34 protein-coding genes (2 of these 34 running past the window's edge) are annotated in these 57,671 nt (G+C 43.6%); 19 read left to right on the forward strand and 15 right to left on the reverse strand.

The window, feature by feature from the left end:
* The 5 genes from D9Y29_RS18985 to D9Y29_RS19005 all read right to left on the reverse strand — a co-directional run.
* Nucleotides 1–398 carry the 5' portion of a TIR domain-containing protein gene (locus tag D9Y29_RS18985; RefSeq protein ID WP_127131158.1) on the reverse strand. It extends 490 nt beyond the left edge of the window, so the window shows 398 of its 888 coding nt (coding positions 1–398); its start codon is at nucleotides 396–398; its stop codon lies off the left edge, out of view.
* 327 nt (nucleotides 399–725) lie between these two features.
* Nucleotides 726–1,355, reverse strand: coding sequence for a hypothetical protein (locus D9Y29_RS18990; RefSeq protein WP_127131160.1), 630 nt, complete (start codon nucleotides 1,353–1,355; stop codon nucleotides 726–728).
* Nucleotides 1,355–2,632, reverse strand: a complete 1,278-nt coding sequence (locus tag D9Y29_RS18995; protein ID WP_127131162.1) for a 7-cyano-7-deazaguanine synthase — start codon at nucleotides 2,630–2,632, stop codon at nucleotides 1,355–1,357. Before D9Y29_RS18995 ends, D9Y29_RS18990 begins: the two co-directional genes overlap by 1 nt.
* On the reverse strand, nucleotides 2,629–3,189 hold the full coding sequence (locus D9Y29_RS19000) for a hypothetical protein (protein WP_127131165.1): 561 nt from the start codon (nucleotides 3,187–3,189) through the stop codon (nucleotides 2,629–2,631). The genes D9Y29_RS18995 and D9Y29_RS19000 overlap by 4 nt, the downstream gene beginning before the upstream one ends.
* 2 nt (nucleotides 3,190–3,191) lie before the next feature.
* Nucleotides 3,192–4,097, reverse strand: a complete 906-nt coding sequence (locus tag D9Y29_RS19005) for a hypothetical protein (protein WP_127131167.1) — start codon at nucleotides 4,095–4,097, stop codon at nucleotides 3,192–3,194.
* A 608-nt stretch (nucleotides 4,098–4,705) separates the two neighbouring features.
* On the opposite strand from D9Y29_RS19005, the gene D9Y29_RS19010 reads away from it, so the two are divergent.
* From D9Y29_RS19010 to D9Y29_RS19020, 3 genes are read left to right on the forward strand one after another with little or no spacing between them, the layout of a single operon-like run.
* On the forward strand, nucleotides 4,706–5,344 hold the full coding sequence (locus D9Y29_RS19010; RefSeq protein WP_206513828.1) for a type IV toxin-antitoxin system AbiEi family antitoxin domain-containing protein: 639 nt from the start codon (nucleotides 4,706–4,708) through the stop codon (nucleotides 5,342–5,344).
* Nucleotides 5,341–6,198, forward strand: a complete 858-nt coding sequence (locus D9Y29_RS19015; protein WP_127131169.1) for a nucleotidyl transferase AbiEii/AbiGii toxin family protein — start codon at nucleotides 5,341–5,343, stop codon at nucleotides 6,196–6,198. Before D9Y29_RS19010 ends, D9Y29_RS19015 begins: the two co-directional genes overlap by 4 nt.
* A gap of 55 nt (nucleotides 6,199–6,253) precedes the next feature.
* Nucleotides 6,254–7,678: a hypothetical protein gene (locus D9Y29_RS19020; RefSeq protein ID WP_127131171.1), complete on the forward strand. Its 1,425-nt coding sequence runs from the start codon at nucleotides 6,254–6,256 to the stop codon at nucleotides 7,676–7,678.
* A 1,150-nt stretch (nucleotides 7,679–8,828) separates the two neighbouring features.
* Here D9Y29_RS19020 and D9Y29_RS19025 read toward each other — a convergent pair.
* Nucleotides 8,829–9,686, reverse strand: a complete 858-nt coding sequence (locus tag D9Y29_RS19025) for a recombinase zinc beta ribbon domain-containing protein (RefSeq protein ID WP_164735478.1) — start codon at nucleotides 9,684–9,686, stop codon at nucleotides 8,829–8,831.
* Nucleotides 9,683–10,300: a recombinase family protein gene (locus tag D9Y29_RS19030; RefSeq protein WP_127131175.1), complete on the reverse strand. Its 618-nt coding sequence runs from the start codon at nucleotides 10,298–10,300 to the stop codon at nucleotides 9,683–9,685. Before D9Y29_RS19030 ends, D9Y29_RS19025 begins: the two co-directional genes overlap by 4 nt.
* Before the next feature lie 203 nt (nucleotides 10,301–10,503).
* On the opposite strand from D9Y29_RS19030, the gene D9Y29_RS19035 reads away from it, so the two are divergent.
* The 6 genes from D9Y29_RS19035 to D9Y29_RS19060 all read left to right on the forward strand — a co-directional run bounded on the left by D9Y29_RS19035 (nucleotide 10,504) and on the right by D9Y29_RS19060 (nucleotide 18,239).
* Entirely contained in the window at nucleotides 10,504–11,529 is a 1,026-nt protein-coding gene (locus tag D9Y29_RS19035) for an MBL fold metallo-hydrolase (RefSeq protein WP_127131177.1), read from the forward strand.
* Between the two features lie 4 nt (nucleotides 11,530–11,533).
* Entirely contained in the window at nucleotides 11,534–12,658 is a 1,125-nt protein-coding gene (locus D9Y29_RS19040; protein ID WP_127131179.1) for a hypothetical protein, read from the forward strand.
* 6 nt (nucleotides 12,659–12,664) lie between these two features.
* Nucleotides 12,665–13,099: a hypothetical protein gene (locus D9Y29_RS19045; protein WP_127131181.1), complete on the forward strand. Its 435-nt coding sequence runs from the start codon at nucleotides 12,665–12,667 to the stop codon at nucleotides 13,097–13,099.
* A 3-nt stretch (nucleotides 13,100–13,102) separates the two neighbouring features.
* Nucleotides 13,103–15,169 carry a hypothetical protein gene (locus D9Y29_RS19050; protein WP_127131183.1) on the forward strand — a complete coding sequence of 689 codons (2,067 nt, stop codon included), beginning with the start codon at nucleotides 13,103–13,105 and terminating at the stop codon, nucleotides 15,167–15,169.
* Nucleotides 15,170–15,329: 160 nt separating this feature from the next.
* Nucleotides 15,330–17,402, forward strand: coding sequence for an AAA family ATPase (locus D9Y29_RS19055; RefSeq protein WP_127131185.1), 2,073 nt, complete (start codon nucleotides 15,330–15,332; stop codon nucleotides 17,400–17,402).
* 90 nt (nucleotides 17,403–17,492) lie between these two features.
* Nucleotides 17,493–18,239 carry an HNH endonuclease gene (locus tag D9Y29_RS19060; RefSeq protein WP_127131187.1) on the forward strand — a complete coding sequence of 249 codons (747 nt, stop codon included), beginning with the start codon at nucleotides 17,493–17,495 and terminating at the stop codon, nucleotides 18,237–18,239.
* 181 nt (nucleotides 18,240–18,420) lie between these two features.
* On the opposite strand, the gene tnpC is transcribed toward D9Y29_RS19060, so the two are convergent.
* Nucleotides 18,421–19,149: an IS66 family transposase gene (gene tnpC / locus D9Y29_RS19065; protein WP_338143009.1), complete on the reverse strand. Its 729-nt coding sequence runs from the start codon at nucleotides 19,147–19,149 to the stop codon at nucleotides 18,421–18,423.
* Between the two features lie 52 nt (nucleotides 19,150–19,201).
* Here tnpC and D9Y29_RS26935 point away from each other — a divergent pair, with 52 nt between their 5' ends.
* Nucleotides 19,202–19,408, forward strand: coding sequence for an insulinase family protein (locus tag D9Y29_RS26935; RefSeq protein WP_277601133.1), 207 nt, complete (start codon nucleotides 19,202–19,204; stop codon nucleotides 19,406–19,408).
* A gap of 138 nt (nucleotides 19,409–19,546) precedes the next feature.
* Here D9Y29_RS26935 and D9Y29_RS19075 read toward each other — a convergent pair whose 3' ends face one another.
* Nucleotides 19,547–20,569, reverse strand: a complete 1,023-nt coding sequence (locus tag D9Y29_RS19075) for a nucleotidyl transferase AbiEii/AbiGii toxin family protein (RefSeq protein ID WP_127131194.1) — start codon at nucleotides 20,567–20,569, stop codon at nucleotides 19,547–19,549.
* Nucleotides 20,529–21,170, reverse strand: coding sequence for a DUF6088 family protein (locus D9Y29_RS19080; RefSeq protein WP_127131196.1), 642 nt, complete (start codon nucleotides 21,168–21,170; stop codon nucleotides 20,529–20,531). The genes D9Y29_RS19075 and D9Y29_RS19080 overlap by 41 nt, the downstream gene beginning before the upstream one ends.
* Nucleotides 21,171–21,529: 359 nt before the next feature.
* Between D9Y29_RS19080 and D9Y29_RS19085 the strand changes: the two genes are divergently transcribed.
* Nucleotides 21,530–22,414 (forward strand): hypothetical protein, encoded by an 885-nt coding sequence (locus tag D9Y29_RS19085; protein WP_127131198.1) that lies wholly within the window; start codon nucleotides 21,530–21,532, stop codon nucleotides 22,412–22,414.
* A gap of 511 nt (nucleotides 22,415–22,925) precedes the next feature.
* On the opposite strand, the gene D9Y29_RS19090 is transcribed toward D9Y29_RS19085, so the two are convergent.
* The 5 genes from D9Y29_RS19090 to D9Y29_RS19110 form a co-directional block, all read right to left on the reverse strand.
* A complete protein-coding gene (locus D9Y29_RS19090; RefSeq protein ID WP_127131200.1) occupies nucleotides 22,926–24,011 on the reverse strand; it encodes a Fic family protein in 1,086 nt (361 codons plus the stop codon).
* Nucleotides 24,012–24,841: 830 nt separating this feature from the next.
* The gene (locus D9Y29_RS19095) at nucleotides 24,842–25,942 is read right to left on the reverse strand and encodes a Fic family protein (protein WP_127131202.1); all 1,101 of its coding nucleotides are present in this window, start codon (nucleotides 25,940–25,942) and stop codon (nucleotides 24,842–24,844) included.
* Nucleotides 25,943–26,311: 369 nt separating this feature from the next.
* Entirely contained in the window at nucleotides 26,312–27,382 is a 1,071-nt protein-coding gene (locus D9Y29_RS19100; RefSeq protein ID WP_127131204.1) for a DUF4932 domain-containing protein, read from the reverse strand.
* A 150-nt stretch (nucleotides 27,383–27,532) separates the two neighbouring features.
* Nucleotides 27,533–37,462 (reverse strand): Tc toxin subunit A-related protein, encoded by a 9,930-nt coding sequence (locus D9Y29_RS19105; RefSeq protein WP_127131205.1) that lies wholly within the window; start codon nucleotides 37,460–37,462, stop codon nucleotides 27,533–27,535.
* A 22-nt stretch (nucleotides 37,463–37,484) separates the two neighbouring features.
* Nucleotides 37,485–45,806 carry a SpvB/TcaC N-terminal domain-containing protein gene (locus D9Y29_RS19110; RefSeq protein ID WP_127131207.1) on the reverse strand — a complete coding sequence of 2,774 codons (8,322 nt, stop codon included), beginning with the start codon at nucleotides 45,804–45,806 and terminating at the stop codon, nucleotides 37,485–37,487.
* A gap of 325 nt (nucleotides 45,807–46,131) precedes the next feature.
* Between D9Y29_RS19110 and D9Y29_RS19115 the strand changes: the two genes are divergently transcribed.
* From D9Y29_RS19115 to D9Y29_RS19150, 8 genes are all read left to right on the forward strand, one after another.
* Nucleotides 46,132–47,487, forward strand: coding sequence for a TlpA family protein disulfide reductase (locus D9Y29_RS19115; protein ID WP_164735480.1), 1,356 nt, complete (start codon nucleotides 46,132–46,134; stop codon nucleotides 47,485–47,487).
* Nucleotides 47,488–47,595: 108 nt separating this feature from the next.
* The gene (locus D9Y29_RS19120) at nucleotides 47,596–48,201 is read left to right on the forward strand and encodes an RNA polymerase sigma factor (protein ID WP_127131212.1); all 606 of its coding nucleotides are present in this window, start codon (nucleotides 47,596–47,598) and stop codon (nucleotides 48,199–48,201) included.
* 65 nt (nucleotides 48,202–48,266) lie between these two features.
* Nucleotides 48,267–49,526: a FecR family protein gene (locus D9Y29_RS19125; RefSeq protein ID WP_127131214.1), complete on the forward strand. Its 1,260-nt coding sequence runs from the start codon at nucleotides 48,267–48,269 to the stop codon at nucleotides 49,524–49,526.
* 114 nt (nucleotides 49,527–49,640) lie between these two features.
* On the forward strand, nucleotides 49,641–53,045 hold the full coding sequence (locus D9Y29_RS19130; protein ID WP_127131216.1) for a SusC/RagA family TonB-linked outer membrane protein: 3,405 nt from the start codon (nucleotides 49,641–49,643) through the stop codon (nucleotides 53,043–53,045).
* Between the two features lie 20 nt (nucleotides 53,046–53,065).
* Nucleotides 53,066–54,490, forward strand: a complete 1,425-nt coding sequence (locus D9Y29_RS19135; protein ID WP_164735481.1) for a RagB/SusD family nutrient uptake outer membrane protein — start codon at nucleotides 53,066–53,068, stop codon at nucleotides 54,488–54,490.
* Between the two features lie 36 nt (nucleotides 54,491–54,526).
* Nucleotides 54,527–55,267 (forward strand): DUF4843 domain-containing protein, encoded by a 741-nt coding sequence (locus D9Y29_RS19140; RefSeq protein ID WP_127131220.1) that lies wholly within the window; start codon nucleotides 54,527–54,529, stop codon nucleotides 55,265–55,267.
* A gap of 37 nt (nucleotides 55,268–55,304) precedes the next feature.
* Nucleotides 55,305–56,819 carry a PKD-like family lipoprotein gene (locus D9Y29_RS19145; RefSeq protein WP_127131222.1) on the forward strand — a complete coding sequence of 505 codons (1,515 nt, stop codon included), beginning with the start codon at nucleotides 55,305–55,307 and terminating at the stop codon, nucleotides 56,817–56,819.
* A 10-nt stretch (nucleotides 56,820–56,829) separates the two neighbouring features.
* On the forward strand, nucleotides 56,830–57,671 hold the 5' portion of the coding sequence (locus tag D9Y29_RS19150) for a peroxiredoxin family protein (protein WP_127131224.1). It continues 253 nt past the right edge of the window; the window shows 842 of its 1,095 coding nt (coding positions 1–842); the start codon lies at nucleotides 56,830–56,832; its stop codon lies off the right edge, out of view.

Genomic DNA, 57,671 nt, shown 5'->3' on the forward strand with positions numbered 1-57,671 from the left:
TTACTGACGGGTCTTTTTTTCTTGATTTTGATGTCTTGAACAAAGTTTTTCAGAGCGAGTTCAACCAATGATAAATCTTTAAAATTAGTTTGATAATAGAACTTAGAATCTAGGAAAAAGGGCACCTTGAAATCTTTATCTACAAGTATGAAGGTTGGTTTCTTTAAACCCTCCGCAACTCCAAGCTCAAATAATACGTTAGCGTTGTCTGTTTGTAATACAGCTATTACAAAGTCAGAATCTCGAATTTTTCGTCTAATTAGATCAGAAAATGAATTGCCAATTGAAAAATCGTAAAAACTGTGATGCTCAATATTTTGGCTGTCTAAGACTGATTCAAGCTTTGTTAATTCAAAATCTGCTGGCGTTGATATGTAACAGTTCACTTTTTGTTTCATGTTAATTGCGTAACTATGATATGCGTAATACTATTAGGTATTTCAAATATAATATTTAAAAGATAAATGAAGGGTGTCCTTTTCCAAAGTAGCCGTAGTCCATACTTCACCTATTGCATCGGCAAATCGCAAGGCAACTGGCTCCCCATCAGTGTAAACACATCCTTCGATACGGTTTCAATATTACAGTACTCCTTGGATATAAAAATGTATAATGGATTAGGAACTTCCATGCTAGCAATGTTTCTAATCGGAGACATAACCTTTTGATCATTGATATGCATGCTTTCATATTCAATGTAAGCAAGGGTAGAATGCCCAATGTATTTACATATATGACACAATGGAATCTCCTAGGTCTTTAAGTTCCTCAATGGCATCGTTGATCGCTTTTTTAGAGTAAGTCTTTAGCGAAAAGTCTTCATCCTCTAGGCTGTATATGCCCACCTCAACCGTTTTGACATCACAGCCGAGAAGGCTTTCAGCGATATGATGTTGAATGATGGGATACTTCAATTCATCTTGCCAAAAGGTAGTTTGCTTTTGAAAAAAGCTGGCAGCATACCCTCCCTTATCATTCATATAGATCAGTGGGATTTGGCCTGTCATTAGCAAATCGGCATTTATATCGATTCTGATATTCCTTCTTTTATCGAACAGCGTTAGACCTCTTTTTTCAGCCCGATGAGCATAGTTTTCAAGGTTTACGACAAGTTGTTCTAGCTCCTTTTGATTTTTAATCGACTCCTTGTAATTCAATGTAAATACAGTGGTCAGTTTTTTGATCGCGCCACTTAGGTTATCGCCATCATGAAAAAAGATGGCAGCCCTTTGCCAGTCCGCAAACTTAGAACGAGGAAAGAATTTCTGATCTTCTTTTGTTTCCGTTAGGGATTCGGCAAACCTTTGAGGATTGTTACGGGCTTCTTCGAGCTTTGTAATAGAGAATCTAGCCATTATATCAGTTTTACAACATTTGGATAACTAGATAGTACCTTATAGGATTGTTGTGCCATCCGATGGTACATCTTGATTACTGCTTCCTGATTAAATGCATTATTATATAACTCTGGATGGTTCGAAAGGATTTTGGGTATGTCTTTAACGGACTTGAAGGTGGCGATAAATTCAAGGTAGTCTGATAAGTTCCTTTTGCCTGTATGCTCCTCCGGTAGTGCCTTAATGTTTTCGTTAAATAAATCAACCTTATATTCTGAAAATCTTAACCCGTTGTATTCTACAGCGATACGTCTGGACATACACGGCACACATTCTCCGCAGTGCATTTTAACTCGAGAGATCTTCCAGCAACTCGCCGATTTGATGGCGGCTTTTTGCAATTGTACTGGTAGTACGGCAAATACTTCGGCTTTAGTTTTGTATAAGAAGGGATTCTCTATTGCAAAATCTTCGTTTTCTAACAGGTGGCTAAAAATTTCTTTAGCCAAGGATAGAAACAATGGATCGGCTGTATGGGTGGAGAATGGCCCGATTCTGGCTTGATTCAAAGGTAAGTGGACAGCAAACTGACCATTTTCTGCCATGAACAGCACCTTTTTCATCTTTTTCTTTTTCATTACCAAAGCGGCTAGTGTTAGAAATAAAAAGGAACGAGTACGTTGCGAGTTCTCCCTTTCCTCTGGGAAATCATATGGATTCTTATTTCTACCATAAACTTTAATTGGGAAGTAAGGTATTTCCTGTTTGTAGTGTTTGCAGAGGGCCTTATATATATCCTTCTGCGACTTATCTACTTCACTGTTGCCTTGACTGCTATGACTGACCAGAACTAGCGGTTCTTTTTTCGCTAAAAAGTCGGATGCTCCAGCCATTGAGTCAATGCCACCTGAAAAAAGCAGTACCGCTCCGGATGCTCCGTTCCAATCAAGATCAGCATTGGTTTTTCCTGCTTTTTTAACGAATGTAATCTCCCAGTTATCTTTAGACAGCACATATAAAGCATACTTTAGCTTTTTTCTTATGACGTCCCAACCCTGTTTGTGGCTAACCTCTATAGTAAGTGCTATATCCCGACAGTTTTGTTCCCTGTCCGAGCGTATAGTTGCCAGGTCAGCGGCATAAATGCCTGCCGCCACATTGAGTAGATCTTCATCTAAGGTATCTAGGTCACCAAAGTATTCCTGTGCTTTTTTGCTGCCAGTATATAGGTTTTCACCAGGTACTAGTATAAGATCAGCAGTGGAAATGCTCGTGCCTATATAAATTGAACTCATTGCTGCGTTTTTAACTTATTCACTGTGGCTGTAATAAAAACTGACCAGTCTTTTTGGGTCGATATATTCATATTGATTTCTGCCGTAAGATTGAGAGCACGTTGGCTTATTCGGTTTTTAAAATCGACCAACTCGGTGACTGTTTTGTTTCTAAAGCCGTCTCCAACACAACCGGCAATGTCACGAGAGATTACATACTTGGTCACTTCGGAGATAAATAACCTGCTAAATGCTTGTGCTGGTTGTTTGTCCCCAAAAGCCAAGGGTATGATTCTCTTGGCAAATTCTACACTGATGGAATTTCCACCATTGTCCATCAAATAATTATTCACTTTGAAGATGGCTTCCTGGAAATTTTTAGAGGTAGCTACTGCTTGGACGCAGCTATAAACGGCATTGGAGCTTAATTCTCGACTAAGAGGAATACTTTGGTTCTCTGATGCTCGCCATATCTCCGAAAGTACCCTAGCTTCAGAGATTCTATTCTTAACATAAGCCGTTCGGACCGGTTTCCAGTTGGAATCTCTGGGCGAGCTTTGGTTGACGGATGTTCCCATAGTTAAAGGAGTTTATCTTTATCTAATCGACTGAGTTCGTCCTGTAAATCTTTTGACGAGATCCGGTGTTTTACAAAAACGTTCTCCCATTTGATGGCATTTCTTTGTAATGGCCTACTGATAAATAGTTGTGAGAGTGCTCCTAGCTCACAGGCTGGGATACAGCAAATCCTTGCGCCGCATTCATTGAATAGTTCATCGGATCGTCCTTTGATCGAATCGTCCGAATCATTAAAGTGCCCACTGACAACAATGAAATATTTGAACTTATAGAAGTTCTTATAACGGTCATTGAAATCTTCGATATAACTGCTAAAACGGCGGATATCGTCTGCCTTGAATTCAAAGCCGGATTTGTAAGCTTTGGCATCGAACATCAAATTGCAGGTGGATCCTCCCAGAATAATTCCATCTGGTAGCTTTTCAAATGATCTTTCGCTTCCAAATCGCCTTCCTGGAGCACACAGCAGATAGCGTAAACATTCTTTCGTATAAATCTCGAGCAGCACGTCGGCATCACCGATTAAGCCTGTGGGAACTTTGTTGTGACCTAACTCATCCATAATGGCTGCAATACCGGGTAAGGTAACCAAACCTGTGTCGATGAATCCTCCCAGCAGCTTTTCAAATTCGGAAATTCTCAAAGTTTTTATTAGATCACTATGCCCATTGTTAGTCACTATTAATGGTGTAGCACCTTGGCCTTCAGCTACGGTGATCAGTGTTTTTGTTTGCCCGTCAGTCAACGCCTGATTGGTGACCAGTATAGCATAAGGTAGGCTGGCCCCCAAAATATCGCGTTTATGGGCTACGAAAATACAGCTATCCTTATCTGGCCGAGAAATTAGGTTTAACTTAAAACCATTAATGATTAGGGTGGTGGCTATAATACTAACATTTTCAGTCATCAAATGGGAATTGCAGTGTTGGGGCGACGACACAAACAAGCCTTAGTAAACAAGGTTTGGGTCGCCTGATTCAGTTGGGTATAATTTTAAATACTATATGGAGAGTATTTGGGCTGACTCATTAAAACTAAATCCAGCCTTAATTATTGAAAACAGGGTAGCGATTCCAATTTTTAATGGAGTAGGGATATTTCCTATGTTTTCAAAGATGCATGTACAATATACAAATAATTACAATACAAGCAAATGCAGTTATAAATTTGCTATCAGTATTACATTTATCATTAATGGGTAGTTCGTGGAAATGCAGAAGGATTATAAGAATCGAGCATATAGCAGCTTGCTTAAGTATAGTGAAGAAGAACTCTATGGTAATATGGCGTTAATTATTAAAATGTAAGTTATTCATTAAAAATAACATATGAATTATTGTTCAATTATACTCCCTCAGGGTCATGAAAGAATGTAATTATTTATTGCGAAATAAATAGTAGATAACCGATAAAATTCATATTTTAGCTTAAATATTACGCAAATTATTTTGTGGATTAATTGATATTAAATATGAAATGTTCATATTTACCTGCTGAAAAACTACATTTGTAATAGTGAAAATATATCAGGCCATAGAAGATTTTGGAGCAATTCCTATTCCTCACCATGTGATGGCATGGATACTAAGAGACTACCGCCAGCCAAATGATAAAATCAAGAATTTGGTAAAGGACGACATGTTGCTTCCTGTAAAGAGGGGTTTATATATACCAGGCAAGGCGATTAGGCGGCAACAGCCAGATCCATTTTTAATTGCAAACCATATCATGGGGCCCAGTTATGTATCGTTGGACAGCGCCTTGTCGTATTATGCACTCATACCTGAAAAAGTTTTTTCCACTACTTCCGTTACCATCAAACAAAGCAAGAAATATTCAACAAAAGTGGGTGTTTTTACCTATACAAGGCTGCCATTGCCGTACTATAGCTTTGGAATAAAGAGTATAGAGGTTTCACATAACCAACGTTTTTTAATTGCTACACCAGAAAAAGCACTGTTTGATAAAATCATAACTACGCCCGGTGTTGAGCTGCGCAGTATTAAGGCCACTAAAGCTTACCTCGATGAAGATCTGAGAATTGATCTGGATGTGGTGAAGTCGATGAATTTTAACCTAATGAAAGAATGGAGTGAACATGCACCCAAAAGTTCATCCCTAAACATGTTACTAGAAACATTGGAAGCATTATGATAAAGGAATGGTTAGAATCTTACCAGCCAGCTAACAGGGAAGAAGCCACTGCCGCTTTACGAGAAATTATGCAAGAAGTAGCACTTGCAGGTCTTTCTCGAAGCGGCTTTTATAGTAAAGCGGCTTTTTATGGGGGGACTGCATTACGCATATTTTATAAACTGGATCGCTATTCCGAAGACCTGGACTTTTCACTATTGCAGGAGGATGAACAGTTTTCTTTTCAGCCATATATGGATGCCATTGTGGATGAGTTTAGTGCTCAGGGTATGCAAGTGGCCATTGCAGAGAAAAAGAAAACTGCCCAATCCAATGTAGAATCTGCATTCTTAAAATCGGAAACCATCTGGAAAGAGCTGGTGTTGGAAAGTATCGTCCCTGAGCAACATATAAAACAAGTGGCTCGTATAAAAATTAAGATTGAAGTGGATAAGAAACCGCCACTGGGCTTTGCTACCGAGGAAAAACTGCTCACCAGGCCATTCTCATTTTATGTAAACTGCTTTTCCCTTCCTGATTTGTTTGCCGGAAAAATGCATGCATTGCTTTTCAGGCAATGGAAAAACAACGTGAAAGGTCGGGATTGGTACGATATGGAATGGTACATCAAGCAAGGAGTACTCATGAATTTGCAGCATTTCCTGTTAAGGGCGAAAGGTAGTGGTAATTGGACCCAGGAAGATATGACGGAGGCGCAGTTTCGAGAGTTGCTTCGCAATAGAATTGATACAATAGATCTGGATCGCGCCAAAGAAGATATTGCGCGGTTTATCAGGGATCCCAGGGTGCTGAATATTTGGTCGCCCAAGTATTTTCATGATCTGGTTGAGCGAATTAAAATTTCCTCGAAATAGGTAGATTGCTCTTATCGTGACCGCTTAGCATGTAAAACATTTTAAAAATACGCGAATGGAGCCTCATCCCTTTCATAATGACGCCGCTGGCAATAATGGAGAGCATGAACATCTGTTCAAATGGATAAGTAATGAAAATTTTCAGCTTTTACCTGTAGGAACCCACCTTGATGGCATCGCAAATACTCTTGCACAGGATTGGCCTGATTGCTGCCCATGGCATCAGAGCCTCGTCAAAAACATAGACGATTATATTGAGAAGTTTCCCCATTGTTGCGAGTTGCATGCCAAACTCGATCCTGCGCCCTCTTGGTTTAAGCGCGAAGTATGGATAGGCACTCTTCGTCAACGATTACTCGACACCTACAGACAGACCGAGAATTTGTGGAACGCAAAAATAGATGAGCCGGACTATTATGAACATATTTCGGAGTTTGTTGAGTATGCCTTTTATAGTTTTGGGCAACTGCCACGCGGCTATGGGTCAACCATAGGGGCTAGTTTATATATTAGTTTTTTAAAGGATATTGTTGCCAGGCTTAAAGAGAATGATCCTGAAAAAGCAAGGAGAATCAGTGAATTTATTGAAGGCTTCTACTTACAAAAAGAAACTGTACCAGAAACTGATGTCAAGTTACTTTTTGAAAAATATAGTAACTGGCTGGAGATGTTTCCCTGGCAAATTGCCTATTTATCTCCTCTAAAGCAATACTTTGCCAGCCAAATCCCCATCCTGGATGGTAGCCCGAAGGTCAACCGATACTCCGGCTTGGCTAAAGCACCAATGATTACCGTGAAAAAAATGATGAATTACATCATCCAAACGACAAACACCATCCTTACTACAGTAAACGCGCAAGTGCTGTTGGAGAAAAATAAGCTCACAGATCTGGAAAAGAGGGAAATTGAGGTAATTGGCGCACGCAGGCGGCATGAGCTCCGGCAACTCGGGCAAAATGCTAAAGATGAACGTGCGAAAGTGAGCCGTACCCTTAAGCAATGGTTCAGTGGTGAGCAGCGGTATTTAAGGGACATGAAGCCGCATTGGGAAAAAATGGAGCGCAGCCGCGCTGGCAAAGCTGTAGCGCAAGAGCCTGTGGTGGTGGATATCCATGCGATCGAGAATAAATTTTGTCCAAAAATGCCCCTTTCGGAGGCGCTGAAACACTTTGGCAAACTAACGACTTACACTGCTAAAAACGGGAAGCCGTATTTCAACCAGGAACAATTTCATTTATTTATAGCCCGTGCCTTCGGGCAGAAAACGGGCATCCCGACTCAGCGAATTAACTTTGGCCAGGGCGATAAACGCCTTATCATCTCGCTGTTTGCTGAATTTGCGGCCAATGCCAGTCGGCAATATGAGGCGAGTGGTCACACTAAATTGAAATACGTGAAGTTGCTTTGCGATCACATTGAAGGGTTTGACGAGAAGAAAGTAATGATCAATTTTAAGATCATATCAGGCGCCTGGGACTGAAAATACTTTTTTTCTACCCGTCGTACAGTTTTTCCATACGCGGGCACGCAGCCAGTAAGTTTGCCATAAAAGAAACGAGATGGCAACACCTGAGAAAAAAATTAAGATAAATCTGCTGGGACTGCTGCGAATAGAAGGGGATAACCTGAAGTTTAATCAGCTATGTATATTAATTGTAATATTAGTATTGAGCTGTATGCTGCTACTCGCAGCAATTTATATGTTTGGCTGCTTATTTACCCCCTCAGCCTCTACGCTTCCCCTCAAGCGGGCAGCAATGGAATTAATACGGGCTCCATGAAATACGCTTTACACGAGTCTAACGGTTATAACCCTGCCCATTACCTACTTTTTGCCATCAGTCGTCAAAAACGTATTTATCCAACCTCGACCGTTTATAGATTCAAAAACATTTGAACCTTCCATCCGTTGTCACCAATGGTCAGCCAAAAACCAATCTCGCCGAAAAGTCCAAGGCTGAGAAATCTCGAAAGTCAACTATTCAAACGTAGTTGTTCAATCCATGACTGAAATTTTGTCATACCCATAAAAGTCACCAATCTTTCTTTAGAACCTTCCAACAAGTATCAACTTCAACTTATTTTTCAAGTTACTTTTACTCTGAATTAGGTAATTCTTGTCAAAAGAAATTAGGGGTTAAGGATGACCAACACATACCGGTAATTCGGAATGTGTTGGTCTGTACTGATACTTTATGGTAGTCCAATGAAGTCTAAAGCAACTAAAATCGGCAAAATTGATTCAATTGGGTTCCCACCTACTCCACGAAATAGTATAATTATTTTTAATAGGTAAGTCACTCAGACTTACCTGTTTTTTTGTACTAAAGGCTGGGTTTTTATCTCCAATCTAATTGATCCAGCGTGTATTAAGAGTATAACTTTTTGATAATGGAATTTGATGGCAATAATATTTTGGGGAGCTACTATTTTATGTGATGAAAAGTAATTGTTGAATCGAACACAAAAGCAACGTGTAGTCGAACACTACTGCAAAATCATATCAACGAGGAATTTAAGGAAGCCAATTATATGTTTTGCTTGGTTTGTAGAAACATTAGAGTTCTCGACTATAGTTAGAGTGAGCTTATCCGTTATTAGTTTAGTAATATCATTATAAAGACTTTCCTCTACACCTCACGTTTTCCCGTAACCGTAAAGATTGGATGCAATAACTTATCAATATTCGCAGCAGAAAATGAGTCATCCAATACCTCGATACCGTAAGGGTATACCCATTTCGCAAACTCCTGCTGATTTTCAATTTTTATTAAATCGAATAAGCGGGCAAAATCAGAAAACTTCTCAAGCACATCTTTGTTGATATTTTTAATTCTGGTTATTTCAATTTCAGAGTTTTTTAGAGTACCCCGAAGTATATGTAACTGGGCAGTACATTCTTCAATAAATATTTTGTATTCATCTGGATCAATAGAACCCTCTAAAAGTAAAGCTCTTATTTTCTGTGGTTTCTGTTCGCAGATTTCTATTTTCCTGAGAAGCCTTCCGGATCTTGTTAGTTCGTGTTGGAGTAGATCCTGGATCGAATTATATACTATCTGCTGTAGAATGAATTTGTGAAAATCTGTAAGGTTCAGTGATTCTAGCAGAAGACGGAATTTTTGATGAATTACATTTGCAGGGAACCTTGTCCCACATTTGGATTGGCAATGGTAATAGTAGTAAACCTTTTCTGTCCTATTCTTTGATCCGCTGCCAGTCAACATTTTACCGCATTTGGGACATTTTAGAATACCTCGTAAGGGTAGATAGGGGTTGGATTTTGATTTTCTTGGGTTGATCTTTTTTCTGTTTAGAAGTGATTGAACTTTAAAGAAAACTTCATCTTCTATAATAGCCTCATGTAAACCCTCAATGAATAGTGGAGAGTTTTGAGTATCATCTTTTATAAGGATCTTACCGCAGTAAATTGGATTTCGGATCGCTCTCAGAAAAGCATTAAAACTTCTTGGATAGCCTAAGCTCACAATGTTTTGGTAGGTTTTAATAAAAGGTGTAGATTTTTGGCAATATCTATAAATGCCATTTTCATATACCTTGCTTCGGTTTGAACTACTTCAATATATTTCTCCCCATTTTCCCTGATTCTATTTACATATCCATATGGTGCCAGCCCTAGCCATCGCCCTTCTTTAGCCCCTTTCCTCAATCCTTTTTTTATTTCCATTGATCGCCTAGTATTTTCTACTTCCGGAATTGTCAAGAAGAAGGCCATCATCAATTTATTCTCAGGGATGGAAAGATCCAGAGGCTGTTCTACTGCCTGTACTTCTATTCCAAGTTTTGAGAGCTTGTCTAGCATGGAATAGGCGTCCAAGGTATTTCTGCTGAATCTATCCCATCTTGTGATGAGTAGTAATCGAGGAGTTTGCAGCTTATGAGATTTGTATTGCGCAAACAGCTTGCTCCAGTTTGGTCTGTTGAAGGTTTTGGCGGAAAAATCTTCTAAAACAATGTTAGAGATTTCGATTGAGTTTATTTCGCAAAATGTTCGTAAGATTTCTTCCTGGTAGCGTTGAGAGAAGCCAGTTAGTTTTTGTTCTTCGGTACTTACGCGAATATATAAATCTGCGGATTTCATGATGCACAGATTTAGGTAACTCAAAGATAAGCACAGCTGGGGTTATATCTTAATAAGCATTGTATTGAGTTGATTAACAATGGAGTGGTGCTTCCATTATTTACTTAAAAAGGCCTCCTTATTCAAAAAAAAATGTATATTGGAATACCAGGCCCACATTTGATTAGAGATTCCTTATATATGAAAATAGATCCTATTCACTTATGAATGTTAATGTCCTTCAAGCAGATAAAGGCGACTGTTTCATCTTATCGTGGGTACATGAAGAGAAACAAGTACAATTAATGATAGATTCTGGGATTAAATCGACTTATAAATCTATTAAGCATATTCTTCGCGATAATAATACACTCTCGGCGATAATAATAACCCATGTTGACTATGACCATGTTGGAGGTTTGTTTAGCCTTCTAGATGACCCTTCCATGAAATTGAGTGACGATTGTCATATTTTTTTGAACACCCCGAATTTAGTTTTAAAGAAAGAAGAAGGGGAGAAAGTAGGAATTCAGCATGGGATTAAACTAGAAAAAGTGTTGTTAGAAAAGAAAGTGAAATGTTTACCAATGTATGTTGGAATATTTCCGAATGATGAATTGCAAGTTAAAGGGTTGAGGTTAAAAATACTATCACCAACTAAATCAATATTAGAAAAATTGAGTGAAAAATGGACTGCTGAGGAAATCCAAAAAATGTATTTGCAAGAGCAAGATAGTATTGATGAAAAAGTGAGCCGAAAAAATAGAGATGAGGCAACAAGTATAACCGAATTAAATTCAAGGCAGGAACAATTTCATAAAGTTGAGGATGATTTGGTTAATTCTTCTTCCATTTCATTTATTGCTGAAGTTGATAGTAAAAGGTGGCTTTTTCTTGGCGATTCAAATCCCATAGTAATTGAAGAAAGTATCAGATTGAATGGTTGGAATGAGCAGAATAAGTTAAAAGTTGATTTTGTAAAAATTTCTCACCATGGATGTAAGTATAATACTAGTCGTTCTTTATTGAGTATGTTAGAATGTTCCAGTTTTATAATCTCAACAAATGGAAGCGGCCCATATTACCATCCCGATAAAGAAACAATTGCTAAGATTATTGAATTCGGGGCAAGAGATTCGGAAGGATATATTGATATTTATTTTAATTATCCATTAGTAGTAGCAGATCTATTTCCTTCAAATGCCCTTCACGAAAACAAGGTGAGAATTAAAATATCAAATAATTATTGAGAGTATGTCAAGAAGAGATTTAAATCGGCTGAATGCGATAATATGTTATGAAAGTGACTTTCGTGGAAATGGAGTGTTTTATAAGCATAATGACTTATTGTATGCAATTACAGCTGGTCATAATTGTTATGGTAAAAAATTCGATGGTGAATGCGATGTGGCTAAATTGAAAGTGCATTCTGAAGAAACGCATGAATTTAATGTTGAGGAAATTTTTGGAAATGCAGAGTTCGCTAAAGCTAATGATTTGGTTTTACTAAAATTGCAACCTAATGATGGTTATGACTTTGAATCTCCGGTCTTAAGTATCGCTCCAGCTGATATTTCGCTGCGTTATATTAATAGAAATAATAAGTCATATCCAAAAGCAGGGCATAATATTCTGGGAATTCGTTATGATGTTGAGGATGATCCTAGAAAGTTTTTAGTAGATGTAGATGGGAAATATATGAATACTGCGTATGGTGATTATGGCCCGCAGGCTTTAGATGGGATATCAGGATCAGGTATATTTTTGGATGATCGTATAGGTGATTCAGATAGAATATTAGTGGGAATAATAATTGAAATTCCGAGGGAGTCTTATAAGAATAAGTTTAAGTGTGCCTGTGTTTCTATTGTTATGGATCTTTTGCCCGATTGTACGATCCTTTCATATAAGAAAAACGTTGATGCAGTGTCACTGTACTTAGATAGATTATCGGATTCAACGCAAAGAGAAACTGCTACAGCATGGATGATTAGTAATTCTGATAGTGACATGGTTGGTAATCTGGTTCGGAAAACGAATATGGTTTATCCAATAGGGAGAGTAGAGGAGGAGAGAATTAGAATAGTGAAAAATTACTTAAACGGAAAAGAGATACTAGTTCGTTCGGAAGGAATAGATTCTACCTTCTCAAGTAAGTATAAAAAGGCAATAGCTGCTTTCTATGCGAAAGATTTATTTAATTACATAAACGGCCCTTCTGAAGCTAAGGAGAAATTAGATCAAATTACTTTTACAATTGAAGAATTGCTTAAGGCGCAACTTCATACACATATTGATTCAGCAGAGGTTAGTTTGTTGTCGAATTATAATATCGCTGACTCATTGATGAATTGCACAATTGATTTTGAAAAGAAATAGATTCATATGTCTATTGAAGTACTAATAAGTAACCGAAAGGTTTTAACTAGCACAGAAAATCATGTTCCTGGGGTTATGTTGAGGTTGTTATACCTAATCCAAGTAGGGGGTAATAGCAATGAGATTTTCATAAGAAAACTCTACTATATATACACTATTTCTTTTGCAGAAATGCAAAATGATGTACAAGATGTATTGTTGTCTAACCCGTACGAATTAAGCTTGAGTATTCGTAAGATGATTGTCTCATTGAGTGCAAACGAGTTTGTTGTTTTGAATGAGAAGTCATCAAAGGTGAAAGTTTCTTTGACTGAAAATGGACTGGCATTTATAAATGCTAATATGGAGAATAAGGAGATAAAGAAAACTTTAGAATTGATTGGAGAAAAGGTGAAAAGGGTAACCGATACTGATTTAGATAAACAACTATTAATTTGGTAAGTCATGATCACAATAAAAAGAATTAAAGTCAATATAAAAACAACAGGAGAGGGAATTGATAGCTCAAGAAAATACGGTTTCGACTTTTCATTTAAGAAAGGGTTGAATATATTGAGTGGTAGTAATACTAGTGGCAAGTCCACTGTGTTGTCTAGTATCTACTATTGCTTAGGAATGGAGCAATTGTTGGGAGGAAATAAAAAGGATATTTTAGATCAAAGTCTTACAAAAGTATTTCGACTAGGGCACCGAGAGCTGTATATTTTGGAATCTGAAGCTATCCTTGAAGTTGAAAACAAATTGGGACAAACGAAAAAAATAAGAAGAGTAATTGTAAATAGTTTAGGCCCGATTAGAGACGTTATTTATGTTCAAGAGAATGATGATGAGGATGAGAAAATTTATTTTATCCATTCTAAAGGCGATTCTGACACTGAATTAGGATTTTATAGTTGGCTTGCAAAGTTTGTAAGTATTGATCTGCCAGTTTATGAAGATGAAGACAAAAGGAAGATTAAAGTATTGTATTTACAACAAATATTTGCTGCTTGCTTTATTGAACAAACTAAAGGATGGTCCGATTTTTTTGCACAATTACCTTTTTTTCAAACCAAGAACCCTAAAACGAAAATATTAGAGTTTTTACTTGGACTGAAAGACCTAGTAGGTCAATTCCGTATTGAGCTTCTAAAGGAAAGGGAAAAGCAAGAGGAAAAGAAGTGGTTTAACTTAATTGAGGTATTTAATCTAAATGTAGCAAGAAATCAGTACTATGTTGCTGGTTTGAGTGAATTGTATCCAAGAGTACTAAATGCTAAACAGATAAACAAACTTAATCTGGTTCAAAAGAAAGAGGGTAAAGGTGGGGTGCCAATTTCTCAAATACGAGGTAAGTTACTGAGCAGGCATGAGGAATTATTAAGAATAATTGATGAATCTCAAAGTGTGGCAAATAAGGAGCCTGTTTTGATGAAACAAAATCAGTTATTGAATAATATACAGGAGGTAAATTATCAGCATCAACAACTGATAACCAGAAGATATTCAGAGAATGAGAAAATTGAAAACTATAAGCGGTTAATTAAAAACTATAATTCTCAAATTGAGCAGTTAAGTGGGTTGCGTAAAACAGAAGGGCTACTACAGTTGGCGGCAAAGAATTTTGATCATTGCCCAGTTTGTGATTCAAAGCTCCAGATCTCTGATGACTTTAACTTTTCTAATGTTGAGCGAGTAGAGACAGATCAATCCATTCAATATTATAAAACTGAAAAGGCACTCCTCGAAGAGTACATTGAGAAAAGTTACGTTTTGCTGGAATCTTTTAATTCAGTAGAGGAAATACTGTTAGAGCAGCTTTCATTTAATTCACTCATTCTGCAGCAGGTTAAAATGGAGTTGGTTGATGACAACCGATTACCATCAAGGACTGTTATTACTGAACAGCTAAGTATTGAATTTGAACTTGTAAAAATTGATAACCTGATTCAATCTTTTGAGAATCTAAAAATTCAACTTGTTCAGCTGTCGGATTCGATTGCAGCCATTAAGGGAGAAATAAAATCTATGGGCGAAGATGAGAATGATGGAAAGAGCATTATTGCCTATGCTACGAGATTTAAGAGCTATTTAAATGCTTTCAAGTATTCGAGTCATAAACTCAATCATGTTATCATGTCAAATGAACCTACGGGGAAATATTTGCCCGTCATTAATTATAATGGTGATATTCAATCAATTCGTCTTTCGTCATCTGCGAGTGACTTTATTAGAAGCTTATGGGCTTTTTATTTGACATTGATAAAAATTTCAAGGAAACATCCTGGATTCTTGATAATGGATGAACCTGGGCAACATGCTATGAATTTTGCCAGCATGAGAGAATTGGTACTTAAATCAAGTAAATTAAAAGATCGACAAATTATCTTGGCAATAAGTAACGATAAGAAAATGACAGGCGAAGGAAATGAGGTTAAATACTTAGATGACTTATTGTATGATCTGAAAAGCGGAGAGGATTTAACTATAAATATTATTCCCAAAGGGAAATTATCAATTTGGGAGCTTTAGTTTGTTTGTTTTCATAGAATGAGTTGGAAGCGCCGAATGGGTAGTAAATGCTACTTTCTTTATATTTCTATAAAACGGAAGTTCAAACGCTCAATCTCTCACTATACATTTTTTCGCCGAGTCGTACTTTATTTTTTAAGCACAATATAATGTATCCTTCATGGCTTTTGATCCAAGTAAAATTGCTCGTGAACACGTACTTTCCGCAGTTGACTTAATAGAACGAGAGAATATTCCGTTGAAGTGGTCTACAGGTTATGAGGTTGTGATATACGGGAAATATTATCCTCCCAAAGAGATTATTCGTTATAGTTATAAAATTGCCACCGGAGAAGATATTGGTGTGATTCATGGCGGAGAGCAGGTGAATGCTCCTTTACGCAATTTAGGTTTTGAAATAATACCTAAAGCCAAAATATGGAAACTGGGTTGTAATTGGGGGAAGGGAGAACCAAATTTTTATGAAGCCATCAAAGCACGCCAAATTGTTATTGGACATATTAGTCGGCCATTTGAAGAAGGGGATTTAGTATTAATAACTGAAGGGTTTACTGTATATGCCATTGCAAAACTGAAGGTTAATCCAACTCCCATTTCTACTTCTTCGGAACTTGAGGAAATGTGTAGCGAGCATAAAATTCCTTTTGAGGAACAAGTCTTTTATGCGGATGCTGAGTGGTACATATTAAAAGAGACAGAGATTTTTCAATATGAATTGCAGCAGGGGATTGTGCAGGTACGTAATAAGGATATAAAGGAAAAGGCGATTAACTTATGGGAGAATAGGAATGAAGATTTATTGAATGTGAAATTTTACCGAAGACTGAACGAGAGGGAGCAGTTCACCCAACTGGATTACCCCTGTTTTATTTTTTCTTTTCAGAATATTCGAGATGGCGAATTTCAAGGTAGCTATAAAGTTACTTTTTATAGGGCACCGAAAGACGGGATAAAAATTGGGTTTGTTAAGTTTCTTCAAGTAGGAACCAATAAAGTTCATTTGCCCAAGACGTTTGAATCTTTGCCCGAAACAATATGCTCACTTGGGGATGGCCTTGGTTATTACCGAGCTTTAAAATCTGAACTACCGGCCTTCTATGAGAAAGTGTTAACTAAATTAAATGATTGCGCCTTTCATGGGGAGATACGTGAAGCATTTGAAACACATCCTGGGTTTTCTGTATCATTGTTACGTACCAGCGAAGCAGAACTTGCATTATTTCAAGCAAAGTATGTTTTAAGCGGAAGGTCTATTAGACAGGAATATGAATTTACGTTTTCACATCAGTTAAAGGGGGCCGAAACTCCCCATAAAGTCTCCATTAACTTCAATATGAATTCAAATCTACCGAACCGATTTGTTTGTATTGTTGGTAAAAATGGAACAGGTAAAACTCAAATTATTAATCAACTTGCCAAAAAGTTGTATGATGAAACAGCTGAAGGAGAGTTTTTGCCTGAACGGCCTGTTTTTTCAAAGATCATAGCAGTAACATTTAGTTATTTTGATCATTTTAGCCCTCCCGAAAAAGCGTATAGAAATTATGAATTTATTGGAATTGCAGGTCGTAGTAATGCTCTTTCAGAGAATGAAATAGGGGATTTGATTTGGAATTCTTTTAAAGTACTTTCTCAATCCAAGAGGAAAAAGGCTATGTGGCTAAATGCCATTAAATCCTGCATGGAGGAAGGATATTTGGATTTCAACTTAGAGGATTTGCTTGATATTAGAAGTAAGGAAGAGTTTATTAGGAAAACCTATTCAATCTTTAGCTCTGGCCAAAAAATAGTGTTCCAGTTAATGACTAGATTAATCTCAATTATTGAGGATAATTCTCTAATAATTTTTGATGAACCTGAAACCCACCTGCATCCTAATATTGCGGGGCGTATGATAAGGGCATTAAAGTCGATATTGGATAAAAGTTTGTCTTTTGGAATTCTTGCGACCCATTCACCAGTCATAGTGCAGGAAGTCCCTAGTATGTTCATAAAGGTTTTTGATAGGCGCTCAAATATACCAGTGATCTATTCTCCAGCTATTGAATGCTTTGGTGAAAACCTCTCCCAAATAAGCAACTCCATTTTTGGTACAGAAAAGGAGAAAGAATTGTATAAATATGAACTTGAACGCTTAGTTCAAAGAAAGATGTCTCTAAGTGACATTAATCTGCTTTTTGACAACAAGCTAAGTCTTAATGCTCAGCTCTATATTCAAACCCTAATTTCATAAGTGATGGTTAATTGTCATTACTTGAATTTAAACGAGAGGGTCGTTTTTTACACAATCTCTAATGAAAAGCAAACACGAGATCGCACTATATTGAAAGCGATAGCAGATCGAGTGATTAATGGATACGAAGATTATTTGACAGATTTTCCTGTGCTTCAGGGAAGGGGCGACTCTTTAATAGGTCTTGCCGAAGAAGAACAGAGAAGGGCTTTAAATGGCTGCTATTTTAATAAAACAAAGTCTTTTAAAGCAATTATTGAGAAAATTTATAATTCCCAACCCAACGTTTTAAAAGGCTATTGCCCATATTGCATGTTAGGTGAGCCTGAAACTATTGATCATTACATAGGAAAAGAAGAGTTTCCGGAATATTCTATTTTAGTAAAGAATATGATCCCCTGTTGTTTTGATTGCAACACTTTAAAGCGCGTTAATTGGAGAACAGGGAATAATAGAAATTTCATTCACTATTATAATGATCTATTTTTACATAACCGATTTTTATATGCTTCTCTTCAGTATCAGGTTGGTTCTGCAGTTCCTTTAATAGATTTCTATCTACAACGACCAGTCGGAATGAATGTTTCTGATTTTACCATTGTTGAGAACCATTTTAGAGCTCTAAATCTACGCAAAAGATACCAGGGTAGGTCGAATAGTCAATTTTCAACTCAAACACGTAGTATTCAAATTTCTCTTCGGTCGGGAGTACTCAATCCTGCTCATTATTTAAACGATCTTGCCGTGAATTCCCGTATTGATTTCGGTGTAAACTTTTGGGAAGCGGCTTTATATGAAGCTATGGCACATTGCCCTGAATTTATCCGTACTTTGTAAAATTCTATATAGTTATTCAAATTCGTTAAATAGGTATAGGTTCTTGCTAGGAGCCACAAATTATATCGAAGATATTCCACTAATTAGCGGGGGGCGCCAGTATGTGCCAATGAAAATAATTGATTTTAGACATTCTAGATTTGACGTATGCCCACGGTTAAGTACACCTTTGTCTGGAAGATTATTTTGCGTATAAGTGCGGGAGAAGTTCATGAACTTTATTGACCGGATGGTCAGCGATTTTATGCAGCACTTCTTTGAGCCAGGTGTAAGGTTCAATGCCATGCATTTTACAAGTACCGAGTAAAGAATAGAGCATGCCGCTACGTTTGGCAGCTTCATGGCTGCCGGCAAATAAATAATTCTTTCTGCCGGGTGCCACTGGTCGGATACTGTTCTCCACCGCGTTATTGTCTATGTTTAACCTGCCATCGGTTGCGTATATCGATAGCCTTTCCCAGCGTTGCAGGCTATAGCCAATGGCTTTCCCGATCTCACTTTTCGGTAATACCTGCAGATATTGTTGCTGTAGCCATAAGCCCAGATTCCGTAGGATCGGAACTGATTTTTGCTGGCGCACTTCTTTGAGTTCTGCAAAGGTCAGTTGATTCTCTTTGCAGATTCGTTCAATAATATAAAGTTTCTGGATCTCCTCCAGTGCGTAGTTGGCGCGCTGTTCATTATTGTCTAGTGGTTCATGGAATTTACGGCGGGCATGGGCCATGCAATGTAACAGGGTGATGCCTTCTGCCACAGCAAAATCTTCATACGCTGCATACCCGTCGGTCTGCAGGTAGCCCTTAAAATCTTTGAGGATCTCTTTCGGCCCTTCTCTGCCACGGCCTTCCCGGTAATCGAACAAGACCAGTTTGTTGAGGCTGTCCTGATAGGGGCAACATTCGGTCGACAATCCCGTAATGCTACAAATCTGTAAACCTCCGGATCATAATTATGGATTACAAATGATCCTGGGAACGACAGCTCATTTGAAAAATCCTTCACTTACGGCCATCCGGAAATTTTATAATGCTTACTATGTTCCTTCCAACATGGGTTTGATCATGGCAGGAGATTTTGACCCTGATTTGCTGATCGCTTATATTGCTGGGAAATCTTATACACATTGTATACTTGGAGCTCCGTCAAAATTCCGTGGGCAGAATTCCTGAATGCAGCCTCATCTCGAAAACTAACACTTACTGAAATTTTCGGTTATTGATAATTAGATGGAGGACACTAGCAGTGTCCTCCATCTAATTATTACCCGTTTGTGACCGCTTAATAGGGCGGAGGATTTATATTGGAAACTAAAATTTTGCCGTCTTTACTTGTTGGTGAAATAGTCTGAGGCCTTCCATCATGGTAGCAAAGGAGGGAGGATTAGAACCAATCATGCTTTCTTGCATTTGAGCATAATCATGTTCCCAATCAGTCAGGGACTCATCAGCAGGTAAAAAATCGAGTTGATTAAATTGTAAAGTATCATATTGTACACCTGAAACCTTGTTGAAGGTCTTTCGATGCATCCTTATGGTGTTGAACAAATCGGGGCTTGCCATCGCTTCCAATAAAGGTTCATAATCCTTGGTAGCATGGACGTCTGACAAATGCCTGGAATAACGTAGCGTTTTTCGTTTTTTCAGGGGTTTGGTGTTTTCCTCATAGAGTAAAAACAGTTTCTCCAGAATCGTGCGCTGCGGTTCTACCGTCGGTACCTCGAATTCCTTGACAGAGAAAGTGGCCGTTGGGAAATGTTCCGTTATAAGGGAGGTGATGGGGCGAGGTGCAAAGGGCTCTTTCAGCGACCGGGCGCCAATCTCTACAATTACTTTTGGTCTAACATAGCCTGGTGCTTTCTGCTGTTCGACATTAAAAAGGGAGGTGTATTGCAGCTCGATTTGACGCGGGTCCTCGTTTGCTTGCTTGATTTCCGTTGCCACTACGGCTAAAGCGTCAGGGCTGATTTCCATGGCGCGGATGGCAGCTTCCAATGCTTCACGAAAAGGACCTCCCATGAACTCCGCACTTGCTTGGCGGAGTTTTTCTACTTGACTGGGGTTAGGAGTCGGGTCATTAAACCCCAATACGCTACGGTCCATGGCAAGATCTATGTCTTCAGAAAATCTGGTAATCAGCCGCCAGCCTTTACTCAATGACGTGCCTCCTTTGAAAACAAGATTTTCAGACCATTGGGTGGCAAATACTGCTTTGAGGGCAAGCGTTACCCACCAGTCCTTTTCTATGGCTTCTACTGAAAAGCCCGTTTGGGCGTTGACCTGATTAATAATTTCAATTTTCCTCTCCGGGGGCAGGTTTAACCATTTTTGCATGGCGTTGTTTTAAGTAACCAATCAAAAAATCAGCAATCCAAGGTGGTCCCTGCTTCGCTGCTGAGGCTATCTCTGTGGGCTCTATGTGGGAAAGGAGACCATGTATATCTTCGATCAACTCTGCAGTTAGCTGGTCTTTTCCAATTTCGCGCAGCGCAAATATAATATTTCCAATCGTTCCATCGCCGACTGCCAGCTGGCGGTTATTTACGTGTTTGAAGTGTATGTTGTTTTTCCCAATGGCTATTTTGCGGGATGGCCCATTTGTCAGGTATACAACGTTGATAGGTACCTGTTGAGACAGCCCCAGTTGATTCATGGATTTAGATCCGGTCGGCCGTATGATAATATTATCCCTTTTTGCAATTTCTCGGGCAACATCTTCCAGAGAAGGCAATAGGATTCCCAGTTCCGGATCCCTTTTAGGGTAATAGTATATCCCTTTCGCCAACCGCAGAATCTCTTTTTCTTTCACCAGGCGATGTAATGCAAGTTTAACCCCTTCATTGTCTCCCAAATCCCGGAAGGTATGGGTGAAGAAGATGTATCCTTTTCCTCTTTTCCGGATCTTACTAAACACCGTTTCTTTTAAGGATGCCATGAAGTAGCCATTTTAGCCCAAATTTAAATAAAATTGCAACTTAAACGATTGTCTAGGTTTCAAAATGTTTGTCTAATTTGCAACTTAAACGATCGTCTAGGTTTCAAAAATGAAGCATTGATATGAATATTATAAATTAGAAAAAAATAGTAAATAATTATATATCAATTAGATACAAAAATGAATTTTGATATAGTGGAAATTTGAGTTTTGCCGAGAAAATGCTAATGTATGAGAAGGGGAACATGCCAGCAATTTATCAGGAGATGAAAAAACAATGTCAAGATTTTTCCCTACCTTACATTAGGTATACCTAATGTAAGGGCACTCCTAATACTGTCACTAGGGCAAAATGCTACATGAAAAATAAGGAAAAAGGTCCCGATCCCTTGGATTTAATTCACAAGTATTTTAATGAATCGCATACTGGAGTCTACACTGGTAAGGAATTGACCAAAATTTTTCATTTCGGGAAAAGTAAGTGGAATGTGCACCCGCACCTCAACGAAAAATTCATGATGGATTACCTGATTGAATCAGGTATACTATATAAGGCATCTGCAAGAAAGGCAATTTTTGCAAAGACGGGAGCGACCAACCTCACTATAGGTTGCCAACTATACCAGGAAGGCATACTTTCTCATGCTAGTGCCTTGTCTCTACAGAACATTATTGCCGAGCGCGCCGGCGAAACTTATATTACAATAGCCAAATCCAGGCTGCCCACAGCAGAAGATTTGCAGGAACGGAAAATGGAACTGAATCAATCCGCCATTGATAAGGCCTTTGCCAAAGCAGCTCGATCCAACCATGAGGTGCTACAGTGCAATGGAGGGTTTATACACTTTATACATGGGAGACCCATAACAGAAAAACAAGTAGTGCTACTACACAAGAATGGAGAGCGAATAAGTGCCACCACAGTAGAACGAGCACTCATCGATATTGTTATACGACCAGGTTACATAGGAGGTCCGAAAGAAGTTATGAAGGCATTTGAAGGCGCATCCGAATCGGTAACGCCGGATTCATTGCACCAGACGCTGGTCGATCAGCGGCTAATTTACCCTTATGAGCAGGCTATCGGCTTCTATCTCCAAAGAGCAGGATTTCCCGATGCCGTACTCAAGCCATGGATGCCAGCAAAGGACGCACTCGACTTTTACTTGGATTATCAAATAGAAGATCGCCGCTATGACAAAACATGGAAAATATTCTATCCGTCAAGTTTAGGCTCTCATTAGCAATGACATTCTCAAGTAAGCTTTATCAATGGAAAATAGATCATCTCAAAGTGCTTCAGTTTAAAGAGTTCGTCACGCCCTTTTTGAAATTTAAGGGTTTGCGAAGCAGCGTCTCCCATTCATGAGAATAAGATCACTCACGACTGACGTAATGGCATAGATTTGCCATTATTCAGGATGATTTTAAAAAGAGGATAATCAGCTGCGGTTACTTGCCGAAAGATTTTTAGTACTTCCCAAGAGCAGTTAAAATAAACTTGTAGCGCTGCTTAATTTTACCATGTAAGAATAACGCTTGGCTACATAAGATAGAAGTTGAGGTGACCAACACATATTGTTATCCACGCATATGTGTTGGTCGGACCGATACTTTATGGTAGACCTATTGCGTCTAAAGCGACTAAAATTGGTAAAATTGATTCAATTGGGTTCCCGCCAGCTCCACAAATCAAAAAAAGACGAACTCTGTTGAGTTTGGCTTTTATTTTTTTACCAAGGTTTCTTGAAAGTACTAAATCTCAGATCCACTATTTCCATTTCCTTTTAAAAGAGAAAAAAATCTCTCGTTTAAATAAAAATTCTCTTTCCCGAATTTGTACTTGATCAATAACCCCTCTTTAATCAGCGCTTCCAAATACCTTATCGCCGTATTCCTGCTTACTTGCAAATCATGTTGAATAAATTCAATTTTTGTATACGGGTATTTGAATAAGTTGTTGATCAGATCCTGGCTATACATCTTGGGAAACTTATTCCGGATATGTTGCTTGTAGTCCTGCATTAATATTTTTAATTCAGAAACAAGAATTACTGATTCGTTCGCAGTTTGCTCTATACTTTCCAACATAAAAATTATCCATTCTTCCCAATTGTTCTTTTCCCTCACTTCTTGCAGTAGCCTGTAATATTCGCTCTTATGCCGTATGATATATCTACTCAGATACAAAATAGGCAGATGTAGTAATTCTTTTTGAACTAAGAAAAGGATATTGATTATTCTTCCGGTTCTACCATTTCCATCGTAAAAAGGGTGTATGCTTTCAAACTGATGATGAATGATTGCCATCTTTATTAGGGGATCAACATCCATTATAGTATCGTCATTAATGAATACTTCTAAATTTTGCATTAAGGAAACTATTGTCTGATAGTCTTGGGGGGGAGTATATACAATTTTCCCCGTTGTATCATTTAATAGTTTTGTTCCTGGTAGCTTTCGAAAACCTGCATTATTTAACTCTACAGCCTCTTGTATTTGGAGTATGTGATTGTTAGTCAACAAACCTCCGCTTTTTACTAGTCCAAATCCTTTTCGCAATGCATGTGCATACATATGCACCTCCTTTGCAGCAGGACTGGCAAACTGGTTTGCAAAAAGGTTACTTTGATATACTTCATCAAATGTGCTAATGATATTTTCGATGGCAGAACTATCCCTTGCTTCTCGTAAAGTAAGTGTCTCGATCAAAATATTTTCATTCGGAATACTGCTGATCACACCTTTTAATTCAGCCAGGGCTTTGTGCGCTAAGGCTGTCTTTTTTAAAACAGCCTTAGTTTCCACATCCAATTCGATAGGAAGCGGCAAAAGTTTCATTAGGTCAATTTTGGGTTACGAAAACAAAACGCAACCCAAAAATAATCAATTATGGGTTATATAAGGTGTGATAAAACCCAAAACTTGACAAACTTGGGTTATAATTAATAAATGAGACGAATTGAGACGAGAATAGACGAAAAGAGTACGATCGAAATAAGCTGGCAATTTTCACCATGGGTAGGTTGAATTCGAGCCGGACCTGGATGATAAATTGAGCCATAAATTTTAACCTTTAAACAATAGCAGGTTGAAAAAGTCAAGGTTCGACTTTCCGCACCTTGCCTCCACACAGTTAAAAGCCCTGAAACAACTCAGGGCTTTTTTAGTTAGTGCTTGCTTCAAGTTTGCTCTGAAGCATTTCATATTGTTCGCGGTGTTTATTGGATTCTTTTCTTTGAGCTTTTGGAGGTTTTGCAATTTCCAGGACAATGCCAGGAACCGTTCGAAATCATAAATTCTCCAATCAGGTGTTACATTCTTTACGCTCATTAGAAATAACTTGTTCTTCTTCGTTAGATTTTTATGAATGGTGTTCACGAGTTTCACCCTTGTATCTTCATATTCCTGATAATTGAATTCCTCAGCCGTCATACCAGAAAACTAGTTGGTAAGGCCGATCGCTGATCTTGAAAATTAAGGGTTATGGCTCCATTAGTTGGTAGATCACTGCACAACAGAATTAAAAGCCTTCCTTGAACTGTTCCGAGAATCCCTCATTCTGTAAGAGATATTTCACATCTAGGAGATCGCGGGATACTCGCCTGCTTAAAGCCACAAGTTTTAAAAGCAACACTATTATATGGAGCTATTTCGTTTACTGATGGCTGTTATAGATGTAGTAAATAACTTGTGCTACGCCCGCCTGCATCCGCCTTTATTAATATTCCACGGTCGATCAAGTCTTGAATATCCCTGATCGCTGTATCCTGTGAACATTTGGCAATTGTTGCCCATTTCGAAGATGAAAGCTTACCTTGAAAGCCATCAAGAAGCATATTCAATAATTTCTTTTGCCTGTCATTCACGGTATGAGTTTTTGGATTTTCCCAGAACCTTGCTTTTTGTATTACTTTTTCTAATGTTTTGTCTGTTGCGCTCAGTGCGTGGTCAAGGCAATTCAGAAACCATGTTAGCCACTCCGTAATATCTAAATCGTCTTTCTGAGTTTTTTCGAGTACACTGTAATATCCGTTGCGTTCAACTCTGATTTGTGCCGACATACTGTAAAATCGTTGCACGCTTTGATCCGCGCGTGAGAGTTGCATGTCAGTTATCGCACGTGCGATCCGTCCATTGCCGTCATCAAAAGGGTGTATTGTAACAAACCAAAGGTGAGCTATAGCTGCTTTAAGTACGTCATCTATATCATGTGTAGTGTTGAACCATTTTATAAAACGAATCATTTCCTGATCCAGCTTGTCTGCATCTGGGGCCTGGAAATGTACTTTTTCGCGGCCCATCGGACCGGAAACAACTTGCATAGGATCATCTTTTGTATTATTACGCCATGAACCAACAACGATCTTGTGCATTCCACTTCTGCCAGTGGGGAATAAGGCTGCATGCCAACCAAAAAGTCGGTCGGAGCTTAATGGTTCACTATAACGCTGTGTTGCATCCAACATCATTTCAACCACTCCTTCAACGTTCCGGTCGGCGTGGACCAATCCGGCCATATCAATCCCCAAACGGCGAGCAATGGATGAGCGAACCTGATTTTCATCTAAAATTTCCCCCTCGATTTCGCTTGACTTCAGGACGTCTAAAGTGAGTGTTTGCAAAGTGGCTTCAGCTTGCAGATTAAAGCCTAAGCTCTCCATCCGTCCCATAAGTTTTCCTTGCTTATAGCGGACCTCTGCAAGTAGTTGAGTTATTGCTTCTTTTTCCCATATGAACTGGGGCCACTGTGCTAATTGATGAATGTACATGGCTATTCTCCGCAATTTTTGCGTTAAATATAGCATCTTTTCTCCGCATTGTCAAATATATTCCGCAATTTATGCGGAGAATAGAGGCTTTATTCTCCGCATTTTGTAACCTTGAGCTTTCGTGTTGTCATTCCGGCAAGTTGGCAAAAGCCTCTAAATCGACCAGCAATTGGTTAGAGAACTGTCCGGCAAGGGCCACAAGAAATCAAAGCCTTGAAAGTCTTTACAGAAAAGAGTTTCAAGGCTTTTTTCCTTGCTTACTTCGATGGATTAGATCTAAGAATGGCCCGCTCGTCTTCAAATTGAGCCTCAAATGGGGCTAAAGAAAAAAACGCCCATAGGCAAAAAAAGTATTTCAAATCTCCCTTGCTACTGTGTCTTTTGTTTTTGCTGTCCCCGCTGCTCAAAAAATTTCACTAACACCGGGTAAAAATCTTTAATCCTGGTATACTGGTTTCGGCTACTGGTATACTGCTTCATGAGCTCGTAAAGTGGCAGAGCCCACTTGTAATGCCGCGCCTGGGCCCTGATCTCTTTTTCGCCGGCGGCGCTTCCCTCACGCTCAGCGAGCATCACTGCCACGCATACCCGAACCAGTAGTTCATCCAGTTCATTGCGCCATTCGTCTTCTTTCAGTGTGTCGCCTTTTGCTGTCTGGAGAAACATGGAACGGATGGGGTAGAGTCTTTGGTTCCAATCAGTAATAAAATCGTGCAGATAGATATGTGTCATTTCATGGAGTACCACGTTCAGCCTGGGATGAAAGACCACCCGGTTGCTGTTGGTGCGATGCTCTGAGGTATCAGAGAGGTAGGCCAGGCGGATATGGCACTGTCCGCGATATTTGGGGTTGTTTGAAGGAATGGCATTATTACCCTGGTTATTGAGCAGGTCGATCATCACCACCGTTTGGCGAAGCTCGTCACTGCCAAAAAAATTATGTGCCGTTTCGAGTATACGGCTTTGGCGCAGGCTGTCTTCCACCGATTGAGAGATCCATGCATAGAAGCGCCTGTGCCGGCGGATAAAGCGGTGGATGCGCGTATCGAGCGCAAAGGCGTTCATCCTCGACAGGAAAGTATCTGCCGGAGCGCTTCGGACATAGTCATTTTCGATGCTGTCGGTTACCATGTAAGGAACTGAATGTGAAAGATAGGTGCCGAGCGAGGGAATATCGAAACCATCCCAGCGATCCAGTTTGCGGTACCATTCCAGCGACGGGTGGAATTTGAATTTTTCAAAGTAGCGTTTTACTTCGCCATAATATATTGATGGGGTGGGCCGGTATGGCAGGTCAAAGGTATCTGCGGTGGCGAGAAAATAAAAAATGCTGATGGCCTCAAAACGCGGGTCCACGCGCACGGTCAGTGTGCCCTGGCTGCGCGCAGTTGATAATAATGCGGATAAGAAAATTACAGTTAAGTAAAATTGTTTTGGCATATGGCCATTGGATTAAGCACCAAAAGTATTGAGCTTTTGAAAAATTAACTGTATTCGTCGGTATTTTATGTTTATGCAGCCATATTTCGTTTAATTAATATTTTAATGGTACCACCGCTGTTTGAAATCGCCCTCCATCTCTTCCTCACGCTACGCCAACCGGTACTCTATCATCAACGCGATATCTTTAAGTGCTATGTTGTTCAATACTGGCAGTCCCGGAGCCAGTTCATCCGGTTCAAACACGCCGGCATCATTTATGGTTATGGTCAAATTCACAGGTGCTGTTCCTGGTTGAAAAGCTGCAAAAATGGATGAAGGAATAGTGGCTGTGGGTTGCTGCAGATCCGGGTCCAGCATGAAAGATGTAATGTTGGCCGAACCACCGCCATTGCCGGTGATGGTAAGGTCCAGATCGATGGGTGGCAGCGAGCCTGATGAATCTTCAAGTTTGTCTTCATCAATTACCAACACCAGTTTGGCGCCGGTGATGGTCAATTCTCTTCCCTGCAGGAACAATGGGAAATGCTTTTCCGACAGTTCAAATGGTATGACTGTACCCGTTTGCTGATGGAACAACCTGTGGAAGGCGGTTGAAAATTCCTGCCTGATGCTGAACAGTCTGGGCAGGGAATTATTGGAAAGGGTATTGTGAATTTCACCAAGAATAGCGCCATTGTCTCCTTCCACCGTTTCCCGGAAAGCTCCATCATACTCTGCTGTATAACTGATATGCAGAATGATATCATTGATGGTATTGTAATCGAAGGGACGGAAGGATTTTGGTAAGAGCAATCCCCAGGTACTATTGACTGCGCCTGCGCCTTCGAAGGGCATATATCGCTCATCCCTGAAATCGAGCCTGAATACCCCCGAGTCGTTCTGGCCGGTGCTGGTGGCGATTGTCACTGAGCGCATAGGCGGCACTGTGAGTAGTTGTTCATCGCCGGTTATTGCATCTTTTCGGATGAAACTTTCTTTCAACGAAAGGGTTGCGCTCACATTGGTAAAGGGTCCCGTCACAGATGGAATGGTAATGCGCGCTGATTTGATACGGCGGCGGTATTGACCGGGATAAAAAAGATCGAAATACAATTCGGGAATTGTAAACTCACACTCTCCGGTGGATTTCAATTGCAGCAATGCAGCCGGATCGATTTGCGCCAGTGAAAAAGCCTGGTCGATCTCCATTGTCCGATAATGTGTTTCCATGTATTTGCGTTCCATCGACCGCAGGTCTGACTGTAAACGTTCTCCTGCCAGTAATCCAACATGAGTGGCATCCCAGTAATTGCTATCCAGCAGCGGTGTGGTATCGTCGTTCTTTTCAAAGCGATAAGCCCGCTCCGCCATCCTTGCCATAGCCAGTGCGTCCTGGTAAGCGGCACGATGGAGCCGTTGCAGGTAGGTAGATAGCCATGTATACAAACCGAAATTGCTGAACTTGTTTTCGTAGTAGTCATAAGTTTCTTCGAGTTGTTGAATAGACAGGTCGTGCAACTCTTTCGATTTTTTGGAAATTTCAAGACGAACACGTGCACCATCGATTTGTTTTTCTATTTCCGACAGCTCGCTGTTTGTTTGGTCCAGTTGGAATTGCCATCCTTGTTCACGGCGTTGGAAATTGGCTTCCAGCGCCATCGAGTCGGATGCTTTCGCAAATGAATCTGCTATGAATCGCATCACCGTACCAAATTTCTCCACACTCTTTGATGATTCTTCGCCTCCGGTGGAGCTGGCCATACCCAGGATCTTGGGGATCATTTCCAGGCCGCCTGAAATTGCTGTGAGTGTAACTACTGACGGCATCAAGAAGTTGCCGACATGTTTGGTCACTTGTTGCGCTTGTTCCCAACCCGTGAGACCTTCATCCAGCAGCAGGTTGTAATGCCCCTTTCTTTGTAAGATGGTTTCTTTTCTTCTTTCCAATGCTTCAATACCAAGTTCTGCAGCCTCAATTTCCTGGTCGCGCATTTTGGTGGAGAGCTTCATGATATTTTCCTGTTGCACAATGCGCATCCTGTTCAGTTCCTCGGCATCTTTTTTCTCCATTGCCGTGAGCAGTGCGGCGCCGAATGATTGCAACATACCGGTGTATTCCTTTGCCTTCATGATCAGGTAGCTGAAGCGATAAGGAGGCAGGTTGCCATTGAGATTGCTGAGAATGTCTTCCATCGAAAGTCCTTCCGCCCTGGCGCGCACCAGTAAACGGGGATCTATTTCCGGAGCAAATAAGGCCAGCTGCCTTTTCAGGCCGCTGAAATTCATACAGCGCCTGATCTTATACAGGCGATCGTCTACACGGTCCCAATAGGCCAGCAGGTCTTTATTACGTGGGATACAGAAGACGCGCGATTGTTGCAGGAAGGTGGTGCCGAAAGAAGCCAGGGGAAAGTATTTGTACATATCAAAAAGCTTCCATTGGGGACCCATGAAATAAACATCCTTGTTGAGCGCTGAAAAGGAATTACTTTTTTTAGCAGCTGCATTACCGGTCCAGGTCATGCTGTCATCGCTTACGATACCTGCTGCATTTCCTGCACGAACGTTTACGTTGGTGTTTGCACTGCCACGGATATCAGGCTCGTCATTCGCCAGGGTTGTGGTAGACTCTGCTGCATATCTTTTCGCAAAATAGTTGCCTGTGGTAATATGCATTGCTGCTTTTGTACGGGATGCAAGCAACCCGGGAACCAGGTACCTGTTTTCTTCCGGGGCTTTTGTTGCACGGTACCTTCCGGCGCCTATACTTTCAACGCCAGCCACATAATCATCATCCCTGCGTCCATATTTCATTTTATGATAGATGGCATCGAAGGTCATGGCGGCATCCCGCTCGTCATTACAATCGCCCAGCTCTGCCGGTCTTCTTCCCAATAGCTCGGCTGCCATAATATACAGCAGGGTGGCTTCATTGATGGATTCCATCGTATCCTGCGCAAAAAGGCTATCGCCCCAATCCAACAGGTTATCGATATACTTCATCACAATGTTCTTCATGTATCCTCCCAATCTTAATCTTGCAATGGCATGCGGATTGAAAGGATCATTCTCGTATGCATAGATGGCGGCTTTGTCGTTCAGTTGTTCTTTGAGTGTTTGTACTGTATGATTGCGGAATTCGATGAACTGCCAAACGCGGTCCAGTTCTCTTTTTTTCTTTTTTACCGGATCGGGTTCGGTGTAATAATCGAAAGGCAGTTTGTCTGAAGTTGGATTGAAAATATAATGGTACCAGCGCATGGCATCGGCATATTTCCCCTGGCTGTTCAGGTGGTTAGCGATCAGGTAGGGGATATGGAAAAAGATCTCCCTGAAATAAACGCCCATTGATCCGGTGGTATCCATCTTGCCTACATTCTTTTCAACATCGGGCAGCAGTGCAAAACCATTTACCGTTACAGGCAGGGAAGGTTCTTTCACTGACCATTCCTGGTAGTAGATATCCAGGAGTCCATCCATACCGGCTTCAAACAAACGTCTTTCCAGTTTTTCACTCAACCTGGTGCCGATACGTTTGAGGGCATACGGCCAGAAATCGATGCCTAACAAACGAGTGGTGCGATTGGCGTGGATATAAAGGAGATCCCCCTGGTAATCAAGAATGCCATCTGTAAGTACGCCATTTACGATCTCAAGTTCCATGTTGCTGGTGGGCGAATAGGTGAGTAGTTTACCACGATCGAGCACAATTGGATACATATCCCTCGCCCAGGTAGCTTCTGTATATTGCTTGCCGCTGGTATGCATCACAAAGTAACCGAATTCGATTCCATTATTTGCAAATGTCAATCGTCTGTAAGCGGGCGTTCTTGGTACGCTGAAACTGGGTGAGTAATTGGTTTGGGTAACCTTCCTGGCAAAGAGGTCTACCTTGCCAAGCATATCAAAACTTCTACCGTTGAGAGCGAGGGTACTGCCGGAACGTTGGGAAGGAAATACACGTGTCCATTTTTCTTCTTTTAAAGTATAGGCGTCGCGCGGTTCCACGTGCATGAATTGAATATCGTTCGAATTGATTTCGTACCTGGGGCGAAACAGTCTTCTTACGGCAGGTTGGGTCATGTCTATCAGAACTTTGGAATCCGAAGTCCCGTACTCTACAGGATAGGAAGTACTTTCCAAAACGCCTTCGCCTTCTTTGGCGGCTTTCTTGAGACCTTTTATGAAATGATCTGTAAAGATGAGCCCGGCAGCATCGGCATCCAGCCCGGGTGGGATCACCAGGCCAAATAGCGTAGAGGATACCAGCTCACTCATAAAACCGGACCTTTCGGTTGCGCTTACCAGTGGGTCCCAGATAAGACCGGGGCCTTTCGAAAAAACCGAGTGGTCCAGTTGAAGCGTTTGAGGCGGCGTCCAGCTTCCGTCGAGGTTCAATGATGTGAATTTAACAATCATCGTATGTTCATACCCGGCAAATACCTGGCTGCCTGCCAGCGTTTCATTCCTCGCTTTCGTAAAGATCTCTGTCCAGAATACGTACAATTTATTCCTGAAAATAATGGGCGATACTTTGCGTACAGGGATCTGCACATTGATCTTTTCCCAGTTGCCCCATACGATCCCTTTATTGGTGTCAGGTTCCTGCGACTCGTAAATATTCTCAACGGTACGATAATAATATTCTCCGGGGTCGCTGTTGGTACAGCCGAATAGATGCAATACGTCACGACTGCTGTTTTTATCGTGGTAAGAGCCTGCAATTTTCAGGTTTCCGATCTCGCTGAAACCTTTCATGTATTTGGCGTAAGCGTCCTGAACTGTTTGTGCATTGATGTCTTGTGTCAGCAATTCCGATTCAATGTCTTTGAACAGGCTTGTTTTATCATCACGCAGATCGGGTTCGATATAATTTTCCGGCCAGAGGAACACTTTGCGATTGGCCTGCCATACCCTGAAATTCTTCCGCCATTCCCATTCATGAACGGGGATATCTGTAGGCTGCACATGCAGGTTACCATCTTCACTTTGTTCCAGGTTCATGATGCATCGCTGGATGTACAGTTGCAGGCTGGACAAACCGGCCACCACCCGAGATGTGCGTGCGCAACCCATCAGCTCTGTATCAATCAGGAAATAATGATAGAGATCGTTGGGGTATTTGAACATTACGGGGTTCAGTACATGAATGAAATAGTCCGTCAATGCATCTCTTTTTTGCTCCCTGATCTTGTCTTCAAACGGTTCTATTTTTTCAAGGTATTCTTCTTCCGTTTCATACTTGGTGCGAATGGCCGCTACAATGCTCTCCACGGCAGCGCTCAATCCATCGTAGTCTGTGGCCAGCATCAATGGCAGCGCTTCACCGCCAATGCCCAGGAATTGCACCATAGACACGCATTGCGCCAGTTTGTTCAGCGCCTCCAATGCGCGGTTGGCGGGCGCCAGGGTAACGGGATCGGAAACGGGGAACGGTAATACCTGGTTCAGCGATGTAATGATGCCCTGCTCTGCTTTCAGGAACTGCGATAATTCATCGAGGCTGTCATCGGCAAAACGCATCGCGGTAGTGAAATCGAATGAAGTGAGCACAGTGAACAGAGCAGCTGTTTTGTCTTTCGCTTTTTTCAGTAATTGCAGGAAGAGGAAGGTTTGTTTGATATTGGCAAGAGTGGGAGCACCGTAATTTGTAATATGGAACAAAGCTGAACCCCCACCGGATTGCTGTTGCATAAACGTCAATGCTTCCACGGTAAATGCTTCATCTTTGAGCCAGGTGGAGAGTTTTTGTAATGACTGCATCAGTTGAACCAGCACAGGGGAATCTGCTGTACCATGTAAAAGTTGTGCAAGTGCATCACTTGTGGCAGGAGACGTTAAGTCGAAGCCTGCCAGCGAAGCAAGCGCCCGCGATTTTTCTGAAGTGATGCCGAATTGCCTTGCCAGCATTACAGGAATTATCTCGCCGGCATAATAGGCCAGGAGATGTTTTTTGGCGTCGTCTGCACTTAATGGGATACCGGCAGGTATAACGATAACAGAGCCGGGAGTATATGCAGGAGCAAGCCAGTACAATTCCGCCGATGCGGTGGGAAGATAGATGGCAGTATTGGTATCCAGTATACTTTGTGATTGAGCCCTGTTCAAGCCTGCCACGCCAACGAATACATGATCGGGAATATCGGCAGCGCCTGGCTGCAGGTAAATGCTGAGCATTTCCCGGATATGGTTTTCCAACAGGGTTAATCCGGACGGCGATAAGGCAGCGGCTATCGCTGGTGGTATAATGATAGCAACCGTAGAAGGATCGGTAACGGTGGGGGATACCCGATACGACCGGATATTCGCCCGTTCAATTAATGCAGTATTGGCCGCTATGATCTCCGCTGACTGCGCTTCAGTGATGCCGGGAAAATAACTGAAGAGCGTAGCGGCAAAGATCAGGTGCTGCTCAACAATCACCTGGTCCATAATGCCTTCGGCAGCTTCTTTTCCATCGGGAATAATATAAGTCTCCGGAACAGGAAGACCAGTGAGGAACAGCAGGTCTTCCACCTTGAATTTCGTTTCTTTCCACCAGTTTACGAGCTCTGCAATCGCAAACAGTTTTTCAGGCGAGTTGATCACCGTGGTGGATTGAATATTCATCAATGCGAAAAGCTGTGTTATGGAAATTTTCAAAGCCTTCGCCAGCCTTGCATGTCTGTACAACAGCGAGAGGGATGCATGGGTAAGTGTAAAACTGCCATCGGCTGCGCTACCCAGGGAAGTTTTCAGGTTTTCGATCAACAGGTAAAGGTCATCATCATTCATGCCTAGACCTGCCAGCAGCCGGTGCAGGATGGCTGTTCCTGCATTATCGGGTAGGTCTGACCGGTAGGCAGGATGTTGAAAGTTGAGGGAGAGGGTTGCTGGATCCCATTCACCCTGTCTGATAAATGCAGGCAGGTTGAAAAGTTGCGAAAAGAAAGAACTTTTCCAGTTGACTGGTATCAATGTGAATAGTGATACCAGTTCAGGTATTTTAAGTTTCAGTTGTTTCTGTAAGGCAGACCATTGGCTCAACAGGTGAACGGGAATCGATTGGGCATCGGTAATGATACCTGCTTCGCGCAGGTAGAACAATACCTGGTCAAGCTCATCGATACTCCATTCCAAATTGCGTTTCAGCCGCAGGAAACGGTGCAGCCGGTCGAGGAAGGCAAGTGTGAGACCGTGTACCTGTTCTTTGTCTGGCTGTACACTGCCAGCGCTGGTGCTTGCCACGATGTTCACGGATTCAGCGCCATCCAGTGATACGAAACGAGTGTTTACAAGCTGCGTGAATTCTTTCCGGGAACATTCCATTCTTCGCAGGAATGGTTGTACATCCCGGGGGTTAATGATACCGGAGGCCGGGAATGGCATGCCATAAAGATCACTCAGGAAAGCCACTGTGGCATTAGGTGTAGTGATCAGCTCATATTCCCTGAGTGATAATCGCAGTTGGGACTGCGGTATGATATGGGTTGGATCATCTCCATACTGCAATACGAGGCGGGCTATGTTCTCTCTCTTTACAGGAAAATGGTTCAGGTATATATCCAGTGCCTCCATAGGCATGAGGAAGGGCTGGTAAAAACTATTGATGGAAGGCAGGTCATACAATTTTTTGTACACGAATGCCTCGATACCTGGCCGGTTGTTCATGGAACCGGAGTAGCCACTGCCGGGTCTTGAAGCGAGATAATTTTCCAGTATTTCCAAAATGATAACCAGGTAGGGGATCAGTTTATTGGTATTCTCGCAGGTGAGCGGCAGACCGTTCCAGAGATCTCTGCGGCGTACTTTGGGATTGAGGATATGATTGGCTTTGGCTCCTGAAAAATGTTCGTCCAGCACATTCTTTTGCAGGAAATCCATGAGGTCAACAAAATATGCTGCGGGGCTGATGATGGATTTGCAGTCATCGCATTGACAATAATTCTGATTACCGAAAAGTGATGCAAAACCATCCAGCCGGTTTAGCCAGGGTTTTACCTGTGGGCCTTTGTAAATAGGCCCCAGCCAATCCAGCCCGCCATAGATTACGTCAAGGATAGTACCTGTATTGGCCGTTAGTCCTTTTGTTATTTCAGCAGCAGCATCATAGTACCTGCGTGCCACTGCTTCTTCCATACCGGTATTGTTTTTGAACTTCGCATAACTATCGGAGGATACCTGGTATGCTGCATGGTACCCGTTCTCCATCAGGTTACGGGCGTCTTCCGTATCCATTGTTACATGAAACATCCGCTGTCCCGAGCGTAGGTTGGCAAGTACCAGCTCCTGGTCTTTTTCAGAGATATTCTTAAATGAAAGCTGTTGAAGGTCTTCACTGTCTGGTGTATAATCGAGGGAGAGTAACGGGACGTCCTGGTTTTGACTGTAAAAGTTCTCCAGCAGGTTGATCCTTCTTTGTACTTCATTTATCTTTTCAGTTTCGGGAATATCTTTTTGTGCCAGTACGGTAGAGATATGCAGGCCGGGGTAGCGATTGATCGTCTTGTTCAGATCTTCATAGGGTTTACGCAATTTTTCCTGTTCGGCAGGAGGGATATCTGTCAACTGTAATTCGTCGAATGGTATTGCATTGAAGAGCTGAGCGTTCCCGCCGAGCAGTGGTGTTAACTGTTGCAGTTGTTTGGAAAACGGTCCCTTTTCCAGTGCCCGGTGCAGTGATATAAAAGATTGGTCCGGGTAGATCATTTCTACCTGTTTACGCAGGAAGGCTGCATATTCTATTACCGTGGTTTCTTTGGGTATTTCGATTTGATTTTTGACGAGAAGATTTTCCCAGTCGCTGCGCCGCCAGGCAGCAAGGTTACGGAGAGCTTTTCCGTTCAAAGAGTTTTTGATCACTTCGGGTAAGCGTGTATTGCCCGCCGATAGCTGGATGATGTTCACATGAAGCCCCAGCGCAGCGGCATCTTTACCTGTCAATATTTTCTCCTTTACCAGAGAATCCAGTAATTCATGGCTCATTTGATCGGTATCCAGGTCCCTGTTGATCAGTTGTTGTACCGGCGCTTCAGCAAGCCCGCTCATGGTTGCTGCTTTGATCAGGTCGGCCTTTCTCAGTTCTTTTGCGAAAAGTGCATTTTGTTCGAGCGGCAACTGTGGATTGAAAATAGCGTCGAGCCCGGACACGCCTGACCAATTCTGCATATGTTCTGCGATCTCCAGTTTTACAAGCGGCGACAAGCGGCTTTTCTGTGCCAGTTCGGTTATGGCTTCCTGTGGTGTTTGATTTTGCACTAAACCGGTCTGTTCCAGTTGCAGCTGGCGGATAAATACTTTTGCCTCCAAAGAGTTTTCGCTGAAGTAATTTACAAGGTCTTTATGAAGTTGTTGTTCCGCCTTTTTTTGAAGTTTTTGGAATAGTTCAGGGTTCTTCTTCTGCAATTCCACCAGCGACAGTCCTGCCAATTCACTGATTGTTCCGATCTCTTTCCCGTCGAATACTGGTGCAGGGCGGAGCGGGGCAATATCATCGGGGTTCGATTTCAGTTCGATCACTATATCATACAACTTCCCTGAATTTTTGAAGGGCTTGTCTTCCGTGCTGTGAATGCAGGTTTCTCCCGTGAATACGCGAAAAAAGATATCCGGCGAATCTGAAATTTTCGGACTGGAGAAACGAGCTGCATCATAGGTGATGGTAAACACACCATTGAAGTCAGTACCCCTTGCTCCCAGGAAATCGCTTTTTTTATCGTCCCTGTCCCAGGCTTCCACTTTCAGGCCGGGCACGGGTTGTTTGGTTATGCTGTCTATCACCTTCCCCTGCGCAATATAATCGGGAGATTTATCTGCTTCTTCACTATTTATCTGAATGATTATATTGTCTGTTTCTTTCCACTGCGTGAGCGGTTTTTCTTCAGTGGAGTGGATCACTTCATTACCCTGATATAAGAGAAAGAACACGGCCGGTTGATCACGCGTTTCGTCCATAAACTGTTTTGGGTCGAACGGGATAGTAAATCTTCCTCGCTGGTCGCTGATTGCAAAACCAATCTGATCGCTTGCCTGGAGGTCTTTCTCCCAGGCGCTGATCTTCATTCCTGCAACGGGTTTTCCGGAGCGTGCGTCAAGGATGGCGCCTTTCAATATGATCATAGAAGGTAAGTTGAATATAGTTTTAAAAATATCTTACATAATTGCGTCCGGGTTCATTGCTGAAAATGGCGCGGACCACGGTTCGTCCATTGACCCGGAGGAAATAAACGACCTGACTGGGAACAGTAGCCGAAGAAGAGGCATAGCGTGGTTGCACACTAAAAAAGATGCGGTCTGCCGGGGTACTGCTTTCCACGATACCAGCCACTCTTCCAACAAACTGGTTGAATTGTCCCATGTTCATGAATCCCCACTGCGGGAAAGTATTGTCGAGTCCCCCAATTCCGCCAAACCGGTTATCGCGGGCGTGGCCGGCCTGGAAAACATTTCCATCGCGGCCATTGATGAGGGAAGAATGTTCTGCTTGTGCTACCCGCCTTGCAGATCTGCTGGTGGCGGTGCCTGAGAGGCGTGTATGTGGTTCTTCCAGCCTGCCGGTCATGGCATCCAGCCTGCGTACGCCGCTGGCGTCTGTACGTGAGGTCATTCTATCTGAGACGCCTGCACTGGACGGCCCAACGCGGCTGCGGCCTATATCGCCCCCGGGTTGTCTTGGCAGCGGTCGTGGTCTTGGAGCTGAAGAAGAGGGCGCAGCCGTTGGCGTAGTGCCTGCGCCGCCGCCGCCTGGTGGCGCTGCTGCAGCAGGTCTGCTCAAGCGATCTGAAATGCGGCCCATACCTGCATCCATGGCTGCACCAAATGCCATGCCCTGTGCGCCTGCATTCAGGATGGCGCCAGTATCTGTGATCCTTCCGTTGGTGAGCAGCTGGTGAGTGGCTTCACCGGCAGATCCGCCAAAGCCACCCAGTGATGCGCCGCGTGCAGCCCTCACCGTTGCACGGAATGCTGCTGAATTATTGAAGGCAGATTCTGCCGATAACAATGCTCTCTGAGAAAAAGTGGCTGTTCCTGCTGCGCGTGCGGAAGTAGCAACAGCAACTGCGCCCCTGGTTGAACTGGCGAGGGCAGCGCCTGCACCAGCCGTGAGGAATCCTGCCGCAGCGCCTACTGCTCCTGCTTCCAAAGCCTGTCCCCAGTTGAGATTGGGCAACACTTCGCGGCCCTGGAAAGCAAGCGTTAAACTCTGACTGGTAAGATCGCCGGCCATACCTGCAACAAATCCGCCCACTGCGCCAATGGCGAGCATACCGCCGAGAGAGGTAGCCGCTGCTGCGCCAAATACTACGGTAGCCAAACCTGCTGTGGCAATGGTCAATACCACGCTCACTACAATCACGGCAGCTATGATCAATGCTGTTTGCCACCATTCAAGTTCCTGCGGCGGTTCCCCGGTACCGTTACCCGAACCGTTCGGACTGCCATTGGGATCTCCATCCGGACTTCCGGGTCTTCCCTCGCCCGATCCAGTACCTGTTCCGGAATAAGGTGTGCCCTCTCTTGCATTGGGATCCCCATCCAATGAATAAGGCGCAGATGGATCTATATCGCGTGTGCCGGTGCCTCCTTCGCGCGCGCCTCTCATCCGCTCCCTGCTTGCACTACCCGTTCCCGTGCGGCCATCGCCACTGCCAGCACCTGTTCCTCCTCTTCCTGTGCCACCGCTTCCGGTTCCACTACTTCCTGAAGCCCCGCTGCCGGATGCGCCACCACTTCCTGTTCCTGAACCTCCACTGGTAGTTCCGGAACCAGTACCTGTAGCAACACCACTGCCTGTTGCACCAGTTCCTGTACCGGAACCTACGGCGCCACCATCACCAATACCATTGCCTGCACTGGTACCAATGCCGCCACCATCGCCGGTAGCGCCTGTACCGGCGCCGGCATCTTCCTCACCACTTCCTTCTCCTTCTCCTGTATCGCCAACACCTTCACCTGCGCTGTCTTCCCCATCTCCCGGATTTTCTCCGTCGGGTGCATCGGGGTTGGCATCATACACGTTAACGTTAGCGCCAGGATGCGCTGCCCTCCATTCTTCAATGAAGGCCATGAATTCGGCACGGCTATTAAAAGTTCTGATAGATGTGCCCGATGAATCCGTTACCCTGAAAGAACTCGGGAAACTCAGAGGTACGCTGATCCTGACTGAACCCCTCCTACGTTCCGGACTGGTGCGTGTTTGCCGACCGTCCTCATCTTCTTCATCTGCCGGACCGTTCTTTACGAACAGGTACAAATTCAATCCGTCTTCATGACTAATGGGGTCAGGACTCAACCACCTGCACATCCACGATGCGTAGTATCGATAACCATAATAATAAAAGCCTGTAACATCATCTCTTTCTTTTCCGCTATAACGGTAATCCTTTAACCGGATACCTTGTTGCCGGTCTCCGGCAATAAAAGCTGAACAGCCGAAAGGAAAGAACTCTTCATAACTGATCAGTTCTCCCGATTCATCCAGCTCCATATTGGCCGCACTCAAATTTTCACATAACTGGTAGTGGAATCTTTTTTGTGCAATATTGTTTGTTTCCCTGCCTGAAGTGTCTGCTGTCCACTGATGCAACAAGCCAACACGTTCCTCCCCACTGGTGAGATGTGAAGTGGTCCTGTGTAAAATAACGTTATTGTTTATGCGAATACTTATGATCTCGCATCCATCCAGGTATAATTTTTCCGTAATCTCTGTTTGACCGGCCACCAGCCGTTCACTGACTTTACGCACTCTTGCGCTTTCTATCCCGTATACATAATACTCGGCATCGTCCACGCTGCCTGGCCTGGCTATTACTACCACTTTCTGCAACTGGTTCAGGTAATTCCATACAATATTTTGCAAATGCGGGAGGTACAGGCAATTGCCCGAGAGATCGAATTTTGTTTCGGGCGTAAGCACCGGGTTACCGGCAAGATCGAGGGCAGGCAGCGAACGGTTAGAGGTACCCGAAACCCAGAAGTTCTGATTCCAGGTTACCGCAGATCCGCCAGGTAATGCTTCTGTACGATGTTCCATTTGAAGCAGATTGCCCGAGAGATCGTATTGGTATGAGCGCCTGTATCGGCGAATGGAAGCGCCATTGTTCAAGGTGATATGCCGGGTCCCTTTGATGAATCCGGGCGCTTCCGGCAACTGGCTATAATCCTGATGGTCCAGAGATTGATGGGTTCTTCCTTTTGATTCCACCAGTTGGTAGAAAGAATCGTAGGTGAATTCTTTTTGCGGGGAAATGGGAAGCCCGGTAATGACGGGGGAAGAACTTTCCTGGGCAAGGTCGTTCAGGAAAACGAGGTTGCCTGCTGCGTCGTAGGTGTAACGGATATCCTGGTACAGCCTTCCGGAGGAAGGCATATGTGCAGTCATTCTTTCCAGTCGCATGGAAAGAGGATGATAATGAAAATTCCGCTGCACACCATTTCCGAGTGTCACTTGCGTTTGCTGCCCACGTGCATTGTATACTACTCCCTGAATAATGGGCTGGTCATTCAGGCCACCATCGCCTGTTGTTAGTAATACCTGGTTCAATGCACCACTTTGCAGGTATGTATATATGCGCTGTGTGGCATCGGGCAGGGAACTTTCCTTCATTCTGCCCATCGCGTCAAAGACGGTGCGGGTGTGGAAGATACCGGGAAGTAATGTTACACCTGACAGGTTGGTCCAGTCGGGAATTGATTTATAATCGGAAATGACTTGTTGTTCTTTCTGGAGTACAACCCCCATCAGGTTGCACAAGGTTATTCTGGTTACTCCGGATGAGTTGTAATGTTCAATACATTGTCCACGAAGGTTTCGGTTCAGGGCATCATTTGCCGGCAGCGATTCTCCATATACCAGTCTTTCCACAGGTTGATCGATACCCGGCCCATCGGCATGTACAGTAGTAACACGGCCGAGTGCATCGTACATGAACTGCTGGTGAAAGCCGCGGCCATCCCATAGGTGAATGGCTTTACTGGAAGCGTGCGGGAACTGCCATTTTTCACCTGCATCAACACTGTGTTCAAAGAAAACCCTTCCAAGCATATCACGTATATAGGTAAACGCAGTGATGCTGCGTGGGTCGATGATGGCAGCAGGGCTGCCCAGGAAATTCAAACGCGTTCGGGTTCGCTTGATTAATCCTTCTGAACTTTTTTCTTCCACCAGAAATGAACGGCCTGCAGCATCGAGGTAGGTGATGGTTGGCGTATCCTTGTGTTCCTGTGCTTTTCTCAAAGCAAGTTTTTCAGGATCTGTTTCATCGGTGAGCGCTTCTTTTTCCAATTCATATACGGAGCCTTCGATGGCATCTATCTGATCATATTTTTTCGAGAGCCAGGGAGTTACTTCCACTTTTGTTAAAGTGCCATCGGCGAAAATCGTTTTAACCGGACGGCCAAGCGGGTCATAGAATTGGAGCGATGATTGCCCAAATCTTTCCAGTAACTCGTCCGATTCAAAATCAGGAGTAGGAGAATAATAGGGCTCAAACTGCCTTACCACATCCTGTTTGTTGTTGTAGATGGTGTGGCCAGATACCAGCCAGCGTGGCGATGCTACTGCCAGTACGGGTTCCTCATCCGCCATGATAATATTTCCTGCGCCATCCCTTGAAATGGCCAGTCCATCTTCTACCAGTGTTTTGTCTTGCAGATTTCGACCAAAACCATCGAGGTAACTGATAGCTGATTGACACCTGCTGTTGTTCTGAACGTTTCCCATGCCATCATTTACCCATTCTTCCCTGCTGAGGGAAACAGTACGTAAGGGAATATTGTCCAGTTCATAGAAAACAAAACTGGAAATTCCCTGCAGGAATTGTGCAGGGTTGCTGATCACATCATTGAAGGAAAAACCTGCCTGTTCAACATACTGGTCCAGTGTTTGATTACCATACGGCAATACTGTATTCGTGCTGCCCTGGATCTGGCCGTGGACGGTAGCCAGCACAATAATGCCCAGGGCATCGTATCTCACTTCCGATACATTGTTATTGATATCGGTGATGCGTTCCGGTGCAAGGAAATGATAGTCCAGTTGCGCGGTGGTGGTATTACCCAATGGATCAGTATGACTTGTAAGGTTGAGGAAATAAGGATCGTAGGTATAGGTGTAGCTGGTGGTATCGGCCTGTGTTTCTGCTGCCAGTACATTGAATTCATTGGGAGGACTGTATTGTGCAGTATCTCCTTTGTGCCACCAATGTGCATCATGGAAAACATATCCGTTTGCGAGTGGCATGGAAGGATCGTATCGATCTCCCAATGAATTTTCCAGGAAGCTGTTGTTGAAGCAGGCAGTTTCACTATGATGTAATAGCGGCATCAGTTCAGCAGTTCCGAAAGGAAGCGCTGCGGTTTGTCCGGCATTCCAGTAATAATTCTTTACCCACTGCATCAACCGGGCCTGCCTGCCACCGGTAAAGGCGGCATCGAAGGAAAGCGGGGAAGAGGCAAGCATATCTTCTACCTGATCAGATAATTCTTTGAAAGCTATAGGTTGCCCTGGCGTTGCAGGCAATATCCCATTTAGTTCGTATTGCTTTTCTTCCAGTAGAATGCCTTGCATGTATTGCTCTTCCGTTTCGATATGCAGCATGTTGGCGACACCCAACTGGGCAAGTGTTGACTGCTGTTCAGGCAGTGCAGCGGGATCGGTATTGCCATAGGCCAGTTTCAGTACATGCGTAGCTGTGCCAAAAGCATCTGTTTCCAGGTTTATGGTATGGTTGATGCGAGGGTGTGTGGGAATGGCATCATAAGTATATTCAAATTGTTCCAGCGGGAAAACGATAAAAGCCGCCAGTTCTTCTGCAGTGGCAGGTTGCAATCGACGGATCGAGTATTTCGTGTGTCCGATACCGATAGGATATTCATTCCTTTGACCGGAATGGTCAAGTCCATAGGTTTCCGTTCTGATAACCTGACCGGATAAAGCTTTTAATGCATAGTTGTATTCGATGGCGCTCATTGGCGGGATGGCGCTTTCGATCTCATAGTCTGCGTAAATTGAAGCAAGACCGCTATAATATTGGGTGGACCTTTCTTTTTCATCACCGGCCACGCCGTTGTGGTACCAGGTCCGAATACAAACAGGATCCGAAAATTCTGTTTCGGGAATTCCTGCTGATGTACCCTGGTAAATATCTGCGTCGTACTGATCAACCAGCCCGAAACCTTTGAAGCATTTTTCGTCTGCATCATAATAACCGTTGTAGTATTCCCATCGCTGGGTAAACCGGGTATTGCCTGTATGATCGATGGTGGTCAAAGCATCCACCACAATGGTATGTCCTGGCAGTTTGGTGATCCAGTTATGCTGAAGATAATGACGCCCCGAGTAGCCGTAAGTTACCTGTATCTCTTGTCCCATGCTGTTCTTTACATTCAGCAGCAAATGGGGTTTCAATGCTTTGTTCAATTCCAGGTAATATAATGGTGCTGTTCCGTATTGTGTGCAGGTGGACCATACGAGGCAGGGTGTGCCTTTGGCCAGGAAATCTATCACCTGGATATTGGCATACTGATCAATCACAGGGATACCGTAAATGCTTTTGCCTGGCAGGAATTTATTGCCACCAATATTTATCCAGTAGCGAATTTCTCCTTTGCCCAAATACAGCAGGTCGGAAGTGCCGGTGCCATTGAGATCGATCAGTCGAATGCGCGATGCGTCAAGTTCAAATTCGTTTTCGATTAGTGGTGAGTTTTCCATCACGATTCCTTCTCCAAACCTGCCATAACCCAGGTTGGGCCAGTACTCTATTCTGCCGTTCCGGATGCGTACCTGGTCGGGCAAACCATCACCTGTCATATCTGCGAGGAAATAATCGAGAGAAGGAATGAAGCCGATGCCAATGCCGTCCACGGCAGGCTTTGCAATCTGAACCGGTGCAGCAAATCCTTCTTTTCCTTTGGATGGATAATAGGTGATACGGTCTTGTTCCACTGTTACAAAGTCTGATAAGCCATCTCCTGTAAGGTCTATCAATTGGGAGTGTACACCCATATCCGCGATCTGTGGAGAAGAAGAAAAGGGAACAAATCCATTCCAGGTTTCTTTTTCCCTGTCGAATGAATAGTAACCTGCTTCGCGGCCTGTCATCACTACCAGTTCGGGATTGCCATCGCCGTCAAAATCGTTCAGTGTATAAGCGCCAAGTGGGGCAGATGGTTTCTGCACTACTGTTACCTGTGGCCCCAGTATGCCATTACCCAGGTTGGGTTTGTAATACCAGCTATTGTTCATCTCGTAGAGGATGCCGGGCAATCCTTCTCCATAGAGGTCCATCCATTTATGGTTCAGGGAACCGATACCCAGTGGCGCATTTTCAATACTGTTGATGCGTGCGGGTTGAAAAGTGGAATCGGGGGATGCCTGCGAGTATTCGAACACTAATGGCGGAACTGTTTTTTCAGAGTAGTTGTTCCCGTTTCTTTTATAACCTGTATAATGGATGCTGCTGACAGTTGTTTCTTTATCGGGGCCTTCTGAATAATTGAGTTGCAGACTCCCTGTTAGTGTAGGGCCGGCGCCCAGTTCATCCATATGATGGAACATCAGGATGCGTCTGCACAGCCGGTAGGTCCTGAGTTCAAAGCCAGGTGCGTAGGTAGAGAAAGGATCATGCCTGGCAGGCCATGCATTTACGATGTTGTATGCCGTGGAAGGCGTATTGCCATGTTCGCCGTAATCCATCACGATCTCAAACAACCATTGTTGTTCTGCTGGCGGGCTTTGATTGGGATAAACCGCCAGGCGATTACCGTAGCGAATACGCTTGATGTATTGTTGCGCCAGCCCACTGCCAGAAGGCAATCGGTGATGTTCATAGCTGGATTTGAAATCGACCTGTTCTTGTGTTTCCTGTTGATATTCATATTCCACTGCATTTCCCAGGTTGTCGTACTCTGCCTCAATAAGCCATTGAAAAATTTGTCCCGGATGCAGGGGATGTTGGATACGGGTGGAAGATGTTGCGCCAAGGATCAGGAGATTGTTGGTTTTGCTGCGGATACGCCAATGGATGTCCGTTGTATTCTTGTTCACCCATTTTTCCACTCTCAGGAATGTTGGGTCGATGGTTGGCCTGTAGTAATAAATGGTATGTGTACTATTGTCTGCTATGCGTTGTTTCCATTCACCATCCTGCTCCCGGAGTAGTGGTACCAGTTCCTGCCCACCAAAAGCATATCGTTGCTCTTTATTGTAATCAGGATAGCCATCCTTCATGTTGATTGAAACGGAAGAAAGACCATTGAGCCCCCAGCCGGTGCCAAATGCAGAATTCCTGCCGTTTGAACTGTATACCAACTCAAGATCGGGATTGAGTTCATTCCGCCCGGGCGTCAGGGGCACCTGAACCTTCAGCGCAATAGCACCTGATTGGGGATCAACAGATACCTGGTGTGGGATAACGATATCCCTCACCTCAGTTTTTTTGAATTCCGGTGCTTTCAGCATAGACAATAGTTTAGAATGGTGCTACTAATATTGTCAATGGAAAAAAAGGGCTACGGAACGCGAAATGTAACAGGGGGATTGAGAATCAGCCTTACTAACGAAATAAATGTAGTCAAATTAATCCAATGCGTGTGTCAGTAGAAATACTGAAATATTGATGTGTAATGATAACGTATTGATAGTGGCCCATACAAAAAAACTTTCCACCGGTTGGTACGTTTTCAGCCAGCCAGGGTCTTTCCACTTGCAGGCGCTATCGCTTGTATAAAATGCTGCTATGAAGGATTTCCATCGTTTGATTATTCCGTTTGCTATTTTGTTTTTAATGATCCTTGTTCCCGCTTCGAAGGCCTGGTGTCAAAGCGCGACAATTGAATGTACTTTTTCATCTACTCAACAAAGCAAGCCAAGGGTCTTTCAGGCCACGTATGGCCGTCTGCAACCTGTTACTTCAGCAGTGGTCCGCCAGCATCCAAAACAGTCCCGCTTTACAATCCAGATACCATTAAAGAGATCCGGTTATTATTATCTCGGTGCAGGAGATGAATTCCAGGTAACAGGGAAACAAAGGATCTATTTGCAACCCGGACAAACATTGCAGTTGGAATTGAATGATACTGCATTTTCGATCCGGTCTCCGGAACCTGTGAATGCATTCCTTTTGCAATGGCGCCATCGCATATGGCCATTATTGAGTGAACACGCCAGGAAGCAACCCGAGAGAAGTAATATGCCGGATTTCAATGCCAAACTCGACAACTGGCTGAAGGAATGGGACAGCCAGCCGCTAATTCCCGCAACTGGCGCCCCTTCCCTCGACAGCTCACTGCAAAAGGTCATTCGCCTTGATCTCATTTTCGCAGCCACCAGTTATCTCACACTCGCCAAAGCCACCAAAGAAGAACCTACTGATCTGCACCCATTTTATCGAACCATCGATACTAAAAGCCTCACAAAGAATGGAGGTGTTGAATCCCATCCCTTCGGCATGAAATTGCTGGAATCCCTGTACTATCTGAAACAAAACCTGCAGGGAAAAACCTTTGCTTATGGACTCGATATGGAAAAGCAACTGGAAGATGTTCAACATCCGGTTCTGCGGGCAGAGATTGTGATAGATGCGTTACGACAATTAAAAACGCAAGAAGGCTTACAATCATATAAAGAACGGTACGGCCCCTCAATCATCAACCCTGCCCAACAAAAACGATTCAAAGAGCGACTGGCCATCACCACCTCCAGATTACCCCTGCAGCAATGGGCCGTTGAAGGCTTCGCCTTACCTGATACAGCAGGCAATACTGTTGCCCTTCAAGACTTGAAAGGAAAAATTGTAGTGGTGGATGTATGGGCAACCTGGTGTGTGCCCTGCGTTGCGGAGTTCCCTTCGCTGAAACAACTCGAACACGATTATGGCAACAAGAACGTGGCCTTCGTGGGCATCTCCATGGATTCGGAAAAATTCCGGGATTACTGGAAAAACTTTGTTGCGGAAAAAGCGCCGGGAAGCATTCAGCTCTTTGCCGGTCCAAACAGTCCATTTTCAAAAATGTATAGGATCGGAGGCATTCCCCGCTTCATGATCTTTGATAAAACAGGGAAGATGTTGTACGGCGATGCTCCCAGGGCCTCATCCTTTGAGCTGAGGCTATTACTGGATCAGCTCCTCAGTAAACCCTAATTAATGATCAATGCTTTTGAGGCCGGATACGAAGGAATTGTGGGCCGGTTAATGTCCACATGAGATGCATTGATTTTTTTAGCATCTTTACTACACTAAACCTCCGTATTGCAGCAAGCCGCACTATATGATGAAAAATTGACCCTCCATAACATTGCAGAGGGTGACCAGGCTGCGTTCTATGAACTTTACAAACGGTATGCGGATCAGTTGCAAAACTATATCCGGCGCATTACAGCAGACGAGTTGGCCGCAGAAGGTATCCTGCAGGAAATATTCCTGCGCGTTTGGTTGAACAGGGATGAATTGACTGAACTGAATAATTTCAAAGCCTGGATCTTTACCATTGCCACCAACGAGACAATGCGATTCCTGCGAAAGAAGATCACTTACAGGCAACTGCTTCAGAAGTCGGCCACTACAGTTCCCGTACAACAATCCATTACACCAGACCTTGAATATGATTTACAGGAACTTCGCCGGCTGATACAATTGGCCGTTGACCGGCTTTCTCCGCAACGCCGGTTGATCTTTTCCATGAGCCGTGAGCAGGGAATGAAACCTTCAATGATCGCAGCCGAACTGGATCTCAGCATCAGCACTGTAAAAAATTCGCTTTCCACTGCTCTCAAAGAGATCCGGTCTTATTTAAGAGATGCCGGTATCGTTATCAATATACTCGTTATCCTCAATATCCTTTTTAAAAGAATGTAATTGGTACGTTCTCTCCTGTGCCGGGTCTTATTATCCACTAGCTATTAAACCTTCAATCATTCAATATGAATAAAGACCGTATTGCATATATCATACAGGCTTTCAGAAGCAATTCATTGACCACAAAGGAGTGGGATGAATTGAATGAATTGCTGAAGGAAGAGAACAGCGGAACGCTGAGAGCCTACCTGATGGACTTACTGGAGCGTCAGCCCGGAACAGTTAAGGTCACCCTTTCAGCCAATGATGAAGCCATCCTGCAAAATATTCTGAATAGCGACCGGAAAGATCCTGCATCGATTGTAACAAAATCGATATCCGGAGAACAAAAGCCTTCCAGTAAATCCCGTATGCTTTTCCGTTGGACGGCTGCTGCTGCCATCCTGTTGGCGGTTGTCGGCGGATGGCTGATCTGGCAAAATATATCCGAACAAACGGCCAACCTGACCGCTAAAGAAAATATAGGAGAAGCGTTCAAGATCAAAGCCCCGCAGCAAGGCGCTGTGCTGACCCTTTCGGATGGAACAAAAGTATTGCTCGATACGGTGAACGATGGATTCAGAACCAGTGAGCATTCAACCGATCTGCAATGGGAAGATGGTGAACTTCGCTATGGGAGCGCTTCACAGACCGCCGGGACGAGGGGGGCAACTGCTTACAATACGCTCGAAACACCTGCCGGCCGGCAATTCAGGATCCAGCTTCCCGATGGCTCGAAAGTCTGGTTGAATGCAATGAGTTCTATCAGGTACCCTGTTGCTTTCACCGGGAAAACCAGAGCGGTGGAACTGAAGGGCGAAGCTTACCTGGAAGTAGCGAAGGATCCCCGCAGGGGATTTATCGTTAGCACAGAAACAGGCCTCCAGCTGGATGTGCTGGGAACCGCTTTTAATGTAAATGGATACAGCAGTGAAAAAGAAGTGAAAGTAACCTTGGTGGAAGGCTCATTGCTTGTGAAAGCACAGGCTGCACAAAATAACAACGCTGTGAAAATAAAACCCGGTGAACAGGCTACAGTGGCACAGACAGCCAATGGAAAAATAAATCCCACATCTAAGATCAGTGTAGACCGGTCCGTGGATATGGAACAGGTGCTGGCCTGGAAGAATGGCCGGTTCAATTTTGAAGGTATGAAACTGCGCCAGGTGATGAAACAACTGGAACGATGGTATGATGTAACGGTCGTTTATGAAGATGGCGTTCCGGATACCGAATTCTATGGAGAGCTGAGCCGCGATAATTCCCTGGGTGATATCCTGCTCGCTTTCAAGGATGCAGAACTGAAATACAAATTAGAAGGACGAAAACTAACGATCATGAAATAAAACCCGGCTTATCATGCCATAAAAAAGGTGTCGCTGGCCGGCGACACCCGAAGCTTTGGCAGAATGTAATAGGAGTCTGTTTTTCCAATCAATCAACCAAAACCAGTGCAAATTATGAAAAAAACTGCCCCGACCACCGAGGTACGGGGGGAAGATGGCAATCCATCCGTCAAAGCCCCCGGCAAAGGTGGTGGCTTCATCAAAATTTTGTTGGTGATGAAATTAACCACGCTACTGCTTACCGTAACCATGCTGCATGCTGCTGCTGCAGGTACGGGCCAGACTGTCTCAATCAACGCGGCCAATATGCCGCTTAAAAAACTGTTCACCGAAGTCAAACGGCAAACCGGCTATACCGTTTTCGGGAGAAATGAACTTTTTCGGTTGTCTAACACCGTTACTATCACTGCCAGCAATATGCCCCTTGCTGATTTCCTGCAGCAAGTGATGCTGTCACAACCGCTTCAGTTCAGGATCAACGGGAAGGATATCATTCTTAGCCGAAAATCAGGTGCTGCCACTAACCGGGAAACTTCAGTCCTGCAGACAACAGAAACATTTGCAACCATCAACGGAACAGTTTATGATGCGGAAGGATTGCTGCTGGAAGGGGCGTCCATCATGCTGAAACGAACGGGTAAGACCACCCAGTCAGACAGCAAAGGACAATTCTCCCTCGATGCATTACCGGATGATATTCTCGTGATCAGCTTTGTTGGTTACACCACCCAGGAAATAAAGGTTGGTAACAACCGTTACCTGAGGGTCCGCCTGAAGCAGGAGGAAGCCCGTATGAATGATGTGGTGATCACAGGTATCGTCAACCGGAAAGCTGAAAGCTTTACCGGCGCTTCCGTCCGATTCAGCAGGCAGGAACTAATGCAGGCAGGTTCCAGGAATATTTTTCAAAGCCTCAAAAGCATGGACCCCGCCCTCAATATTTTTGAGAACCTGGCAACAGGGTCCGATCCGAATAAAATGCTTGAAATGCAGATCAGGGGCACTTCTTCATTCCCTGATGTGAAAGGGCAATACGCTACCAATCCCAATCAGCCATTATTCATTGTAGATGGTTTTGAAATGACCATCGAAAAAGTGAATGATCTCGATATCAACCGCATTGAGTCCGTTACCATTTTGAAAGATGCTTCAGCCAAAGCATTGTATGGCTCACGCGCAGCCAACGGCGTTATCGTGATCGAAACAGTGAAAGTAAAACCCGGTGAGCTCAGGATCAATTACACCGGGACTTATGGCATCGAAATACCTGACCTATCGAGCTATAACCTCACCAACGCACGTGAAAAGATCACGCTGGAAAAAGAACTCGGCGCTTACTACCGTCCACAACCACCCGCCGCACTGATATTCGACAGTCTTTATTATGCCAACCTGCGTGAAGTGCAGAATGGTGTGAATACCGATTGGCTTGCACAACCCACCAGGATAGGCTTCAGTCATAAACAAACAGTTGGATTTGAAGTAGGGGACGACAGGCTCAGAACAGGTCTTACTCTTTTCATGAACAATACACAGGGTGTTATGAAGGGCAGTGAAAGGAAAACGATCGGCGGCGCCTTTCAATTGACCTATCGCTATAAGAAGATCCTTTTCAGGAACCTGCTTCAATATACCGGGATCAAAACCGCCAATTCTCCTTATGGTGAATTCAGCGAATACGCCCGCCTGAACCCATATTGGAGACCTTATAACGAAGATGGCTCCGTAATAAAATTCCTGGGAATCGGCCCCGTTCTCACCGAGCCCGTGTACAACCCGCTCTTCAACGCGATGTTGAATACTACATCCACCACCAATTACACTGACCTCACCAATAATACCTACCTGGAATATTTTATATCGAAGAGCCTTAAACTGGTTGGCAGGTTCGGATTTGCCAATACCGTCAATGGATCAGATGAATTCCTGCCGGGTAATCATACAAGTTTTATCGGTCTCATTGGCGAGAATATGTTCCGCAAAGGGTCCTACAATAAAGGAAATGGAAAAGCATCGATGGTGAGTGGCGACCTGAACCTGAATTATTCCGGCAGCTGGGGCAAGCACAGCGTGTTTGCGAACCTGGGCGGAAATATCAGGGAAGATAAAAGCGAAAGTTTCCTCTATTCCGCTATTGGATTTCCGAACGACAGGATGGATAATATTCTTTTCGCCAAACAATATGCAGAGAATGCCAAGCCAACAGGTGCGGAATCCATCAGTCGCGAATTGGGCGTACTGGCCATCGGAAGCTATTCATACGATAACCGATACTTCGCTGATTTCTCCCTGAGAACAAGTTCTTCTTCTCAGTTCGGTTCGGCTAACCGTTGGGGTAGTTTCTATTCGGTAGGCGCAGGCTGGAATCTCCATCACGAGAAATTCTTTCAAAAAATCCCTCAGATCACGATGCTGAAACTGAGAGGCTCCGCAGGTTATACAGGTTCGCAGAATTTCAATGCTTACCAGGCGCTGTTATTGTATAATTATTTTGTGGATGATTCTTACCAGGGCTTACCCGGCGTTTATCTAAACGGGCTCTGGAACCCTGAATTGAAATGGCAGCAAAAACTCGATTATAATGTGGGCATAGACGCCAGTATTCAAAACAAGCTCAATATCAGGGTTGATCTTTACAAAGCGATCACCACCAACCTGCTGACAGATATCACCATTCCTCCTTCTCTCGGGTTCAGTTCCTATAAAGCCAATCTCGGGCAGATCACCAATACCGGTCTGGAGTTCAGGGTGAGCTATAGAATGTTCGTCAATAACCGGAACCGCCAATCGCTCAACTTGTTTGTAACGGGGATCACCAACCGCAACAGGATCGTGAAGATATCCAACTCGCTCAAGTCCCTCACGGAAGAGCAGGATAAACTATCCGAAGAATCCAATAAACCGCTTGTCCGCTTCCAGGAAGGACAGTCGCTGGAAGCTATCTGGGCGGTACCCAGCCGTGGCATAGATCCGGCTACCGGCAAAGAGATCTTCGTAAAACGAGATGGCTCTTTCACGGATCAATGGGACCCGCTTGACAAAGTGGTGGCCGGCGTGAACCAGCCAAAGCTGATGGGCACTGCCGGACTGAACTTCGAAGTAAAAGGATTCAGCATCGGGGTGATTGCGAGGTACAGGATGGGTGGACAGATCTATAATCAAACCCTCGTTGATAAGGTAGAGAACGCACAACTTAATTACAATGTAGACAAGCGGGCTTATTATGATTCCTGGAAGAAGCCGGGCGATAATGTGCTCTTCAAAAGTATCGGAACCGTCAATACCCTTACCCTGGCTACCTCCAGGTTTGTGCAGGACCTGAGTGAACTGGAGATATCCTCGGTGAACATCGGTTACGATTTCTATCGTCATGCGTTTGTACAAAAACTGAAAATGCAAAGGCTGCAGGTGCTGATGAACATGAACGATATTCTCAGGCTTTCCACTGTTCGTATCGAAAGAGGTACTGCCTATCCCTTTGCACGCTATTGCACACTAACGGTGATGGCTAATTTTTAATAATGAATAAAAGGAAAAGCATGAAAAAGCTATGCTATATACTTTCGGTGGCGGTAATATTTCTGCTGACACTGTCGTCCTGCAAAAAATGGATGGATGTGCAGCCGAAGATCAGCATCAAATCTGATGTATTGCTGCGAACCGAGCAGGGCTACAGGGATGCGCTGATCGGCTGCTACACGCTGATGAAGAACCAGCAGTTGTATGCACGCGAACTGACTTTCGGGTTTGTGGATGCCGCGGCGCAACAATACGATACCTACAATAATGCTGTATACAACGATGTGGCGCGATGGAACTATACCGCCGTTGCATCGGTGAGATCGAAGATCGATGGCATCTGGTCCGGCATGTACAATGTGCTGGCCAATGTGAATAATATACTCGACAATATTGACAGCGATAAAAGCATCTTCACCAATGGCAATTATGAGATCATCAAAGGCGAAGCGCTGGCGATCCGCGCCTTCCTGCATTTAGACCTGCTGCGTCTCTTCGCATCCTCCGATCTTGCATTGAAAGCCATTCCCTATATCAAAACACTTTCCACCAAAGTGATCGGTTCTTCCAATGGCAATGAAGTGATCGGTCTGATCCTGCAGGATGCTGCTGCAGCAGCGGAACTGTTGAAAGATGATCCCATCAAATCCGGCAATAAATATATCTATAGCCAGGATGAATTCATGAATAACCGGCACCAGCGATTGAATTATTATGCGTGCAAAGCCATTGCTGCAAGGGCTTATCTCTGGTCCGGGAAAAAAGTGGAAGCACTTGCGAAAGCGAGGGAAGTAATGCAGGATGCCGACCGCCTCTTCCCCTGGATCCAATCCGCGGATATTTCCGCAACCAGTGAGCGCGATAAAGACTATACCTTCTCCACAGAGAACCTCTTTGCACTGAATGTTCATGACCTGAAAAATATTTCCAATACCTGGTTCATGGCGGCATTGCCCAATAACCTGCTCTTCAGGGGCTCCTACTATTACGAGGAAATGTTTGAGAAGAATTCCATCGGCGCCAATGACTACCGGCTGCTCTTTACTTCAAGACTTTCCGGCTGGGATTATGTCCTCTATAAATATTACCAACCCGACAATTATAAACCTGCTTATGCGGGTATGGTCCCGCTGTTCAGAAGATCCGAAATGAATTATATAGCCGCGGAATGTTTGATTGGCGTGAATAATGAAGAAGCGATCGAACTGCTGAATGAAGTGCGCCGGCATCGCGGCATTACTGTAGATCTGGATCATTCATTGCCCAATACAGAGATAACAGCGGAAATACTCAAGGAGTACAGGAAGGAATTCCAGGGCGAAGGACAGTTGTTCTACTATTGCAAGCGCAATAAGCTGGCAAATTTCCCGGATGGCTACCAGACTGTAACCGATAAAGAGTATGTATTGCCAAAACCTGAAAACGAGATCGAATTCGGGCAATGAGGCAGAAACTTTTTTAGTAAACGAAATTCAACTGTTATGAAACTGATCATTCGATATATGATTTTCCCACTTGCCCTTGTGGCATTTGCGGGCTGTTCCTCCAAGGATATCCAGGGTTACGAACCAGATCCCGGCCTGTTCTTTCAGATACCCGGATCAGGTTCAGTGGCGCTGCGGGATTCCATCATTTATTCTTTTCCCGCAAAACCGGATGTGGGAGATCATGATACCCTCTGGTTCAAAGCCTGTATCATGGGCAATGCTGCTTCCTTTGACCGGGAGATCGGCATCAAGATCAATACAGACAAAACCACTGCTGTTGAAGGAACGCATTTCAGGATCGAAGGAAGAAAAATGCCGGCCGATTCATTTTCCGTGAGAGTGCCGGTGATCATCTACAAGAATGGTTTGAAAGATAAGTCTGTGCGCCTCGAGATTGAAGTGACCGAAAACCAGTATTTCAAACCAGGATATGAACGATACAAAAAAGCTGTTTTCATTTGGGGCGATATGTTCCTGAAACCTGATATATGGGACAAGTCCAATTACAAGTCCGCCTTTGGTGAGTTTACCCCTACCCGTTATGCCTTCATCTTGAAAGCCTGCAATATCACGGAACTGCCGGACCCGATGAACCTGACCTTGCTGGCGTATTACAATTCCGTTGTCCGTAAAGCTTTGTTCGATCGTAATGCCATACCGGGGAACAGTCCACTTACCGATGAGTTGGGCGCTGTTGAGTTCCCCGTGTATACAGGTGTTGGAGGATTGGGATAGGGAACCTGTTATCTTATAACGATTCAATAAGAAAATAATGAAACCAAAATATTGCGGCATTCTGATTGCCTTTTGCATATTGCTGTTAACGGCCTGCGTGAAGGATGAAGGGAATTATTCGTATGGAAAACAAACGGATTATTTTATCGATTCCACCAGTGTATCAACCTCCTTCACGCTTAAACAAAATGAACAATTGATGGTGGAGCCTTCGCTTGCCAATGGCATTTCGGAGAATGGGTTGAGCTACGAATGGTTCCTGAAACAGGAGAGCTTTGCTGTGGACCCTTCCACGGGCGGCTATTATGATGTGAAGATCGGAACAGAACGTCAATTGAATTACAAGATTACCGAAAAACCGGGAAGCTATATCCTGGTGCTGTACACGAAGGATAACAATAACGGCGGGATCACACAATTACTGAAGCGTCAGCTTACTGTGAGTTCCTTCGCTTCTCCCGGATGGATGGTATTGCATGGAGATGGAACTTCCTCGGATATCAGTATCGTGGTGAACAATCGGTTTACACCTGCTGTTCCTTCGTCTACCGATTATGTTCAGGAGAATGTTTTCTCCCTGACGAATGGTAAAAGAATAGAAGGAGAGGGCGCTGGCCTCTTTTATTTGGAAGATCGATGGGTGGAAGTTTTTACAAAAGGTGATCAAGGAGGATACCGGGTCAGTAATAATGATCTTCGCACCATGAACCCTTACAGTGGGATGTTTGTGATGCCGCCCGCAGCTCCGGATATCCGTTACGACGCTTATGCGTCCTGGTCATATAACGAGATGCTGGTGAACAAGGGCGACCTGTATTTTGCTTCCCAGCCCGATGTATACAAGTTTTATCCTTACGGCGTCAAATGTTTTGGGGAAGATTATACGGCTGCACCGTTCTTAGCCAGCTCCAATTTATACTTCACCTATTACGGTGTTTTTTACGATACCAAAAACAAACGTTTCCTCTATATCGATTACGAAAGGAAGGTGAAGCAGTTTGCTGCGCCCGGGCCCAATGCTGCGTTCGATATGAGAAATATAGGTAAAGAGATGGTTTATGCAGAACATGGATTCGATAACAGGTGGTTCTGCCTCATGCAGGATGCAGGAGCGCCTTCGTCCAGGGAACTCTTCGTTTCGAAATTCAATAACTGGGATGATGGAAACCGCGCACTGGAAAGGATCGATATCGGCGCTGCCCAGGGGATGGCTGCTTCCACCTTCTTCGCCTTCGGCAACCGGGGCAATATTTTCTTTCATGCAGATGCTACACATATTTATCAGAATAACTATGCAGGTGATAAAAGTTCAGTTCTTCGTCTGGACGTTGGCGGTAGTTTCCCGGGATATCAGGTAACCTGCATGAATGTATTCAAATGGAGGAATCATCCCAATGATGGCCGTCTCCTGATGGTGGCCCTTTACGATGCAGCAGAAAAGAAAGGAAAACTGTTGCAGATAGATATCAATGAAGTAAGCGGTGTATTCGGATCGATAAAAGAATATGACGGCTTCGGAAAAATCACTGCAATGAATTACAAACTAAAATAAATAATCCTACATGTTGAAGTCATGGTTAATGATCCTGTTGCTCTCCACTGGTTCGGTGATGGCGGCAGGAAAGGGCAAGTATTGTACCCTCGAAGGTGAAATTAAAATGCTCAAGGCGCCGGCTGAAGTAATGGTCATTCAAAGAACAGGCGAATTTGAATCGGATTCGATAACAGCCGCTGCTGTTAATGTGAATGGACATTTCAAAGTAAAGATCCCGGCCCAATACAATGGATTCGTTTTGGAAATAAGGGTGAAAGGGACTCACGATTTTTGCAATTTCATTGCAGAGCCCGGTACCGTTCATATTGCCGGTTTAAGTGGGAAATTTTACCTGGCAACTGTTGAAGGAAGTACTGAAAATAAACGCTGGAATGAATACCAAATGTTTCAGCAGAAATTGAGTAAACAGCAAAATAGTATTTTTCAGAAGACCGGATTGTCCGATGAAGAACGGACACAATTATTCGAAGACCTGAATACCAGCCAAAAGCACTTTACCGATTCTTTCATAGTTGCCAACAGGTCCAGTGTGGTGGCATTGTACATGGCCCGGGTGCCGCTTCCCATGATGAAGCACTACCAGATCGACACAGTCTTGCAACAATTCGATAAGAAATTGCATGGCCATCCTTATTACAAGGAAATGAAAGCAAGGGCCGATGTACTGAGAAGAGTGGCCCCTGGAGCCGTTGCGCCGGACTTCAAAGTGGTTACGCAGGATGGCAAAACACCCATTCAATTGTCTTCCTTCCGTGGAAAATATGTTTTGCTGGATTTCTGGGCATCCTGGTGTGTGCCTTGCCGTGAGGAAAACAAACATACGCTGGCTATTTATAAAAAATTTCATCC

It is taken from the genome of Pseudoflavitalea rhizosphaerae (genome assembly GCF_003991355.1).
Lineage (GTDB): Bacteria > Bacteroidota > Bacteroidia > Chitinophagales > Chitinophagaceae > Pseudobacter > Pseudobacter rhizosphaerae.

What these genes read in the sequence shown, in the direction of transcription:
- D9Y29_RS19015 (WP_127131169.1), top strand. Translation starts at nt 5,341, where the DNA reads ATGATAAAGGAATGGTTAGAATCTTACCAGCCAGCTAACAGGGAAGAA.
- D9Y29_RS19030 (WP_127131175.1), bottom strand. Translation starts at nt 10,300, where the DNA reads ATGAAATCCGCAGATTTATATATTCGCGTAAGTACCGAAGAACAAAAA.
- D9Y29_RS19040 (WP_127131179.1), top strand. Translation starts at nt 11,534, where the DNA reads ATGTCAAGAAGAGATTTAAATCGGCTGAATGCGATAATATGTTATGAA.
- D9Y29_RS18990 (WP_127131160.1), bottom strand. Translation starts at nt 1,355, where the DNA reads ATGGCTAGATTCTCTATTACAAAGCTCGAAGAAGCCCGTAACAATCCT.
- D9Y29_RS19130 (WP_127131216.1), top strand. Translation starts at nt 49,641, where the DNA reads ATGAAAAAAACTGCCCCGACCACCGAGGTACGGGGGGAAGATGGCAAT.
- D9Y29_RS19020 (WP_127131171.1), top strand. Translation starts at nt 6,254, where the DNA reads ATGGAGCCTCATCCCTTTCATAATGACGCCGCTGGCAATAATGGAGAG.
- D9Y29_RS19005 (WP_127131167.1), bottom strand. Translation starts at nt 4,097, where the DNA reads ATGACTGAAAATGTTAGTATTATAGCCACCACCCTAATCATTAATGGT.
- D9Y29_RS19100 (WP_127131204.1), bottom strand. Translation starts at nt 27,382, where the DNA reads ATGCCAAAACAATTTTACTTAACTGTAATTTTCTTATCCGCATTATTA.
- D9Y29_RS19145 (WP_127131222.1), top strand. Translation starts at nt 55,305, where the DNA reads ATGAAACCAAAATATTGCGGCATTCTGATTGCCTTTTGCATATTGCTG.
- D9Y29_RS19080 (WP_127131196.1), bottom strand. Translation starts at nt 21,170, where the DNA reads ATGGCATCCTTAAAAGAAACGGTGTTTAGTAAGATCCGGAAAAGAGGA.
- D9Y29_RS19095 (WP_127131202.1), bottom strand. Translation starts at nt 25,942, where the DNA reads ATGTACATTCATCAATTAGCACAGTGGCCCCAGTTCATATGGGAAAAA.
- D9Y29_RS19115 (WP_164735480.1), top strand. Translation starts at nt 46,132, where the DNA reads ATGATCCTTGTTCCCGCTTCGAAGGCCTGGTGTCAAAGCGCGACAATT.
- D9Y29_RS19050 (WP_127131183.1), top strand. Translation starts at nt 13,103, where the DNA reads ATGATCACAATAAAAAGAATTAAAGTCAATATAAAAACAACAGGAGAG.
- D9Y29_RS19135 (WP_164735481.1), top strand. Translation starts at nt 53,066, where the DNA reads ATGAAAAAGCTATGCTATATACTTTCGGTGGCGGTAATATTTCTGCTG.
- D9Y29_RS19090 (WP_127131200.1), bottom strand. Translation starts at nt 24,011, where the DNA reads ATGAAACTTTTGCCGCTTCCTATCGAATTGGATGTGGAAACTAAGGCT.
- D9Y29_RS19110 (WP_127131207.1), bottom strand. Translation starts at nt 45,806, where the DNA reads ATGCTGAAAGCACCGGAATTCAAAAAAACTGAGGTGAGGGATATCGTT.
- D9Y29_RS19140 (WP_127131220.1), top strand. Translation starts at nt 54,527, where the DNA reads ATGAAACTGATCATTCGATATATGATTTTCCCACTTGCCCTTGTGGCA.
- D9Y29_RS19075 (WP_127131194.1), bottom strand. Translation starts at nt 20,569, where the DNA reads ATGCAAAAATGGTTAAACCTGCCCCCGGAGAGGAAAATTGAAATTATT.
- D9Y29_RS19055 (WP_127131185.1), top strand. Translation starts at nt 15,330, where the DNA reads ATGGCTTTTGATCCAAGTAAAATTGCTCGTGAACACGTACTTTCCGCA.
- D9Y29_RS19085 (WP_127131198.1), top strand. Translation starts at nt 21,530, where the DNA reads ATGAAAAATAAGGAAAAAGGTCCCGATCCCTTGGATTTAATTCACAAG.
- D9Y29_RS19035 (WP_127131177.1), top strand. Translation starts at nt 10,504, where the DNA reads ATGAATGTTAATGTCCTTCAAGCAGATAAAGGCGACTGTTTCATCTTA.
- D9Y29_RS18995 (WP_127131162.1), bottom strand. Translation starts at nt 2,632, where the DNA reads ATGAGTTCAATTTATATAGGCACGAGCATTTCCACTGCTGATCTTATA.
- D9Y29_RS19105 (WP_127131205.1), bottom strand. Translation starts at nt 37,462, where the DNA reads ATGATCATATTGAAAGGCGCCATCCTTGACGCACGCTCCGGAAAACCC.
- D9Y29_RS19125 (WP_127131214.1), top strand. Translation starts at nt 48,267, where the DNA reads ATGAATAAAGACCGTATTGCATATATCATACAGGCTTTCAGAAGCAAT.
- D9Y29_RS19000 (WP_127131165.1), bottom strand. Translation starts at nt 3,189, where the DNA reads ATGGGAACATCCGTCAACCAAAGCTCGCCCAGAGATTCCAACTGGAAA.
- D9Y29_RS19045 (WP_127131181.1), top strand. Translation starts at nt 12,665, where the DNA reads ATGTCTATTGAAGTACTAATAAGTAACCGAAAGGTTTTAACTAGCACA.
- D9Y29_RS26935 (WP_277601133.1), top strand. Translation starts at nt 19,202, where the DNA reads ATGATCCTGGGAACGACAGCTCATTTGAAAAATCCTTCACTTACGGCC.